This is a genomic window from Neorhizobium sp. 05N33, assembly GCF_056397445.1.
In genome coordinates, this window is sequence record NZ_JBFTNK010000006.1 from 224,933 (window position 1) to 278,938 (window position 54,006).

General features: G+C 61.1%; 61 protein-coding genes and 1 pseudogene (2 of these 62 only partly in view). 28 read left to right on the forward strand and 34 right to left on the reverse strand.

The window, feature by feature from the left end:
• Nucleotides 1–518, forward strand: partial view of a molybdopterin molybdotransferase MoeA gene (locus AC1DLT_RS17700; protein WP_477487578.1) — the end only. It extends 697 nt beyond the left edge of the window; 518 of the gene's 1,215 nt are visible here — the last part of the coding sequence; its start codon lies beyond the left edge, outside the window; the stop codon is at nt 516–518.
• Between the two features lie 60 nt (nt 519–578).
• On the opposite strand, the gene AC1DLT_RS17705 is transcribed toward AC1DLT_RS17700, so the two are convergent.
• The gene (locus AC1DLT_RS17705; protein ID WP_477487579.1) at nt 579–989 is read right to left on the reverse strand and encodes a VOC family protein; all 411 of its coding nucleotides are present in this window, start codon (nt 987–989) and stop codon (nt 579–581) included.
• 113 nt (nt 990–1,102) lie between these two features.
• Nucleotides 1,103–2,245 carry a citrate synthase gene (locus AC1DLT_RS17710; RefSeq protein ID WP_477487706.1) on the reverse strand — a complete coding sequence of 381 codons (1,143 nt, stop codon included), beginning with the start codon at nt 2,243–2,245 and terminating at the stop codon, nt 1,103–1,105.
• A 79-nt stretch (nt 2,246–2,324) separates the two neighbouring features.
• Here AC1DLT_RS17710 and AC1DLT_RS17715 point away from each other — a divergent pair, with 79 nt between their 5' ends.
• Nucleotides 2,325–3,416: a citrate synthase/methylcitrate synthase gene (locus AC1DLT_RS17715; protein WP_477487580.1), complete on the forward strand. Its 1,092-nt coding sequence runs from the start codon at nt 2,325–2,327 to the stop codon at nt 3,414–3,416.
• Between the two features lie 7 nt (nt 3,417–3,423).
• On the opposite strand, the gene AC1DLT_RS17720 is transcribed toward AC1DLT_RS17715, so the two are convergent.
• The 5 genes from AC1DLT_RS17720 to AC1DLT_RS17740 all read right to left on the reverse strand — a co-directional run bounded on the left by AC1DLT_RS17720 (nt 3,424) and on the right by AC1DLT_RS17740 (nt 8,458).
• Nucleotides 3,424–4,194 (reverse strand): SDR family oxidoreductase, encoded by a 771-nt coding sequence (locus AC1DLT_RS17720; protein ID WP_477487581.1) that lies wholly within the window; start codon nt 4,192–4,194, stop codon nt 3,424–3,426.
• 136 nt (nt 4,195–4,330) lie between these two features.
• Nucleotides 4,331–5,959 (reverse strand): CTP synthase, encoded by a 1,629-nt coding sequence (locus tag AC1DLT_RS17725; protein ID WP_038549208.1) that lies wholly within the window; start codon nt 5,957–5,959, stop codon nt 4,331–4,333.
• Nucleotides 5,960–6,095: 136 nt separating this feature from the next.
• Nucleotides 6,096–6,566, reverse strand: a complete 471-nt coding sequence (secG, locus tag AC1DLT_RS17730; RefSeq protein ID WP_038543050.1) for a preprotein translocase subunit SecG — start codon at nt 6,564–6,566, stop codon at nt 6,096–6,098.
• A 95-nt stretch (nt 6,567–6,661) separates the two neighbouring features.
• Entirely contained in the window at nt 6,662–7,432 is a 771-nt protein-coding gene (tpiA, locus tag AC1DLT_RS17735; RefSeq protein ID WP_477483545.1) for a triose-phosphate isomerase, read from the reverse strand.
• 141 nt (nt 7,433–7,573) lie between these two features.
• Nucleotides 7,574–8,458: an alpha/beta hydrolase gene (locus AC1DLT_RS17740; RefSeq protein ID WP_477487582.1), complete on the reverse strand. Its 885-nt coding sequence runs from the start codon at nt 8,456–8,458 to the stop codon at nt 7,574–7,576.
• A 195-nt stretch (nt 8,459–8,653) separates the two neighbouring features.
• Between AC1DLT_RS17740 and parE the strand changes: the two genes are divergently transcribed.
• The gene (gene parE, locus AC1DLT_RS17745; RefSeq protein ID WP_477487583.1) at nt 8,654–10,705 is read left to right on the forward strand and encodes a DNA topoisomerase IV subunit B; all 2,052 of its coding nucleotides are present in this window, start codon (nt 8,654–8,656) and stop codon (nt 10,703–10,705) included.
• A gap of 42 nt (nt 10,706–10,747) precedes the next feature.
• Here the strand turns inward: parE and AC1DLT_RS17750 are convergent, their stop codons facing one another.
• Nucleotides 10,748–13,297, reverse strand: coding sequence for an HWE histidine kinase domain-containing protein (locus AC1DLT_RS17750; protein WP_477487584.1), 2,550 nt, complete (start codon nt 13,295–13,297; stop codon nt 10,748–10,750).
• A gap of 251 nt (nt 13,298–13,548) precedes the next feature.
• Between AC1DLT_RS17750 and AC1DLT_RS17755 the strand changes: the two genes are divergently transcribed.
• Nucleotides 13,549–14,769 (forward strand): AI-2E family transporter, encoded by a 1,221-nt coding sequence (locus AC1DLT_RS17755; protein WP_038543058.1) that lies wholly within the window; start codon nt 13,549–13,551, stop codon nt 14,767–14,769.
• Here the strand turns inward: AC1DLT_RS17755 and AC1DLT_RS17760 are convergent.
• Nucleotides 14,747–15,205: a GNAT family N-acetyltransferase gene (locus tag AC1DLT_RS17760; protein ID WP_477487585.1), complete on the reverse strand. Its 459-nt coding sequence runs from the start codon at nt 15,203–15,205 to the stop codon at nt 14,747–14,749. The genes AC1DLT_RS17755 and AC1DLT_RS17760 overlap by 23 nt on opposite strands.
• Before the next feature lie 117 nt (nt 15,206–15,322).
• Here AC1DLT_RS17760 and AC1DLT_RS17765 point away from each other — a divergent pair, with 117 nt between their 5' ends.
• A complete protein-coding gene (locus tag AC1DLT_RS17765) occupies nt 15,323–15,763 on the forward strand; it encodes a hypothetical protein (protein WP_038543061.1) in 441 nt (146 codons plus the stop codon).
• 8 nt (nt 15,764–15,771) lie between these two features.
• Here AC1DLT_RS17765 and AC1DLT_RS17770 read toward each other — a convergent pair whose 3' ends face one another.
• Complete coding sequence (locus AC1DLT_RS17770) at nt 15,772–16,899, reverse strand: DUF2336 domain-containing protein (RefSeq protein ID WP_477487586.1); 1,128 nt, start codon at nt 16,897–16,899, stop codon at nt 15,772–15,774.
• A 110-nt stretch (nt 16,900–17,009) separates the two neighbouring features.
• On the opposite strand from AC1DLT_RS17770, the gene AC1DLT_RS17775 reads away from it, so the two are divergent.
• Nucleotides 17,010–17,666 carry a hypothetical protein gene (locus tag AC1DLT_RS17775; RefSeq protein ID WP_477487587.1) on the forward strand — a complete coding sequence of 219 codons (657 nt, stop codon included), beginning with the start codon at nt 17,010–17,012 and terminating at the stop codon, nt 17,664–17,666.
• Here the strand turns inward: AC1DLT_RS17775 and AC1DLT_RS17780 are convergent.
• Together AC1DLT_RS17780 and AC1DLT_RS17785 are read right to left on the reverse strand one after the other, a co-directional pair.
• A complete protein-coding gene (locus AC1DLT_RS17780) occupies nt 17,656–18,276 on the reverse strand; it encodes a flavin reductase family protein (RefSeq protein WP_477487588.1) in 621 nt (206 codons plus the stop codon). The two genes, AC1DLT_RS17775 and AC1DLT_RS17780, sit on opposite strands and share 11 nt — an antisense overlap.
• Before the next feature lie 8 nt (nt 18,277–18,284).
• Nucleotides 18,285–18,863 carry a nitroreductase family protein gene (locus AC1DLT_RS17785; protein ID WP_477487589.1) on the reverse strand — a complete coding sequence of 193 codons (579 nt, stop codon included), beginning with the start codon at nt 18,861–18,863 and terminating at the stop codon, nt 18,285–18,287.
• Nucleotides 18,864–18,970: 107 nt separating this feature from the next.
• Between AC1DLT_RS17785 and AC1DLT_RS17790 the strand changes: the two genes are divergently transcribed.
• Complete coding sequence (locus AC1DLT_RS17790; RefSeq protein WP_477487590.1) at nt 18,971–19,957, forward strand: hypothetical protein; 987 nt, start codon at nt 18,971–18,973, stop codon at nt 19,955–19,957.
• A 120-nt stretch (nt 19,958–20,077) separates the two neighbouring features.
• Here the strand turns inward: AC1DLT_RS17790 and thrS are convergent, their stop codons facing one another.
• The 4 genes from thrS to AC1DLT_RS17810 form a co-directional block, all read right to left on the reverse strand.
• Entirely contained in the window at nt 20,078–22,090 is a 2,013-nt protein-coding gene (gene thrS, locus AC1DLT_RS17795; RefSeq protein WP_477487591.1) for a threonine--tRNA ligase, read from the reverse strand.
• A 126-nt stretch (nt 22,091–22,216) separates the two neighbouring features.
• Nucleotides 22,217–22,741, reverse strand: a complete 525-nt coding sequence (locus AC1DLT_RS17800; RefSeq protein ID WP_477487592.1) for a DUF1697 domain-containing protein — start codon at nt 22,739–22,741, stop codon at nt 22,217–22,219.
• Nucleotides 22,742–22,748: 7 nt separating this feature from the next.
• Nucleotides 22,749–23,126, reverse strand: coding sequence for a membrane protein insertion efficiency factor YidD (yidD, locus tag AC1DLT_RS17805; RefSeq protein WP_477487593.1), 378 nt, complete (start codon nt 23,124–23,126; stop codon nt 22,749–22,751).
• 250 nt (nt 23,127–23,376) lie between these two features.
• Nucleotides 23,377–23,820: an iron-sulfur cluster assembly scaffold protein gene (locus tag AC1DLT_RS17810; protein ID WP_477487594.1), complete on the reverse strand. Its 444-nt coding sequence runs from the start codon at nt 23,818–23,820 to the stop codon at nt 23,377–23,379.
• 286 nt (nt 23,821–24,106) lie between these two features.
• On the opposite strand from AC1DLT_RS17810, the gene folE reads away from it, so the two are divergent.
• The 3 genes from folE to AC1DLT_RS17825 all read left to right on the forward strand — a co-directional run bounded on the left by folE (nt 24,107) and on the right by AC1DLT_RS17825 (nt 26,279).
• A complete protein-coding gene (gene folE / locus AC1DLT_RS17815) occupies nt 24,107–24,721 on the forward strand; it encodes a GTP cyclohydrolase I FolE (RefSeq protein WP_477487595.1) in 615 nt (204 codons plus the stop codon).
• Nucleotides 24,722–24,749: 28 nt separating this feature from the next.
• Nucleotides 24,750–25,211, forward strand: a complete 462-nt coding sequence (hisI, locus tag AC1DLT_RS17820; protein ID WP_255761503.1) for a phosphoribosyl-AMP cyclohydrolase — start codon at nt 24,750–24,752, stop codon at nt 25,209–25,211.
• Nucleotides 25,212–25,319: 108 nt separating this feature from the next.
• Nucleotides 25,320–26,279 (forward strand): patatin-like phospholipase family protein, encoded by a 960-nt coding sequence (locus AC1DLT_RS17825; protein ID WP_038543085.1) that lies wholly within the window; start codon nt 25,320–25,322, stop codon nt 26,277–26,279.
• A gap of 64 nt (nt 26,280–26,343) precedes the next feature.
• Here AC1DLT_RS17825 and AC1DLT_RS17830 read toward each other — a convergent pair whose 3' ends face one another.
• Nucleotides 26,344–26,778 carry a CBS domain-containing protein gene (locus AC1DLT_RS17830; RefSeq protein WP_247038238.1) on the reverse strand — a complete coding sequence of 145 codons (435 nt, stop codon included), beginning with the start codon at nt 26,776–26,778 and terminating at the stop codon, nt 26,344–26,346.
• A 128-nt stretch (nt 26,779–26,906) separates the two neighbouring features.
• Nucleotides 26,907–27,665 carry a rhomboid family intramembrane serine protease gene (locus AC1DLT_RS17835; protein ID WP_477487596.1) on the reverse strand — a complete coding sequence of 253 codons (759 nt, stop codon included), beginning with the start codon at nt 27,663–27,665 and terminating at the stop codon, nt 26,907–26,909.
• Nucleotides 27,666–27,887: 222 nt separating this feature from the next.
• On the opposite strand from AC1DLT_RS17835, the gene AC1DLT_RS17840 reads away from it, so the two are divergent.
• From AC1DLT_RS17840 to AC1DLT_RS17865, 6 genes are all read left to right on the forward strand, one after another.
• A complete protein-coding gene (locus AC1DLT_RS17840; protein WP_477487597.1) occupies nt 27,888–28,454 on the forward strand; it encodes a PAS domain-containing protein in 567 nt (188 codons plus the stop codon).
• A gap of 112 nt (nt 28,455–28,566) precedes the next feature.
• On the forward strand, nt 28,567–29,178 hold the full coding sequence (locus AC1DLT_RS17845) for a PilZ domain-containing protein (RefSeq protein WP_477487598.1): 612 nt from the start codon (nt 28,567–28,569) through the stop codon (nt 29,176–29,178).
• A 586-nt stretch (nt 29,179–29,764) separates the two neighbouring features.
• The gene (locus AC1DLT_RS17850; protein ID WP_477487707.1) at nt 29,765–30,331 is read left to right on the forward strand and encodes a transglutaminase-like cysteine peptidase; all 567 of its coding nucleotides are present in this window, start codon (nt 29,765–29,767) and stop codon (nt 30,329–30,331) included.
• Nucleotides 30,332–30,577: 246 nt separating this feature from the next.
• Nucleotides 30,578–31,312 (forward strand): hypothetical protein, encoded by a 735-nt coding sequence (locus AC1DLT_RS17855; protein WP_477487599.1) that lies wholly within the window; start codon nt 30,578–30,580, stop codon nt 31,310–31,312.
• 158 nt (nt 31,313–31,470) lie between these two features.
• Nucleotides 31,471–33,039, forward strand: a complete 1,569-nt coding sequence (locus AC1DLT_RS17860; RefSeq protein ID WP_477487600.1) for a D-alanyl-D-alanine carboxypeptidase — start codon at nt 31,471–31,473, stop codon at nt 33,037–33,039.
• Nucleotides 33,040–33,126: 87 nt separating this feature from the next.
• Nucleotides 33,127–33,396: a hypothetical protein gene (locus AC1DLT_RS17865; RefSeq protein WP_477487601.1), complete on the forward strand. Its 270-nt coding sequence runs from the start codon at nt 33,127–33,129 to the stop codon at nt 33,394–33,396.
• Between the two features lie 14 nt (nt 33,397–33,410).
• Here the strand turns inward: AC1DLT_RS17865 and AC1DLT_RS17870 are convergent, their stop codons facing one another.
• Entirely contained in the window at nt 33,411–33,848 is a 438-nt protein-coding gene (locus AC1DLT_RS17870; RefSeq protein WP_477487602.1) for a DUF1489 family protein, read from the reverse strand.
• Between the two features lie 71 nt (nt 33,849–33,919).
• Nucleotides 33,920–35,320 carry an L-serine ammonia-lyase gene (locus tag AC1DLT_RS17875; protein ID WP_477487603.1) on the reverse strand — a complete coding sequence of 467 codons (1,401 nt, stop codon included), beginning with the start codon at nt 35,318–35,320 and terminating at the stop codon, nt 33,920–33,922.
• A gap of 517 nt (nt 35,321–35,837) precedes the next feature.
• Between AC1DLT_RS17875 and AC1DLT_RS17880 the strand changes: the two genes are divergently transcribed.
• Together AC1DLT_RS17880 and AC1DLT_RS17885 are read left to right on the forward strand one after the other, a co-directional pair.
• A complete protein-coding gene (locus AC1DLT_RS17880; protein WP_046599852.1) occupies nt 35,838–36,536 on the forward strand; it encodes a DUF599 domain-containing protein in 699 nt (232 codons plus the stop codon).
• A gap of 23 nt (nt 36,537–36,559) precedes the next feature.
• Nucleotides 36,560–37,546 (forward strand): acetyltransferase domain-containing protein, encoded by a 987-nt coding sequence (locus tag AC1DLT_RS17885; RefSeq protein ID WP_477487604.1) that lies wholly within the window; start codon nt 36,560–36,562, stop codon nt 37,544–37,546.
• Between the two features lie 15 nt (nt 37,547–37,561).
• On the opposite strand, the gene AC1DLT_RS17890 is transcribed toward AC1DLT_RS17885, so the two are convergent.
• Both AC1DLT_RS17890 and mgtE read right to left on the reverse strand, forming a co-directional pair.
• Entirely contained in the window at nt 37,562–37,954 is a 393-nt protein-coding gene (locus AC1DLT_RS17890) for a MerR family transcriptional regulator (RefSeq protein ID WP_038543106.1), read from the reverse strand.
• Nucleotides 37,955–38,011: 57 nt separating this feature from the next.
• Complete coding sequence (mgtE, locus tag AC1DLT_RS17895; RefSeq protein WP_477487605.1) at nt 38,012–39,430, reverse strand: magnesium transporter; 1,419 nt, start codon at nt 39,428–39,430, stop codon at nt 38,012–38,014.
• Nucleotides 39,431–39,635: 205 nt separating this feature from the next.
• Between mgtE and AC1DLT_RS17900 the strand changes: the two are divergent.
• From AC1DLT_RS17900 to AC1DLT_RS17910, 3 genes and pseudogenes are all read left to right on the forward strand, one after another.
• Nucleotides 39,636–40,118, forward strand: a pseudogene (locus AC1DLT_RS17900) (peptide deformylase); the annotation flags it as partial.
• Between the two features lie 75 nt (nt 40,119–40,193).
• Nucleotides 40,194–40,451, forward strand: a complete 258-nt coding sequence (locus AC1DLT_RS17905; RefSeq protein WP_051899717.1) for a BON domain-containing protein — start codon at nt 40,194–40,196, stop codon at nt 40,449–40,451.
• Nucleotides 40,452–40,524: 73 nt separating this feature from the next.
• On the forward strand, nt 40,525–41,016 hold the full coding sequence (locus AC1DLT_RS17910) for a BON domain-containing protein (RefSeq protein ID WP_477487606.1): 492 nt from the start codon (nt 40,525–40,527) through the stop codon (nt 41,014–41,016).
• A gap of 14 nt (nt 41,017–41,030) precedes the next feature.
• Here AC1DLT_RS17910 and AC1DLT_RS17915 read toward each other — a convergent pair whose 3' ends face one another.
• Nucleotides 41,031–41,453, reverse strand: coding sequence for an OsmC family protein (locus AC1DLT_RS17915; RefSeq protein WP_477487607.1), 423 nt, complete (start codon nt 41,451–41,453; stop codon nt 41,031–41,033).
• 413 nt (nt 41,454–41,866) lie between these two features.
• Here AC1DLT_RS17915 and AC1DLT_RS17920 point away from each other — a divergent pair, with 413 nt between their 5' ends.
• The 6 genes from AC1DLT_RS17920 (at nt 41,867) to AC1DLT_RS17945 (ending at nt 43,380) form a co-directional block, all read left to right on the forward strand.
• A complete protein-coding gene (locus AC1DLT_RS17920; RefSeq protein WP_477487608.1) occupies nt 41,867–42,085 on the forward strand; it encodes a hypothetical protein in 219 nt (72 codons plus the stop codon).
• On the forward strand, nt 42,075–42,488 hold the full coding sequence (locus tag AC1DLT_RS17925; protein WP_477487609.1) for a hypothetical protein: 414 nt from the start codon (nt 42,075–42,077) through the stop codon (nt 42,486–42,488). Before AC1DLT_RS17920 ends, AC1DLT_RS17925 begins: the two co-directional genes overlap by 11 nt.
• The gene (locus AC1DLT_RS17930) at nt 42,481–42,678 is read left to right on the forward strand and encodes a hypothetical protein (protein ID WP_477487610.1); all 198 of its coding nucleotides are present in this window, start codon (nt 42,481–42,483) and stop codon (nt 42,676–42,678) included. Before AC1DLT_RS17925 ends, AC1DLT_RS17930 begins: the two co-directional genes overlap by 8 nt.
• A gap of 68 nt (nt 42,679–42,746) precedes the next feature.
• Nucleotides 42,747–42,941, forward strand: coding sequence for a hypothetical protein (locus AC1DLT_RS17935; RefSeq protein ID WP_477487611.1), 195 nt, complete (start codon nt 42,747–42,749; stop codon nt 42,939–42,941).
• A 34-nt stretch (nt 42,942–42,975) separates the two neighbouring features.
• The gene (locus AC1DLT_RS17940; protein ID WP_477487612.1) at nt 42,976–43,158 is read left to right on the forward strand and encodes a hypothetical protein; all 183 of its coding nucleotides are present in this window, start codon (nt 42,976–42,978) and stop codon (nt 43,156–43,158) included.
• Nucleotides 43,159–43,380 carry a hypothetical protein gene (locus AC1DLT_RS17945; RefSeq protein ID WP_477487613.1) on the forward strand — a complete coding sequence of 74 codons (222 nt, stop codon included), beginning with the start codon at nt 43,159–43,161 and terminating at the stop codon, nt 43,378–43,380.
• Nucleotides 43,381–43,761: 381 nt separating this feature from the next.
• Here the strand turns inward: AC1DLT_RS17945 and AC1DLT_RS17950 are convergent, their stop codons facing one another.
• The 8 genes from AC1DLT_RS17950 to AC1DLT_RS17985 all read right to left on the reverse strand — a co-directional run bounded on the left by AC1DLT_RS17950 (nt 43,762) and on the right by AC1DLT_RS17985 (nt 50,195).
• Complete coding sequence (locus tag AC1DLT_RS17950; protein WP_477487614.1) at nt 43,762–43,992, reverse strand: hypothetical protein; 231 nt, start codon at nt 43,990–43,992, stop codon at nt 43,762–43,764.
• 144 nt (nt 43,993–44,136) lie between these two features.
• Nucleotides 44,137–44,553 carry a hypothetical protein gene (locus AC1DLT_RS17955; protein WP_477487615.1) on the reverse strand — a complete coding sequence of 139 codons (417 nt, stop codon included), beginning with the start codon at nt 44,551–44,553 and terminating at the stop codon, nt 44,137–44,139.
• Nucleotides 44,553–45,506: a glycoside hydrolase family 19 protein gene (locus AC1DLT_RS17960; RefSeq protein ID WP_477487616.1), complete on the reverse strand. Its 954-nt coding sequence runs from the start codon at nt 45,504–45,506 to the stop codon at nt 44,553–44,555. The genes AC1DLT_RS17955 and AC1DLT_RS17960 overlap by 1 nt, the downstream gene beginning before the upstream one ends.
• A gap of 114 nt (nt 45,507–45,620) precedes the next feature.
• A complete protein-coding gene (locus AC1DLT_RS17965) occupies nt 45,621–46,268 on the reverse strand; it encodes an O-methyltransferase (RefSeq protein ID WP_477487617.1) in 648 nt (215 codons plus the stop codon).
• 69 nt (nt 46,269–46,337) lie between these two features.
• Complete coding sequence (locus AC1DLT_RS17970; RefSeq protein WP_477487618.1) at nt 46,338–46,601, reverse strand: hypothetical protein; 264 nt, start codon at nt 46,599–46,601, stop codon at nt 46,338–46,340.
• A gap of 17 nt (nt 46,602–46,618) precedes the next feature.
• Entirely contained in the window at nt 46,619–47,011 is a 393-nt protein-coding gene (locus tag AC1DLT_RS17975; RefSeq protein WP_477487619.1) for a hypothetical protein, read from the reverse strand.
• A 1-nt stretch (nt 47,012) separates the two neighbouring features.
• Nucleotides 47,013–48,599, reverse strand: coding sequence for a hypothetical protein (locus tag AC1DLT_RS17980; protein WP_477487620.1), 1,587 nt, complete (start codon nt 48,597–48,599; stop codon nt 47,013–47,015).
• 15 nt (nt 48,600–48,614) lie between these two features.
• Nucleotides 48,615–50,195, reverse strand: a complete 1,581-nt coding sequence (locus AC1DLT_RS17985) for a cell wall hydrolase (RefSeq protein ID WP_477487621.1) — start codon at nt 50,193–50,195, stop codon at nt 48,615–48,617.
• 21 nt (nt 50,196–50,216) lie between these two features.
• Here AC1DLT_RS17985 and AC1DLT_RS17990 point away from each other — a divergent pair, with 21 nt between their 5' ends.
• Nucleotides 50,217–50,501 (forward strand): hypothetical protein, encoded by a 285-nt coding sequence (locus AC1DLT_RS17990; protein WP_477487622.1) that lies wholly within the window; start codon nt 50,217–50,219, stop codon nt 50,499–50,501.
• 175 nt (nt 50,502–50,676) lie between these two features.
• On the opposite strand, the gene AC1DLT_RS17995 is transcribed toward AC1DLT_RS17990, so the two are convergent.
• The 3 genes in view from AC1DLT_RS17995 to AC1DLT_RS18005 are tightly spaced (at most 8 nt apart) and all read right to left on the reverse strand, a layout consistent with a single transcriptional unit that may run on beyond the window.
• Nucleotides 50,677–52,281 carry a hypothetical protein gene (locus AC1DLT_RS17995; protein ID WP_477487623.1) on the reverse strand — a complete coding sequence of 535 codons (1,605 nt, stop codon included), beginning with the start codon at nt 52,279–52,281 and terminating at the stop codon, nt 50,677–50,679.
• Nucleotides 52,281–53,321 carry a hypothetical protein gene (locus tag AC1DLT_RS18000; RefSeq protein WP_477487624.1) on the reverse strand — a complete coding sequence of 347 codons (1,041 nt, stop codon included), beginning with the start codon at nt 53,319–53,321 and terminating at the stop codon, nt 52,281–52,283. Before AC1DLT_RS18000 ends, AC1DLT_RS17995 begins: the two co-directional genes overlap by 1 nt.
• Before the next feature lie 8 nt (nt 53,322–53,329).
• Nucleotides 53,330–54,006 carry the 3' portion of a hypothetical protein gene (locus AC1DLT_RS18005; protein WP_477487625.1) on the reverse strand. Its footprint extends 82 nt past the window's final position, so only the last 677 of its 759 coding nucleotides appear in the window; its start codon lies beyond the right edge, outside the window — the gene reads right to left on this strand; it ends in the stop codon at nt 53,330–53,332.

Genomic DNA, 54,006 nt, shown 5'->3' on the forward strand with positions numbered 1-54,006 from the left:
CGGCCATCGACAAGGCCCGTGCGGCCAAGGCCGACGTGCTGGTGACCCTCGGCGGAGCCTCGGTCGGCGATCACGACCTGGTGCAATCGACGCTGAAAGCCGCCGGCATGGAACTGGATTTCTGGCGCATCGCCATGCGGCCGGGCAAGCCGCTGATGGTCGGCGCGCTCGGCGAAATGCAGGTTCTCGGCCTGCCGGGAAATCCGGTTGCGAGCCTCGTCACCAGTCTGCTCTTCCTCGAACCGCTGATCCGCAAGCTCGCGCATCTGCCGGAAAAGCGCAGGGAGGTGCAGGGTGTCGCGGCAAGCAAACTTCCCGCCAACGACCAGCGCCAGGATTATCTCCGCGCCAGGCTGACGAGAGACCGCGACGGCAATCTCGTCGCCGAGGCCTTCGCGAAGCAGGACTCATCGATGATGAAGATCTTTGCCCATTCCGACGGCCTCGTCATCCGCCCGGCGCACGCGCCGGAGCTGCCGGCCGGCGCCCCCTGCCCGATCCTGCTGATCCGCCCTTGAGCTGAGCAGTTCCGTCAGCCGGCCCGGTCTCTATCCGCGCCCCGAACGGCCGCGACGATCCTATTCCTCGTCCTGCTCCCGCTCCCGCTCGGTCAGCACCCAGACGTGACCGGCCGGATCGAAGATCGACGCCACCTGGCGACCATTCATGTCCGTCTGTATCCTGTCGCGCATCATGCCGCCGAATTCGAACGCCAAATCGACCACGCTTTCGACATCCGGCACCGTCAACTGGAAGATCGTGCTGACGGCGCCGTCGTTTTTCGGATGGTATGGCCCCTGATAGGAAGGTGCTGACTCCCTTTCCGGATCGGATCCGCAGACAACGATGCCGATCGGTCCGAGCTGCAGCTCGATCATCGTCAGGCGTAGCATTTCATAGGAATTGGTTTCCGTGGCGCCGAAGACGTTCTTGTAGAATTCGGCCGTGTCGCGTTCGCGCCCCTGCGCCACGAAAAGGCTCAAACTCAAGCTGAAATTACTACCCAACATCGTCCCTGCTCACCTGTGATTCCCTTGCAGGATAAAGGAGTTATTGTGGTGGTGTCATGTCAGCCATGGAGGCCGCCGGCCTTTAAAGGCGGCTATGCACCGGATTCGCTGCCGGGGCCTGTATAACGCGCCCGTGGACGGATCAGGTGTCCGCTCTCGACCTGCTCCATGGCATGCGCCAGCCAGCCGGTGGTGCGCGAAAGCGCGAAGATCACGAGCGGTGCGTCTTCCGGGAGGGCGAAAGTTGCGGCAAGCGATGCCAGTGCGAAATCGATGTTGATCGGCTCGCCGAGCAGTTCCTCTCCGGCTTCGGCAAGCGAAGCATAAAGCGGCGGCGCTTCGAAGCTGGCCATCAGCGCCCGTGCCCGTGGATCGCCATGCGGATAGAGCCGGTGGCCGAAGGGCCTGACGACGCCTTCCGAGGACAGCATGCTGCGGATCGCCTCGCGCACGCCGACCGACGCCGCCTTTTCCGCGAGCACGGTGACGCCGGTCCAGGCGCCGCCATGCCGCGGACCCGTGAGCGTCGCAAGGCCGGAAAGCGCCGCAGCGGAGAGTGCCGCCCCCGACGACGCCGTCACGCGCGCCGCAAAGGCAGAAACGTTGAGTTCGTGTTCGGCCGCCAGCACCAGCGCTCTGCGGATCGGCCCAGCGGCATCGGGACGCTGCCAGCCGAGCGCCAGCCGCTCATGCAGGGGCAGCGGTTCCGGCCACGGAGCAAGCGCCATGGCGACGGTCGAGAGCACGTCGGCTGCTTCCGCGCGGAGGATGAAGGATTTCCGCCGCAGCGCCGGTAGGTCGCTCATCACCCGGGCGGCAAGCCCGGCAAAGGCCGCAGCCATGCGGGTGGCGCCGCTCGGCCCCGCCCCGCCTGCGGCGACGCGCGCGCTTTCCGTATCCCAGAGAAGTGCGGCGACCTCCTCTAGCGTCGCATGTTCACACAGCTCGACGGCATCACGACCGCGATAAAAAAGCCGCTCGTTGGAAATCGTCGAGATTGTCGTCGGCAGGACCGGATCGCCCCAGCGGATCGCGTCCGCCGCCACCGCTGCCGATTGTCGCCGCCCGGCATGCCGTTCCGAGAGGCGCTTGACGTCGTCGGCCTGATAGAGGCTGCGGCGCGGATCAGCAGGATCCGGCTTCGCGCGGATGCGGCCGCGGCTGACATTGGCATAAAGCGTCTGCGGTTTGGTCCCGAGGCGGGAGAGCGCTTCTTCGGCGGTGATCCAGAGCATGTTCATATTGATCGATTGCATCAAGATTGACGTCAATAAGACTAGGTCGGATCATCAAGCTCGTAAAGGAGAAACACCCATGAAAAACAACGGACTTGAAGATGTCATCGCCGCCGAGACCCGGCTTTCGGATGTGGACGGAGAAGCGGGACGCCTCGTCATTCGCGGCGTATCTCTCGACCTGCTTGTCGAGCGCGCGACTTATGAAGACGCTGCGGCGCTGCTCCTGGATGGCTTTCTGGAACATCCCGTCACCGCGGCCGATTTGAAGGCTCGCCTCGGCCAGGCCCGCGCCGAAGTTTTTGCGCATGTACGCGCGGCGGATGCCGCGCTTCTGAGCCTACCGCCCGTCGATGCCATGCGCGCGCTGATCGCACGGCTGCCGGACGGCGAGGATTTCGAAACCACGTTTCGACTGTTCGCAGCCCCCGCCGTCTTCCTGCCGGCCGTGCTGAGGCTCCAGAAGGGGGAGACGCCGGTGGCGCCCAACTCATCGCTTTCCCAGTCCGCCGATATCCTCGCCATGCTGGACGCCAGCCCGCCGACGCGTGAACAGGTCGCAGCGCTGGACGCCTATCTGGTGACGATTTCGGATCACGGACTGAATGCCTCGACCTTCGCCTCGCGCGTCGTCGCCTCGACCGGCGCAGGCCTCACGTCAGCCGTGCTGGCTGCCATCAGCGCGCTCAAGGGTCCACTGCATGGCGGGGCGCCGGGACCGGTACTCGACATGCTGGATGCGATCGGCAGCGAGGACAATGCCAAGACGTGGCTCGCCCAGGCGCTCGATCGCCGCGAACGGCTGATGGGCTTCGGCCACCGCATCTACCGCGTCCGCGATCCCCGCGCCGACGCACTGAAAGGTGCATTGCGGCCGTTGGTCATGACCGGACAGGTGGACCCCGACCGCATCCGGCTTGCCGAAGCCGTCGAGCAGGCGGCGCTTGCTATCCTCAAGGAGCGCAAGCCGGACCGGCCGCTCGACGTCAATGTCGAGTTCTACACAGCCCTGCTGCTCGATGCGCTGAAATTCCCGCGGGCTGCCTTCACCGGCGTCTTTGCGATCGGCCGCACGGTCGGCTGGATCGCCCATGCCCGCGAACAGGCGCTGGAAGGCCGGCTGATCCGGCCACGTTCGGTTTATGTCGGCCCCCTGCCCCAGGCGGCATAATTGGCGATCACATCTGGATCGACATGCCGCCGTCGACGGTCAGCACATGGCCGTTGACGAAGGAGCCGGCGTCGCTTGCCAGAAACAATGCGGCGCCGGCGATCTCGTCGGGCCGGCCCCAGCGTTGCAGCGGCACGCGCTGGCGCATGAAAGCGATCATGTCGGGATCCGCGGAAATCTCCGCATTGGTCTCGGTGGCGAACATGCCGGGCGCAATCGCGTTGCTGGTGACGCCGAATGGGCCGTATTCAGCCGCAAGGCTTCGCACCAGACCGGTCAGTCCCTGTTTGGCGACGGGGTAGATGGCGTCGCCCGAACGGGCCATGTTGCCGATGATCGACGTGACCGAGATGAGACGGCCATGGCCCTGGGCCTTCATGATATCAGCAGCATTGCGGGACAGCGCGATTGCCGAGAGCAGGTCAGTCTGAACCAGGTTCAGGATTTCGGCATCGCTGAACGCTGCAAACGGGCGCCGGTCGCGGGCACCGACATTATTGATGAGGATATCCAGCCGGCCATGATCTGCGTGGAGCTTTGCGATCGCCTCGCGTCCGGCATCGAGATCTGCGACGTCGAAAGCAACTGCACTCACCTCGCCGCCCGCACCGGCGATGGAAGCAACGGCCTGTTCGAGCATGTCGCTGGAGCGGCCGCTGAGCACGACATGCGCGCCGGCCTCCGCCAGAGCCTTCGCCATATGCAGGCCGAGCCCTCGGCCGCTGCCTGTGACGAGCGCCACGCGTCCGTTAAGAGAAAATCCGTCGAAAATACCCATATCGCACCGCTGAAATGAAAAGAGCAATTCCGGCGAGCATAGGGGATGTCGCAGCGGTGCCGCCAGTGCGAAAAAGAGAATGTCTGCGCCTGATAGCAAAAAGGCAGGATGCGGGATCCTGCCTTTTCGGATTTCCTCAGACGAGGCGGCTCTGTTCCAGGGCCGCTTCGATGAAGCTCGCAAACAGCGGATGCGGATCGAGCGGCCGGCTCTTCAGTTCCGGGTGATACTGCACGCCGATGAACCACGGATGGTCCGGATATTCGATCGTCTCCGGCAGCACGCCGTCCGGCGACATGCCCGAGAACACCAGGCCGCAGTTTTCCAGCCGGTCCTTGTAGTCGACATTCACCTCGTAACGGTGGCGATGACGCTCGGAAATATCGGTCGAGCCGTAGATTTCCGCGATCTTGGTGTCCTTCTTGAGCGCCGCCTTGTAGGCGCCGAGGCGCATCGTGCCGCCGAGGTCGCCGGCCACTGAACGGATTTCGAGTTCGTTGCCTTTCACCCATTCGGTCATCAGGCCGACCACCGGCTCCTTGGAAGGACCGAATTCCGTCGACGATGCCTTCTCTATGCCGGCGAGATTGCGGGCGGCCTCGATGACGGCCATCTGCATGCCGAAGCAGATGCCGAAATACGGTACCTTGCGCTCGCGCGCGAAACGAGCCGCATGGATCTTGCCCTGCGAGCCCCGCTCGCCGAATCCGCCGGGTACCAGGATGCCGTGGACTTTCTCGAGCCAGGGCGCCGGATCTTCCTTCTCGAAGATCTCCGACTCGATCCACTCGAGGTTGACCTTGACGTGGTTGGCGATGCCGCCGTGATGCAGCGCCTCGATCAGCGACTTGTAGGCGTCCTTGAGGCCCGTATACTTGCCGACGATCGCGATCGTCACTTCGCCTTCCGGGGTGCGGATGCGGTTGCAGACCTCCTCCCAGGCGTCGAGGCGCGGCTTGGGGGCCGGTTCGATGCCGAAGGCGGCGAGAACCTCATTGTCGAGGCCTTCCTTGTGGTAGGCCATCGGCACGTCGTAGATATTGGCGACGTCGAGCGCCTGGATGACGGCGGACGGGCGGACATTACAGAACAGCGACAGCTTTCGGCGTTCGGGTTCCGGGATTTCCCGGTCGGCGCGCACCAGCAGGATGTCGGGGGCAATCCCCATCGCCTGCAGCTCCTTGACGGAATGCTGGGTGGGCTTGGTCTTCAATTCGCCGGCCGCCGGAATGAACGGCATCAGGGTCAGGTGGAGGTAGATCGCGGTGCCGCGCGGCAGGTCGTTACCGAGCTGGCGGATCGCTTCCATGAACGGCATCGCCTCGATGTCGCCGACCGTGCCGCCGATCTCGCAGATGACGAAATCGTAGTCGTCATTGCCTTCGGTGACGAAATCCTTGATCTCGTTGGTAACGTGCGGGATCACCTGGACGGTCGCGCCGAGATAGTCACCGCGGCGTTCCTTGTCGATGATGTTCTTGTAGATGCGGCCCGTGGTGATGTTGTCGGTCTTGGTCGCCGAACGCCCCGTGAAGCGCTCGTAGTGACCGAGATCGAGGTCGGTTTCCGCCCCGTCGTCGGTGACAAAAACCTCGCCGTGCTGCGTCGGGCTCATCGTGCCCGGGTCGACGTTGAGATAAGGATCGAGCTTCCTCAGCCGAACCCGGTAACCTCGTGCTTGTAACAAAGCTCCGAGTGCCGCGGCCGCAATTCCTTTTCCGAGGGAAGAAACCACGCCGCCAGTTATGAATACATATCGCGCCATGGGATTCACCGGATACCTTTTCATTGGTGATTCCGCCAGCCCAAATCGTCTGCTTTATAAAAACGGCTGTGGAATCTTCACAAAATAAAACCGGCAGGCTTTTGGCCTGCCGGAGCTTGAAACGTGGACCGCGCCCTTATTGGCCGGTCGGAACGCCCGTCGGCGCAGCCGGGGCGGCAGGCGCCGAACCGGTCGCGGGGGCAGCAGGAGCCGGCGTTGCCGGCGCAGCACCAGTTGCCGGGGCTGCCGGAGCGGATGCGCCGGAACCGGACGGAACGCCGTTGCCTGCCGGAGCGGGAGCGGGTGCCGGACCGAGCTGGTCGAGAATGCCGCCGCCGGTGCCCTGCTGGCTCTGCGGGATGCGGTTCAGGATGTCGCTCGGGCGGGATTCGTAGCGCGCCAGGATGCCGAGCGCCAGCGAGGTGATGAAGAACAGCGTCGCGAGGATGGCGGTCGTGCGGGTCAGCGCATTGGCGGTGCCGCGTGCCGACATGAAGCCGGAGCCGCCGCCGATGCCAAGCCCGCCGCCTTCGGAGCGCTGGATCAGCACGACGCCGACAAGCGCCAGCACGATCATGAGATGAATGACAATCAGAACGGTCTGCATGAATTAAAGATCCCTGCCCCTCGACGAGGCAATAGAAGAAGATTGGCGGCTCTTTACATGAGGCCTGCGCGCATTCCAAGCCCTTATCAAAAGCTTTAGGCCGTCAGTCCCTCATAGACCCGATAGATGGCGAGAAAATCTTCCGCTTTCAAGCTCGCGCCGCCGATCAGTGCGCCGTCGACATTCTCGACGCCCATCAACTCCCGGGCATTGCCCGGCTTGACCGAACCGCCATAGAGAATGCGCATCAGCCTGCCTTCTTCGCCGAACCGCTGGACGAGTTCTGCCCGCATGAAGGCATGGGCGATTTCGATATCCTTGACGGTCGGCGTCAGTCCGGTGCCGATCGCCCAGATCGGTTCATAGGCGACAACAGTGTTGACGGCGTTTGCCGATTGGGGCAACGAGCCGAAAATCTGACGTTTCAGAATGTCGAGGGTCTGGTATGCGTCGCGTTCGTCGCCGGTTTCGCCGATGCAGACGATTGCGGTCAGATCGGCGGCATAGGCCGCCTCCGCCTTGGCCCGGACCAGATGATCGGTCTCCGCATGGTCGGCTCGGCGCTCGGAATGTCCGACGATCACATAGGTGCCGAAACAGTCGGCGATCATCTCCGCGGAAATATCGCCGGTATGGGCGCCGCACATGTTCTGGTGGCAATCCTGGCCGCCGATCTCCAGCGGACTGTCTGTCGCCAAGGCGGTTGCGACATAGAGCAGCGTCGCCGGTGGGCAGATCAGCGTATCGACCTTTTCCGACAACGGTCCGATCACGCCATCGGCAATCGTCTTGATTTCGGTCAGGAACTCGCGGGTGCCGTTCATTTTCCAGTTTCCGGCAACGAGCGGGCGCACATCAGGCGTCATCGGCAAATATTTCCTCTCCGTTCGGTTCCGACGAGCAAAACCGAAGCCTCCATGTATCAGAAACGTGTTTTTAGCCTATCCTGCATGAATTGGTATGCAAAAGACAGATTTTGGTTCAAGTCTTTGGTTAACGACCGGCGCTCAGTGGCTGGTCAGCAGAAAATTCAGGACCTTTCGCCAATCGACCATCCGGATCGGCGTGCCGTGGCTGCCGGTCGCAAACAGCGTAAACCGGGTCGGGTAACGTGCTGCCTTCAGCTTGCGATAGACCGCTTCCTGATCCTCGGACCTGTAGACGCTGTCGCTGCCGCCATGCGCGAAATAAATGGGCAGCTTGCGCTTGGCCAGAAGCGATTTCGGCAATTCCGGGTCCGGCGGGCCGCCGAGCAGTGCCACGCCCTTCAGATACCGCACCGCCTGTTTGTCGCGGCTGATGCCCTGGCAGATGAACCCGCCCATCGACGCGCAGGCGAGGATCACCGGCCGCCCGGCCGACTGGTCGAACGCGTAGCGGATCAGCGCCGCGATATCGGCGACGCCATTGTCGTCGAACGAGGTGACGCTCGGCGAATAATAGGTGCCGCCATTGCCGGTGGCGAGGTTCTTCAGCCGGTTGAAATTGCCGCCGAACGTATAGTCGTTAACGCCGAGCCGGCGGTCACCGCCGCGGCCGTGGATGAAGATCACCGTGAAGGCGGCCCCGTCCGCCTGTCCCACCCTGGTGACATCGAGCCGGCGCCCGGCGAGGGCCAGCGTCTCGTTCTGCTGATAGCGCCTGACACCCAGCGAAACATACTCGTCCTTGACGCGTCGTTCCGGCTCGCGGTCGCGGCCGTTGATGTCGCGCATTTCCTGGTAGTCTATTACCTCGTATGCGCCGCCGTCGGAGGATCGCAACACCTTCATCTGGGAAAAGAGTTCATCCTTGAAAGGCTTTATCGGCCCTTCCTGTGCTCCTGCCGGCGCTGCGGCAAGAGTTGCCAGCACAGCAAGAAACGTGCCGAAAACGAAATGAACTGTGGACATGCTTTGTTTCATCCGGTTCCTTCAGCCTCGCAAGCTTGCCATGGCCCGATCGGCGCAGCATTGGTGAAAAACGACCGTTTCCATGCGGCATCGCGAAAAAGCCGGGTTTCTGGCAGAATCGCGAGTGATTCGAAACAGCACGAGATTGGTATGGCTTCCTCTTCCGCACCCCGACAGGTAGTACCGACGCAGCCAATGGATGACAATAATGACCTTTTTGCCGATTTGCCGGTGACAGCCAAGGCAGTTGCCGTCGAACCCACGCCCGCCGTCAAGGCCGAGCCCTCGACACCGCGCCCGGCGCCGACCACCCTGTCCGGCGACGACTACGGCGCCTCCTCGATCCGCGTGCTCGAAGGCCTGGAACCGGTGCGCATGCGTCCCGGCATGTATATCGGCGGCACCGACGAAAAGGCGATGCACCACCTCTTCGCCGAAGTCATCGACAATTCGATGGACGAGGCGGTCGCCGGCCATGCGGACTTCATCGACGTGCATCTCGACGCCGAGGGTTTCCTGACGGTCACCGACAACGGCCGCGGCATCCCGGTCGAGAATCACCCCCAGGTTCCGGGCAAGTCTACGCTCGAAGTGATCATGACCAAGCTGCATGCGGGCGGTAAGTTCGACGGCAAGGCCTATGAGACATCAGGCGGTCTGCACGGTGTCGGCGTTTCCGTGGTCAACGCGCTGTCCGACCTTCTCGAAGTAGAGGTCGCCCGCAATCGCAAACTCTATCGCCAGCGCTTTTCGCGCGGCATGCCGCAGGGCGGCCTGGAAGAACTCGGCGACGTCCATAACCGCCGCGGCACCCGGGTGCGCTTCCATCCCGATCCGCAGATCTTCGGCGACCATGCGAAATTCGATGCCGGCCGCATCTTCCGCATGGCGCGCTCAAAAGCCTATCTGTTCGGCGGCGTCGAAATCCGCTGGAGCTGCGATCCGGGCATGGTGGCCGCCGGCGGCGACATCCCCGAAAAGGCGGTCTTCCACTTCCCCGGCGGCCTGAAGGACTATCTTTCCGCCACCCTCGGCAAGGACTTTACCGTCACCCGCGAAATCTTTGCCGGCCGCACCGAAAAGACCGGCGGCCATGGCGCCATGGAATGGGCGATCACCTGGTATGGCGGCGATCCGGAACTGCATTCCTATTGCAATACCATCCCTACGCCCGAAGGCGGCACGCATGAGGCGGGTCTGCGCATCGCGCTGACCAAGGGCCTCAAGAACTATGCGGATCTGACCCAGAACAAGCGCGCAAAGGAAATCACCACCGACGACGTGATGATCTCCGCGGTCGGCATGCTTTCGGTCTTCATCCGCGAGCCGGAATTCGTCGGCCAGACCAAGGACAAGCTCGCGACCGTCGAAGCCCAGCGCATCGTCGAAAACATCCTGCGCGACCCCTTCGACCATTATCTTGCCGGCAACCCTGCCGAGGCCGCAAAACTGCTCGAATGGGTGATCGAGCGCGCCGAAGAGCGCCTGCGCCGCCGCAAGGAAAAGGAAGTCAACCGCAAGACTGCAGTGCGCAAGCTGCGCCTGCCCGGCAAGCTCGCCGACTGCTCGCAGAACACCGCTGAAGGTGCCGAACTCTTCATCGTCGAAGGTGATTCGGCAGGAGGATCGGCCAAGCAGGGCCGCAACCGCGCCAACCAGGCCATCCTGCCTTTGCGTGGAAAGATCCTCAACGTCGGCAGCGCCAGCCGTGAAAAGCTGTCCGCCAACCAGCAGATCGCCGATCTCATCCAGGCGCTCGGCTGCGGCACCCGCACCAAATACCGCGAGGAAGACCTCCGCTACGAACGCATCATCATCATGACCGATGCGGACGTCGATGGTGCCCATATCGCTTCGCTGCTGATCACCTTCTTCTACCAGGAAATGCCGGAACTCATCCGCGGCAACCATCTCTATCTGGCGGTGCCGCCGCTCTACGTGCTGCGCCAGGGCGGCAAGACCGTCTATGCCCGCGACGATGCCCACCGGGCGGAGCTGATGGAAACGGTGTTCAAGGGCAAGAAGGTCGAGATCGGCCGCTTCAAAGGGCTCGGCGAGATGATGGCGGCGCAGCTGAAGGAAACCACGATGGATCCTGCCCATCGCACGCTGCTGCGCATCTCGATCGACGACGTGGATTTCGAAGGCACCCGCGAGGCCGTCGACAACCTGATGGGCACCAAGGCTGATGCCCGCTTCCGCTTCATCCAGGAGCGTGCCGCATTTGCGGAAAACCTCGATATCTAAGCCGGATTTCCGGCTTGGATATCTCCGGCTTCGCCATGACGGTCATCTCCGCTCGCTGAGCACTTTGGTAACGGCGCTGATCAGTGCGGCCGCCTCATAGGGCTTGCGTACGACCGGGGCCGAGAAGCTTGCCGGGATGATCGCCTTGTCGCTATAGCCGGTTGCGAAAATGAACGGAATATTTCGGCGGATCAGTTCCTCGGCAATCGGCAGAGATGTGCCGGAGCCGAGATTGACGTCGAGGATCGCCACATCAAACCGGATGTCCTCGAGCTTGCGGAAGGCGTCGGCAGCCGAGGGCGTCGTCGTCACCTTGTCGATACCGTGGTCGGCGAGCATTGCTTCCACGTCCGCCGCAATCAGCATCTGGTCTTCCACCAGCAGGAATTCGAGGTCCTGAAGCCGCGGAGCAACGGCGTCGTGGCTGACGACGCTGCCGCTCTCCTCGGCTTCCACGTCCGCCAACTCCTCATCGCCGTGGATATGTTTCGACGGCACCACGAAGCGCGCCCTCACCCCTTCGGGCGGATAGTCGATCTTTGCCTCACCCTCGAGCTCGTAGGGCACGCTGCGGGTGATCAGGACGCTGCCAAACCCGGCCCGGGACGGCGGACTCACGGATGGTCCGCCATTTTCGGTCCACACAAGCTCGCAATCGTTGTTGGCAAGCCGCCGCCACTCGATATCCAGCCGCCCGCCGTTAACGGAGAGCGAGCCGTATTTCGCCGCATTAGTCGACATCTCGTGCAATACCAGCGCCAGGACCGAAAACGCACGGCTGTCGAGCCATATGCGTGGACCCTTGAGCGTGACGCTGCGCGTTCCCTCGCTATAAGGCTTCAGCTCCGCTTCGAGAAGATCGGACAGCCCGCCACCGTCGCCGCCGCGCACCACCTGGTCGTGGGCGAAAGCGAGCGCCTGGATGCGCCCCTTGAGCGAGCCAATATAATCCTTGAGGCTGACTTCGGCATCGACCGAATGCCCGACCAGTGCCTTGATCACCGAAAGGATGTTCTTGACCCGGTGGTTGAGCTCCTCGTTCAACATCCGCTGACGTACGTCCGCCTTGCCGCGCTCGTCGGCCAGCAGTTCGTTGTGGTGGAGAACCACCTCGACCAGCACGGCTCGGATCGCATCCGCGATCTCGCGGTCGCTGTCGCTCCAGGGCTGGGCTTGCCGATGCACCATCTCCCGCCAGATCGCGAAACTCTTGCGGGGTGTCAGACGGTCTCCGAGGAGGCCTGTTTCATAGGATTTCTCAGGATTGCCGGCCCAATTGAGCGTCTCCACCATTTCGCGGCGGAAGAAGAACAGGTAGTCGCGAGGTCGCTGCGAAAGTGGGATGGCCAGCACACCGCAGACCATGTCGGGAGAGATGCGAATTTCCGGAAGATCCGTGGAGAGCTGAAAGCTGGACCAGATCTTGCCGCCTGCAACGCCGCCGACAAACTCGGCAAGCTCGGCAATCCGGTCCTGCGGTGGCACGGCGCCTTCCCCGGTCAACACGCCCCCGAGCCACAGGCCTATGCCATCACAGGCCAGCATCTGGCCGAACTCTCCGAGCGAACTGCGCAGCAGCGCGGTAATATCCGCATGATGGGAGGCAGCCTGCAGAAAACGGTCGAGCGACCGCCGTGCCTGACCGGCGGTCTCCATGAGCTGTCGCTGTCTCAATGCACTCAGGTGCAGCGAGAAGAACTCTCCAAAGGTCTCCGCCGCCACACGCTGCGGCATCGAGAGTATTTTCGGAGAATAGTGGTGGCAGGCGATCAGGCCCCACAGCTCGTTATCCACCACGACGGAGATCGACATCGACGCGGCGACCCCCATGTTGCGCAGATACTCGCAATGGATCGGCGAAACGCTGCGCAAATGTGCGAAAGACAGATCGAGCGCCTCGCCTGTCTCGTCGGTCTCCGGCACGATCGGGATGCGCGGATTGCTGGCGTCGGAGATCACCCGGATAGTGTTCTTCACATAAAGCGCCCGGGCCTGTTTCGGAATGTCGCCCGCCGGGAAATATTGGCCCTTGAAGCTTTCGAGGTCGCGTCTCTTGTATTCGCTGACGACCTTTCCGGCACCATCCTCTTCGAAACGATAGATCATCACCCGGTCGTAGCCGAGCATGGCATAGATCAGCCGCACCGAGCTTTCGATCAGCCGGTCGAGGCTGGCGACGTTGCGGATGCGGCTGATCAGCATGCGCGCCACTTCGAGCGGCTGGTCGGAATCGGTCGAGGCCGGTTCGAACTCCAGGATCACCTTGGACTCGAAACGATGGATCGAAACGTCGAAAGCGCCACCCGAGGCAAACTTCAGCCCATGCCGAAGCGCCGGCCGCGCCGGATTGTCGGACGTGGCGAGCGCATTGCGCAATGTGTGGGCCGCCTCCCCGCCGACGATATCCTCCAGCCGCTGCCCGTTGATCTCTCCCGTGATCGCAAGCATGTCCGCCACGTTGGCTGAGTGCTGCATGACGACGGATCCGGCGGCATCGCAGGCGATAAGGCATCCATGAGGTTGAATGCTGCCGGGGATATGGATCGGCTCTCGGTCGCAATTGGTAAGATCGACCGTATCCCTGTAAGGCATATTACAAGTCCCTGAAGGCAGTCCGGCCAATAGATGGGACAGCAGACGCTTGGGCATTCCATCGAGGCTGGGAAAACTTCATCAAGAAGGTTTGTTCCGTACTTCCGGCTTTGTCAGAAGTGATTTCATATTTCTATCGCATCTGCCGTCTAGGGCAAGGAGTAAGCTTCCTTTTAATGGATGACGCATTAGTCTTGTACCAGGCAGCCTCATAAGCCATATGATGGTGAAAATGAAAAAAAGGAAATGCGGTGAGCGGAAATAACGATCGCAAAGGCCCGAAAGAGCCACGTTGGCTTGGGCCAGTTGCACCGAGCAGGGTCGCGCTGATCCCGCCGATCTCGGCTGCTCGCTGGCTTCTCGTGCTCGTCGCCGCCGCAGGCATCTATTTCTTCCACGGCTTCCTGGTCCCCGTTCTGGCCGCCCTGGTAATCGGCTTTGCAAGCTGGCCGCTCTACCGCGAGCTCTTGCGCCGTACAGGTGGCAACACGACGATCGCCGCCTCGCTCGCCATTATCTTCATCCTGGCCTTCCTCATCGTGCCGATCGGCATCGCCATCTCCTACACGATCGGCGAAGTGCGCCAGTGGATCATCTGGGCCGCCGAAGTGAACCGTTTCGGCGCGCCACCCCCTGCCTGGATCACCGGCCTTCCCTGGGTCGGCGAATGGCTCGGCATCCAATGGGTCCAGCATGTCGGCTCGCCCGGTGCGGTCGGCGAACTGATCCAGATCGTCTCGGGCGCCAATATCGGTAATATCTACCGGGCCATCGTAGCCGCCGGCGACGGCGCTTTCCATCTGGTCCTGACACTGCTTTTCATGCTGATCGCGCTGTTCTTCGTCTATCGCGACGGCGGTTCCTTCAGCGAGCAGATCGATCTTCTCGGCGAGCGCATCCTGCCGACCCGCTGGGAGCGTATCTCGCGCGTCGTTCCAAGGACGATCAGCTCCACCGTGACCGGCCAGACGCTGATTGCGATCGGCGAAGGCATCGTGCTCGGCATCGCCTACTGGATCGCGGGCGTCCCCTCGCCCGTCACGCTCGGCGTTTTGACCGGCCTGATGGCGCTTATCCCGGGCGGCGCGCCGCTGTCGTTCTCGCTGATATCGTTCTATCTGGTCGCCAATGGCGCCTACTTCGCCGGCGGCGGTCTTTTCCTCTGGGGCACGGTCGAACTCTTCATCGTCGATAAAACGCTGCGGCCTCGCCTGGTCGGCGGCCCGATCAAGCTTCCCTTCCTGCCGACATTCTTCGGTCTCGTCGGCGGCGTCAGCACCATGGGCTTCCTCGGCCTGTTCATCGGCCCGGTCCTGATGGCGCTGCTCGTGTCGATCTGGCGCGAATGGATCCGCGAAGTGAAGATGGCCGAAGTGACCGAGGCTGAAACCGTCGAGATGCCCAAGGGGCCGGCGACATCTCCGGAGCTTCCCCCAGATCTTCCCGTCGTTAGGAAAGTCTCTTCTCCATGAAGATGCTGAGCGGATCGGTCCGGTAATCTCCGAACGGCCCGACCTCCGAGAAGCCGCAGGCGCGATAAAGCCCGATCGCCTGCGGTTGGTGGACGCCCGTTTCAAGCCGAACCGCCGAAAGGCCGAGTTCGCCGCCGCGTTGCAGGATCGCATCCATCAGCTGCTTGCCGAGTTTCAGGCCCCGCGCCGCCTCGTCTACGAACATCCGCTTGATCTCCCCGGTGCCGTCACCCGCCTCGACCAGCGCCCCGCAGCCCAAAATCGTGTCTCCATCGCGCGCCACGAAGAAGGAAACGCCGGGACCCTCGAGCGCCGCGACGTCCACCATGTGATTGCTCTCACTGGGATAGAGCGAAGTCGCATAGGCGTCGGAGAGTTCGAGAAGCCTCAGCACGCCCGCCTGGCGCGGCGGTTCGATCGCAATCGCGACGGTCATTTGTGTACTCCGATGGTTCCTGCACATTGCTTAGCGCATGTGGCGGATCCATTGAAGCTGCCTTGGTCGGGCCAAGATTGCTCGCTTTAAGTCGCTCACCATATTTCGGGGAACGCCATGAATTCCGCACTGATTGTCATGACCATTCTCGGCTGCAACGACGCCGGGACGGACTGCCATTATATCGCGACCGCAGAAAACCGCTGGCCGAGCATCGAGATGTGCAATTCGGTATCGGAACAACAGCTCTCCGGTTATGCCAACCAGGCCTACCCGATGCTCATCGCCGTCTGCCAGAAACCGGAAGCGACGGAGATCGCCAAGGCGCCGGTGCCGCAGTCGCGACCGGAGACGGCGATGCCCGCACCATCGGCAGAGCCAGCCGCGACGCCAGCTCCGGAGCCGGTGACGCAACAGGAGAAGGAAACGCTTGCGGGTCGCGCTATCCAGCGGGTCAAGACCGTATTGCCGACCACTGAAGGCGTGAAAACGCTGATGACCAGTCCGGTACGGCTAGTCGAGAATGGCTATTCCTGGGTTGCCAAGAAATTCCGGTAAGCAGGCGGTTACGCCGCCAGCGACACGCCGTTGGCATAAGACCGCGCACTGAGCCGGACCTCCAGCCTATGCAGCTTCTCGATCATGTCGAGAAGTTCGCTGACCGGCGAAAGCTGCATGTTCGGCCGCTGGAATTTCTCGAGCAACATGCCGGCGATATTGTCGAGCGCGCCGGTTGCCGCCGCCTTGCGCCAGAGGAAGACCGCTTCGACGAAGACGGCTGCGATATCCCGCCCGAGGCCCGAAGCTTCGAAAAGCGCCCGCACCGCATGCATGCGGCCGGTCGCGAGTATCGCTCTCACGCGGCGGTCGTCGAGCCCGGAGAGGGAGACCATTGCGCCAGCGAAGAAATCGACCTTGCCGCTGCAGAGCGCGTGGATCAGGAAGGCCGGCGTCAGCCGTCCGGCCGTGCGCAAATGTTCGACCAGGCCGGGGATTTCTTCCTGCAGCACGGTGCCGGCAATGGCGACGGCCGCAGCCTCGCCCGCTTCTCGGGTCATGTGCTCGATCCGGGCCGGCGCCATGCTGGTTCGCACCAGTCCGGAGCCGGCAAGTGCCGCGGTAATGTGATTGACGAGCATGTGGCGGGCATCCGCCGGCAGCGCATCGCGTTCCAGCAGCAGGTTGCGGATCTGGCAGCACTGCCCGAACCGTTCCGCGATCCGCCTGAGCGAAATCCGGGTGATCGAGGCGGTCTCGTTTTCCAGCAGAAGGGTAATTTCGCATTCGTCGCCGATCTCGGCGATCGCGGCAGCGATCCCGCGCGAAAGGTTCGGCCTTGCGGCGATCATCGCACGGGTCAGGCTGTCGCTGCGCCCGGCAAGATCGACGAGATCGTTTTCGGTAAGGACGGGCGAACAGGCGATGACCGTGCAGGCGATCTCCGGCTGGTCTTCCGCAAGGCAGACGATGACGGCGCGCGGCGCATCGGGGGAACCCGCCAGAGCCTCCGCAAGCGCCAGGCGCACGTGGGGCGATGGGTCGTCGAGCAGATAGGTCATCGCAAGCGCTGCGGCGCGACGCTGATCGCTGCCCATCGGCGAGTGGAGATAGGCCCGGCCGAGAGCATTGGCCGCCTTTGCCCTCTCGCCCGTTCTTGCTGTTTCAGCCCAACGAAGAAATGCCTGTACGATCACACTCGGCCTCGACTACACATGCCAGTTCGGATCTGGCTGGCTTGATAAGTCACGCTAGTAGCAAAAAGTTTAAGATTGGTTCACCACGTTCCTTAACCATGGCGAAGTCCTTGAAAATACGCTCCTGGCTTGTCGTCGACCCCTCCGCGGAGGCCGCAACCGTCCGTTCGGCAGGTGCGGACGCGATCGTTGTCGACCTGACCGCCCCGCCCGAGTCGTGGGATGCAGCGACGAGTCTAGAGCGCCAGTGGGCTGACCTGGCACCGGCCGGACAGCTTGCGTTCCTTCTGCCGGCTTTCTCTTCTGGAAGAACGGAGGCCGCCGTCGCGCTCGCCAGCCAGTGTCGCGCCGCCTCGGTCATTCTGTCCGGCGCCCGCAGCGGGGCCGAAGTCCAGAGGCTAGATATGGCTCTGCGGGTGGCGGAAATCCGCGCAGGATTGGCACCGGGCAGGACGCAGATCGTTGCGCTTGCCGATGCCGCCAGCATCCTTGCCGCCCCGAGCTTCGAGCACTGCAGTCGCCGCTTGGTGGCCCTTGGCTGGGAAGGTGGTTATAAGCCCTTCTCCGATACCGCGCGTATCGCGGCCGCGACAATCGCGCTTGCCGCCGCCGCCGCCGGCATAACGGCCGTCGATGCCGTCTCGCCGGCTGGGGACGCGGCGGCTTTTCTGTCTGAATGCGAAAGAGCAAGAGCGAACGGCTTCTCCGCCAAGCTCTGCCGCAGCCCTGATCAAGTTGCGATCGTCAATCGGGTTTTCAGCGTTTAGGCTCGGCGCCGGCCGGCCGGGTCATTTCGAACACGTCCGCGCCGCCGTCGGCGTAATCGCGATAGCCCATCCGCGCGATCGGCCGGGCAAGCCTCATGTCGATCCGCCCGCCCCGCAGGATCTCTTCGCTGATATGGATGCCGACCACCTGGCCGAAAACCATGTAGGCCTCGGCGCCCTGGCCGTCCAACCCCACCGGCTGGATCACCTGCGTGACGCGGCATTCCAGCACCGTATAGGCTTCCGCGACGTAAGGCGCATCGACGAGTTCCGCCATCTTGGCGGTCAGCCCCGCCACCTCGAATTCGCTGACGCCGTAAGGCACCGCTTCCGACGAGGCGTTCATCTTCTCCGCCAGATGTCGGCTTGCGAGGCTCGCGGTGAAGACACCGGTTTCCTCGGCGTTCTTCAGGCTGTGCTTTCGGCCGCTGGAGGAAAACATCACCAGTTTTGGGCTGTCGGAAATGGCGTTGAAGAAGGAGTAGGGTGACAGGTTCATCGATCCGTCCCTGCCCTTCGTACCGATCCAGCCGATCGGGCGGGGCGCGACGATCGCCTTGAAAGGGTCGTGCTTCAGTCCATGCTGGTTGGTATCGGTCGTGTAGAACATCGAAAACCCTATTCGCCGGCGTAGGTGACGATCTGCGACAGTTCCGGCCGCGGGCGGTCCGGCGTCGCAAAATCGCTCGAGCCGATATGGATGAAGCCGGCAATTTTTTCGCCCGGCTTCAAACCGAGGAGCGCCAGCGCCTCGTCGTCATAGGCGACCCATTCCGTACGCCAGTTGGCGACGTAGCCCTGCGCGTTTGCGGCCATCAGCATGTTGAAGCAGACGGCGCCGGCGGAAAGCACCTGTTCCCATTCGGGGATCTTTGGATGCGGTGCCGCGGTGCTGACGACGGCGACGACCAGCGGCGCGCGGGTGAAGCGCGCCAGTTCCGCCTCCCTGGCGGCATCGGTCATCTCGGGCATCTTCTTGAGCGACAGGGCGAGGAACTGTTCGCCGAGCCTGCTGCGCACGTCGCCGCGATAGACGATGACGCGCCAGGGCGCGAGCTTGCCATGATCCGGAACGCGGGTCGCCAAGGTCAGAATCGCCTCCAATTCCTCCCGCGACGGGCCCGGCTCCTTGAACTGTGCTACTGGCGTGGAATGCCTTTCGCGCAGAAAATCGATGAGTTTAACGTCATTTTGCATGGTCAAAGCTTTCATTTGGAGCTGGCGCGGTGGGAAGGTCTTGAAATTGCCTTGTCATTGGTCTCAAGTGCCGTCTCGGAAAACAAGAGTCAACCGGTAGACAACAGATGGCAGGCACTTCCCTTGCGGCACGCTGGTTCCTCGCCGGAGCGATGGCTCTCGGCCCGGCTTTCGGCGCATTCGCTCAGGAAGATGCCTTCAAGAATTTCCGCACGCCGGACAGCACCGGCAAGATGCCGAAGCTTAACGCTTTCTCGGCTCTGCCGGGCGGCCCGTCCGGTATTCTCTCAAAAGACGTGCAGTTCGATGCCAAGCTGACGTCCGATGGCCAGCCGATGCAGGAAGGCCTCACCTGGCGCGTTTTCAGCCCGATCGCCGGTGACGACGGCAAATTGCCGCTGGTGGCCAGTTCCGAAGGCGGTTCCGCGTCATTCCAGCTCGTCCCCGGTGACTACTTTGTCAATTGCGCCTTCGGCCGCGCCGGCGTCACCAAGAAACTGAAAGTCCCCGAAAACGGCAATGTGCCGAAACAGACCCTGGTGCTCGATGCCGGCGGTTTCGTCCTCAATGCGGTTGCCGGTACCGACCAGCGCATCCCGCCCAAGGAACTGAGCTTTTCGGTCTACTCTGCCGAAGTGCGCGACAATGGCGACCGGGCGCTGGTGATGTCGGACGTCAAGCCGAATACGGTCGTGCGTCTGAATGCCGGCACCTATCACGTCGTCTCGGAATATGGGGACGTCAATGCAGTGGTTCGGGCCGACATCCAGGTGGAAGCCGGCAAGCTCACTCAGGCGGTACTGCAGCACCGCGCCGCGCAGATCACCCTGAAGCTCGTTTCTCAAAAAGGCGGTGAAGCGATCGCCGATACGGCCTGGTCGGTACTGACCGCGGCCGGCGACGTCGTCAACGAAAGCGTCAGCGCTTTTTCCACGATGGTCTTGTCGGAAGGCGAATATCTCGCCGTCGCCCGCAACAAGACCAAGATCTATCAACGCTCGTTCACCGTCAAAGCCGGACGAAACACCGAGGTCGAAGTGCTGATGCGCGATACGCCTCAGGTGGCCGGCGGGGTCACCGGCGACCGGAATTGACAGGTCCAGGCAGGTTTTGCCGGACCTTCGCCAGCCGGACAGATAGTCTTCCAGAAGTCCCGTCTCGATATAGTCGAGTTCTGACAGCACCCGCCGTTCGGCAGGCGCTGTCATTATCGGTTAGGCCGCGGCCTTCTTCCTGTTCTTCGCTTCAAGGCGGCGCAACACATCCGGCGGCGTTGCTTCGAGGGTCAGCGAAGAGATCGCTTCGTCGAGCGTCATCGAGGTCTGCGCCTGCGAGCCGAGGCGGCGGATGTTCACCGAACGCTCCTCGGCTTCTTGTCTGCCGCAGACGATGATGACCGGCACCTTGGTGACCGAGTGCTCGCGGATCTTGTAGTTGATCTTCTCGTTGCGGAAATCGGTCTCGACGACCATGCCCGCCTCGCGCAGAGCTTCTGCGACCTCACGGCCGTAATCGTCCGCGGCCGAAGTGATCGTCGCCACCACCACCTGCATCGGCGCGAACCAGAGCGGCATGTGGCCCGCAAAGTTCTCGATCAGGATGCCGAGGAACCGTTCCATCGAACCGCAGATGGCGCGATGAATCATCACCGGCTGGGTCTTTTCCGAGTTCTGGTCAATATAGAAGGCGCCGAACCGTTCCGGCAGGTTGAAGTCCACCTGCGTCGTGCCGCACTGCCATTCGCGGCCGATCGCGTCTTTTAGCGTATATTCGAACTTCGGACCATAGAACGCGCCCTCGCCCGGCAGGATACCGGTCTTGATGCGGCCTTCCGACTGCGCCTCGATCGTCTTCAGGACATCGAGCATGACGGATTCGGCACGATCCCAAAGCGCATCGGTGCCGACGCGCTTGTCCGGCCGGGTCGATAGCTTGACCACGACTTCCTTGAAGCCGAAATCCTCGTAGACCGACAGGATCAGGTCGTTGATCCGCAGGCACTCGGCGGCCATCTGCTCGTCAGTGCAGAAGACATGCGCATCGTCCTGGGTGAAGCCGCGTACACGCATCAGCCCGTGCAAGGCGCCGGATGCTTCATAACGATGCACGAGGCCGAATTCTGCAAGCCGAATTGGCAGTTCGCGGTAAGACTTCAGACCATGCTTGAAGATCTGCACGTGTCCCGGGCAGTTCATCGGTTTCAGCGCGAAAATGCGGTTGTCCGCTTCCTTGTCTTCCGGATGGGTGAAGGCATAGGCAGACTTCACCGCGAACATGTTCTCCTGGTACCAGCCCCAATGGCCCGACGTCTCCCAGAGCGAGGCATCGAGAACCTGCGGCGCGTTGACTTCCTCATAGGTGCCGGCGAGCCGGCGACGCATATAGGCGGTCAGCGTCTGGAACATGCGCCAGCCCTTGCCGTGCCAGAACACCACGCCCGGACCTTCTTCCTGGAAATGGAAGAGGTCCATTTCCCGGCCGAGCTTGCGGTGGTCGCGCTTTTCGGCTTCGGCCAGCACGTGCAGGTACTGGTCGAGTTCTTCCTGCGTCGCCCAGGCGGTGCCGTAGATGCGGGTCAGCATGGCGTTGTTCGAATCGCCGCGCCAATAGGCGCCAGCAACCTTCATCAGCTTGAAGGCCGTACCGATCTGGCCGGTCGAGGCCATATGCGGACCGCGGCAGAGGTCGAACCAGTCGCCTTGATAATAGATCTTGAGATCCTGGTCCTCCGGGATCGCATCGATCAGTTCGACCTTGTAGCCTTCCCCCTTGGCAGCGAAGACTTCGCGGGCCTTCTCGCGAGACCAGACCTGCTTGGTGAACGGTTTGTTGCGGCCGATGATTTCCTTCATCTTCGCCTCGATCTTCGGCAGATCGTCGGGCGTGAAAGGCGCGTTGCGGGCGAAATCGTAATAGAATCCGTTTTCGATCACCGGACCGATGGTGACTTGCGTGCCGGGCCAAAGCTCCTGCACGGCCTCCGCCATCACGTGGGCGGCGTCGTGGCGGATGAGTTCCAGCGCTCGGGCGTCGGTGCGGGTGACGATCTCGATCTTTCCGTCGGTCACCGGCTCGGCAAGGTCCTGCACGGTGCCATTGATTGTGACGGCGACAGCCTTCTTGACGAGCGACTTGGAAATGCTCTCGGCAACGTCACGGCCGGTCGTGCCGGCGTCGAAAACGCGGACGGAGCCATCGGGAAATGTAAGGGAAACGGATTGGGACATGTCTTTCTCCTGTCCAGTCCCGCCAACGAATGCGGGTGGTGTTGGAATAAATGGCGGTTCGCCCTTGGGGCGCAGCCGGCGTGGCTGATAAATGCTTTTGGCGTTTTAGTAAAGGCGAGCGGCTGCTCAGCCGATCATTTCGGCAATCCCGGCGACCGTGTTGGCATTGCGGATCGTGCCGATGCCGAGCTTCTTGGCGGTCATCGCCGAAAGCAGCCGCGTCTCGCTGGCCTTGCCGCCGAAATCGACCCAGAGATTGCCGTCGACGATGGAAATCTTCTCCTCGCCGCGGTGGCGCTCGAGCAGGTCCAGGACACTTTCGTCGAGCGGCTTTCGCATCACCCGCACGCCGACCTCGGAACCTTCTCCCGACGGAAAGGGATTGCCGGCCGCGAGCTTCAGCCAATCGGCACCGGTCCTTGCGATGATATCGACATGTTTGCCGAACCGCTTCTCGAAGGCGGCCTCCAGTCTCTGCTCGACATTGCCGGTCGATGACCTGCCGGTCTCGAAGACGAGATTGCCGGTCGAAACCAGGGTCCGGCAATTCCGGTAGCCGAGATCCTCCGCCATGGCGCGGAGGTCGGCCATGATGACCCGCTTGCCGCCGCCGAGAACGATGCTGTGGAGCAGCGCGATATAGGTGATCATCGGTTCCTCACGGAGGCGATACCGGTTCGGAATGACGGCGCCAATATCTCCACGGCGTCCACCAATGCTGCCGCCCTTCGAGCGCTTCCGGCACCGAGTCGAGGCCGCTTGTGCCGCCCGGCCCGCAGCGCGCCACCCGAAACAGCGTCATCCATCCGCCCGGCCACAGCCCATGCCGCGCCACCGCCTCATATCCATATTCCGAACAGGTCGGAATATGCCGGCAGGAATTGCCGATGAAGCCGGACAGTGTCAGCTGGTAGAAGCGGATCAGACCCATGCCGAACAGCCGGCCGGGTGTTTTCCGGAACGATCCGGACCAGTTGCGGGAGCGGCCTGCCTTCGCCTGGGGTTCGGAGTGCTGACAGTTTGGGGCGCCGCACATCAGGGGTGAACCGCAGTTGATGGCAGGACGTCACTTAGGGCGTGCCGATCCAGCCCCCCTCTGGCCTGCCGGCCCTCTCCCCCTCGAGGGGGGAGATCGACTCGTGGCGCTGTTTGCACCTCATTGGAAACGGCACACGTCGCCGAGCGCGAAACATCCGAGAATAAGCGAAGACGGTCCCCCATCCGATCTCCCCCCTTGAGGGGGAGATGCCCGGTAGGGCAGAGGGGGGTATCCCGGGACGCCATCGTCATCCGACCGTTGCCAGCTGCCTTGCCTCGATCTGGTCGATCGCATCGACGACTGCTTCGAAGGTCAGCATGGTTGAGGGGTGGCGGGCCCTGTAGTCCCTGACCGGCTTCAGGTAGCGCATCTCCTCGAACCGGCCGTCCGGCCCCTCGCCGTCTTCTTTCAGCATAGCGAGCATGTCCTGGCGCGCCTTGCGGATCTCGGCGGTCGTTGCGCCGATCACATGCCGCGCCATGATCGAGGAGGAGGCCTGGCCGAGTGCGCAGGCGCGGACCTCGTGGGCGAAATCGGTCACCCGGTCGCCGTCCATCTTCAGGTGCACCCGCACCTTCGAGCCGCACAGCTTCGAATGTTTTTCGGAACTCGCATCCGCATCCGGAAGCGTGCCGGCATGGGTGATATTGCCGGCAAATTCGAGAATCTTGCTGTTATAGATGTCGTCCATCAAGGCTCGCTTTGAGTCCGGCCGTCGCTTGTTGAACACTGTGTCACGTCAGGCGGACTACCATAAAAGGGTTCCTGCCATTATATGTGATGTCCGGGCAAGATCATCAAGAAAGGATGTTTTCACGAAATCCTACCGAAAACGGAATAGGATATCTTGTAAAAATGTTCGCCGAAGGTCAGATAACCCCGGATTGCCCAAAAATCAGCCGCCGATGCCTAGCAGCTGATCAGTCCGTGAGTAACGCCAGTCGGATGCGGCCTTGAACCGCATCAGGAGACGATAAATGGATGCCATTGTGAAGAATTTCCCGGCTTCGAAAGAGAAGCAGGTCCGCCCCTCACAGCAGGAGGCCGAGGAAGCCGTGCGCGTTCTCTTGCGCTGGGCAGGTGACGATCCGGCCCGCGAAGGCCTGCTCGACACCCCGAAGCGCGTCGCCGCCTCCTATAGCGAGCTGTTTTCCGGTTATGAACAGTCACCGGAAGACGTGCTCGGCCGTACTTTCGAGGAAGTCTCGGGTTATGACGATATCGTGCTGGTGCGCGACATCCCGTTCTTCTCCCATTGCGAACATCATATGCTACCGATCATCGGCAAGGCGCATGTCGCCTATCTGCCGAACGGCCGGGTCCTCGGTCTTTCGAAGATCGCTCGCGTCGTCGAGATCTTCGGTCGCCGTCTGCAGACGCAGGAAAACATGACGGCGCAGATCGCCAACGCGATCGAGGAGACCCTGAAGCCGCGCGGCGTCGCCGTGATGATCGAGGCCGAACACCTGTGCATGGAAATGCGCGGCGTGCAGAAGCAGGGCTCGCATACAATGACGACGACGTTTACTGGCGAGTTCAAGACGAACGCCGCCGAACAGGCCCGTTTCTTCACGCTGGCCCGCAACCGCTGATCGGCGGTTTTCCGGGCGGAGTTTCCCGATGTCGTTTTCTTTTGACCAGCCTTCCGCTGACAAGACGGAACTCGAAGGCGCCGGCGCCTTCACGCCCCGCTTCGATCAGAACGGTCTCGTCACCGCCGTCGTCACCGATGTCCGTGACGGCGAACTGCTGATGGTCGCGCATATGGACGCCGAAGCGTTGGCGCTGACGGTCGAGACCGGCATTGCCCATTACTACAGCCGTTCGCGTGCCAAAATCTGGAAGAAGGGCGAATCCTCCGGCAACCTGCAGACCGTCCACGAGCTTCGCACCGACTGTGATCAGGACGCCGTCTGGCTCAAGGTTTCGGTCGCCGGACACGACGCTACATGCCATACCGGCCGTCGCTCCTGTTTCTATCGGGTTGTTACCCAAAGTGATGGTAGGGCGGTTCTTGAAATCACCGACAATCAGCGTCATTTTGATCCAAATGTCGTCTATTCCGATCAAGGAACCATTTAGGCATTTGCCTCGTTTTTTGGCGTGTCTCGACTGAATAAACGATTTCGAAACCTGTCGATGCGTTAATCGTCAGACCGGGGTTTGTTCAGCTGTGGAGGATTTTTGTCGATGCTGAACTGGAGTTGGAACCGTCACGATCCGCTTGCGGCATCTGCCGAAGGCGACGAAACGAAAATCCTCGAACCCACCCCTCCTCCCATCGTTGAAGCCCCCAAAAAAGCAAAGCTTGCCCTCGCTCTCGGCGGCGGTGCCGCGCGCGGCTGGGCTCATATCGGCGTACTCAGGGCTCTCGACGAAGCCGGCATCGAAGTCGGCATGATCGCCGGCACCTCGATCGGCGCTCTGGTCGGCGGATGTTACCTCGCCGGCAAGCTCGACGAACTCGAAACCTTCGCCCGCTCGCTGACCATGCGCCGCATTGCCGGCCTGCTGGATCTGACGATCGGCGGCGGCGGTCTTCTCGGCGGGATGCGGCTGACAAAGCGGATGCAGGAACACCTCGAAGGCCTGTCGATCGAGGATCTCGACCGCCCGTTCGTATCGGTTGCGACCGAGCTCCATACCGGGCACGAAGTGTGGATCTCCAGTGGCTCGCTGATCACCGGGCTTCGCGCCTCCTACGCACTGCCTGGCATTTTCGAACCGGTGAAATGCAACAACCGGACGCTCGTCGACGGCGCTTTGGTCAATCCGGTGCCGACCTCCGTCTGCCGCGCCTACGAACAGCCGCTCGTGGTCGCCGTCAACCTGAACTACGAGATTTTCGGCCGCTCGGCGGTCGTCAAGCACAATGCCAGCGTCCAGCCGATCGATGACGGGCGCAAGAAGCCCGAGGACATCCGTGTCGGTCTGACCGGCACCATGGTGCAGGCCTTCAACATCATCCAGGAACGCATTTCCCGCGCGCGCCTGGCGGGCGATCCTCCGGATCTGGCGCTGCATCCGCGTCTTGCCGATATCGGCCTGTCCGAATTCCACCGCGCCGGCGAAGCGATCGACCGCGGTTATACGGAGACCATGGCGCAGATCTCTGCGCTGAAGCGCATGCAGGAAGTTTTCGCCCGCTAAGCGGGGGATGCCTCGTCACGAGGTGATCCAGCCCCGCCCATGGGCGAGGCTCAGCCGAAAGCGATCAGCCGGCAATATAGGCCTTGATCTGTTCGGCCTCGAGTTCGATCTCGCGAATGCGCGACTTGACCACGTCGCCGATCGAAATGATGCCGGCGAGCTTTCCGTCCTGCTCGACGGGCACGTGGCGGAAACGGCCGCTGCTCATCATCCCCATCAGTTCATCGACGGTCGTGTCATCCTTGCAGCGTTGCACCGCAGTGGTCATTGCCGACTTTACCGGTTGGTCGAGCACACTGGCGCCTTTACCGGCGATGGCGCGCACCAGGTCGCGTTCCGTAAAGATGCCGGCGATGCGGCCTTCCATGCCGGTTACCACGACGGCGCCGATCTTCTTGTCGTTGAGAATCCCGGCGACTTCGAGCAGCGTCTTGTCGGGGTCAACGGTGACCACGTCACGACCCTTTGCATCCAACATGTTCTTGACGATTATTGCCATGGCTCTCTCCTCCCAACCGGCTCGGCCTGGACGTCGCCCATTCCCGAGAAGCAAAGCGCCCGGGTGGAGGAACCGTCCCTGCACGTGCACAGAAGTGTAGAGCGATGCCGGAGAGAGATCAAGAAAGATCAAGGTTGCGTGATGGGCATGACGCTGGGCGGCAGGGGATCGAAAAGGTCAAACAGCAGGAAACCGAACAGGAAGCCGCCGATATGCGCATCCCAGGCGATCGGTCCCATATCCGCACCGAACAACGTCACCCCGAAGGCGATCAGAAGGTTGCCAATGAACCACATGGCGGTGAAGATGACGACGGTGCGGTTGCGGAACGAGCCGAGGATAGACTGGCGCGGATAGAGATGGCCATGGGTCCGATCATAACCTCGGCGTTCGGGAAAGGCGAAACGGCAGGCCGCTCCCATCAAAGCCGAGACGACGCCTGACGCACCGATCAACAGCGTCTCGTCCCCCCAGTTGAGCGTTGCATGGAAGAAGGCGGCAGCCACCGCCGAGAGAATCCAGAAGATCACGTAGCGCAGAGTGCCGATCCGCCGCACCACCGGTGCCCCGAAGGCCATCAGCCACAATCCGTTGAAAAGAATATGCTCGATGCTGCCGTGCAGCAGCGAATACGTGACCGGCGTCCACGCCCAGGCAAGTCCCTGCTCGCTGAGCGGATAGACGTAGCGCAGCGGCGTAAACGCCAGGTTCACCACCATGGTGGCGCGCGTGTCCTCGTCCAGCAGATATTCCTGCACAATGTAGATGACTGCAAGCAAAGCCAGCGTCACGACGAGGCTCCGCGGAAGATTGAAGATCGGCTGCGAGCGCTCGCCGCCGTCATCCGTCTCGCGCTGCTCGTCAGCCATATCCGGCCCGTCGTTCATGCCAGTTCCTTCTGTCTTCTCGTCCCCTATCGGATGGGTCCGACAGCCATATAGGAGCGGCTGTTCAAAGGAAAGCGCGGGCAGGATCACGGTCGCGCGGGTGCCGTGATCGGTGGCAAATCCTTAACCATGATGCCCTCGCCGTGGCATGGTTTTCGCTGCGTGAGGAGGATCGGCCGTCCATGAAGCGCGGCCTGTATCGAAATATGACAGGTAAGATGGATGCGCAATCAGGCAACCAGGGCAATCTTCGACTACTGGATCAATCTCAAACGCGACGGGATGGCTCCCCTCAAGACCGAGATCGACCCGACCGCTCTGCGTCATCTTCTCCCGCATCTTTTCATGGCCGCCATGGACCCGGCCGGCACGCTGGCGTTCCGCCTGGCGGGCACCCGCATCTGCGAACTGTTCGACCGTGAGTTTCGCGGCAAGCCGTTCGCGGACGTCTGGCAGGAGACCGATCACCGGCAGCCGGTGGAGATCGCCCACGGCGTCATTCACTCCCAGCAGCCGGCACTCCTGGATGTCCGTGCCTCGAATGGCCACATCCGCCACGCTTATGAAATGCTGCTTCTGCCAATCCGATCGGTGGAGGCGGCGCCAAGCGATCGGATTTTTGGCGCTCTTCTGCCGGTGATTTCTCCCTACCCCGTAACGGCAACGCCGGCCATTTTTCTGACGCTCGAGAACTGGACGTTCCTGACCGGCGGCGGTTCACATTTCGGTGTGCCGGTCACGGGCGATCGCCGCAGTTTCTCCCACACACCCGGCCGCAGCCCGTCTTGAGGGAAGCATCTCATCGCAGCCCGCGCTGCTGACGGTCCCTGCCAAAACCTTCTGTTAACCGCGGCGCGCTAATACTCTTAACGATAGACTTAGAAGAGAAAAGCTCTCTCAAATGTATTCTTTTCAGCCATCTCATACTCCATCGGCATCCAGCGTTCCCGCACAGCGTTCCTTTCAGCGCGTGTCCGTCAGTATTCCAGGACGGTTGATGCTGGCGACGCATGAGGAATTTCCTTGCGACGTCGTCGACATGTCGCCGGGCGACGTCAGCTTCGCCTGCGTCGGCCGGCCGCTCGTCGGCGAACGCGTCATCGCCTATCTCGATCATATCGGCCGTCTCGAAGGCATGGTCATCAGCCTGTCGAGCACTGGTTTCGTGATGTCGATCAACGCGACGGACCGCAAGCGCGAGAAACTGGCCGCCCAGCTTACATGGATCGCCAACAAGCACGAACTCGGCCTGCCCGAAGATCGTCGCCATGATCGCCTGGCGCCGCGCAACACCCGCTCCGAGATCACGCTCGACGACGGCCGGCGTTATGCCTGTCGCATCGTGGACCTTTCGCTGTCCGGCGCGGCGATCGATATCGACATCCGCCCCGCGCTCGGCACGCCTGTCCGGCTCGGCAACATGCGCGGCCGCGTCGTACGCCACTTCATGGAAGGCGTGGCAATCGAGTTCAATTCGGTCCAATCACGCGATACGCTGACCGAATTCCTTTAAAAGGGCTCTTACGACGGCAATTCAGAAGCGCCCCATCCGGGCGCTTTTTTGTTGCGTGCCCTATCCTTTGCGTCCTGTTTCATTGCGGGACGGGCCAGGAAAAAGCCGCCTGTCTGTGCCGAAATGAACTTTCTTCAAAAAAATGTGCCCTTTCGGCACTTTTTTCGAGCCCGAAAACCGGCCTCGATCAGCCTGATTTGGTCATGACGCAACGCAATGCGCTACCTTACCTTCCCTGTTTGCAACGGCCAATCGTCGTCATTGCGGGATTTCCGACGCTCAGTGGGCTGCTCCGCGGATTTCAAAAACTCCTTTATTCACGGATAGATAGCGGGAAAGCTCCGAGGAGCCAGGCGCTCGATAATCGGCATTTTATAAAAATTATCGGCAAATTCGGCTCGAATTTTGTGAAAGTTCGAGATGTATTTGATGTATGTTTTAGGCGAATTGAATTCAAATAAGATATTGATTTTACTGCGAGATTTTGCGGTCGATCAAACCCTGTCTGGCAGTGTTCTCCTCACAACGGGGAGACATAAAAATGAAATACAGCAAGGGACTGGGCCTCGCCGCCATCACCGCCGTCATGGCGATCTTTAGCGCCGGAAGTTCTTTCGGCATGCCGGCCAACACGGTGCGCGTTCTCGGCCAGGCCAATCCGCCGCTCGGCCACTATGAATTCTGCAAGACCTATGTGAGCGAATGCGCCGCGACCTACAAGGACGCCGGCCCGCTCGCACTGACCGAAGACAAGTGGCGCACGCTTCTCGATGTCAACTACACGGTCAATTCCTCGATCACGCCGATGACGGATCAGGAAATTTATGGCGTCGAAGAGCGCTGGGCCTATCCCCGCACCGTCGGCGACTGCGAAGATTTCGTGCTTCTGAAGCGCAAGATGCTGATGGCGAAAGGTTTCTCGCCGTCCGACCTACTGATCACCGTCGTGCTACAGCCGAACGGCGAAGGTCACGCGGTGCTGACCGTCCGGACCGATCGCGGCGATTTCGTGCTCGACAACATGCGCAACAAGGTCATGATCTGGTCGGATACCGAATACACCTTCCTGAAGCGCCAGGCGAACGACGATCCCGCCCGCTGGGTCAAGCTGCAGGATGGCCGCGCCACCGCCGTCGGCTCCGTCGGCCAGTAATCTCTCGCCTACCCATCGACGAAAAAGACCACGGCGATCCGAGCCGCGGTCAATGTGCAGGACTGAAGGTGGGCGCCGAAGGGATTACTGGGAGGCTGTCACCATCCCGGATCAAGCTTTATTTACGAAGCGTTAATCATAACGATCCAGACTGCTGCCAAATCGCTTGGCCGCGTTCGTATCCGCGTTCTGTCCCATTCCGGCGCTGGCGAATTCCCTCTCGAATGAGAACATGGAGCGCGCGTCATGGCAGGTCCAGCCCGGAACCTCTCGGCTGCAGAAGAAGCGCCGCTCCTATCCAACCGTTTCGTCTATCGGCTGGCGGCCGTCATCGCGATCCTTGCTCTGTTGACGGCTGCGATCAGTGTCGGTGGCCATTGGTTCGGGCAGCGCATCGCGCTTGCCGGCCATACCGACAGCCGGGAAGAATTCCCGATCCAGATCGGCCAGGACAAGCTCAAGCTTCCGGCCAACACGATTCGCTTCCGCGACCAGCGTCAGGCCGGCGTTACCGAGCGCGTCGACCTCTATCTCACCTGGCCGGAACTCGAAGGTTATAGCGCAGGCCTGCGGTCGCGCTTCGATGATGTTGCCCAGTCTTCCTCGTTGATTTTCCTGCAATTATCCCAGAGCACCATGTCGCGCGACATGTCCGGCCGGCTGGAGCCGATCTATTCCAAACTGTTCGATGGCGCACCGCAGCAGGCTGCCTTCGGACTGACCGTTCACCGGCTGCGCGCCGATTCAGGTTATGGCAGCGAAGTGGTTCTAACTGGCCAGGTCGGCGGCGCCCCGGATTACGCCGTGCGCTGCGTGCTGCCTGCCCCCGGCGACAAAGCCACCAGCGGCGACTGCCAGCGGGATATCCACATCGGACAGGACCTGACGGTGCTCTATCGCTTCTCCAGTGTGCTTTTGCGGGACTGGCAACATATTGATGCCGCAGTTCGCCTCTTTGTCGAAAACCGGCTGGCGAAATAAGCCGCCGCGGACGGGTCGGGTCGAAGCCTGGGATGATGTCTAAAATGCAGCATATCGAGGTAAGCTGCTGTTCATCATAAACCTCTTGGTAACGCTAATCCCCTAGATTGAACGGTAACGGCCGTGGCGGGGGCGCGTCCGGATATTTGACTAATGTGATGCAAGCGATGAGTGCGGCAGTGTCGAAAAAAATGATATCTGCATCCCTTTCCAAGGGTGATGCGACGGTCCCGGGACGGTTCCTCGGTTTTCTCTTCACGTTGGCTGTGGCGATTTCGATGTTTTCGACGCCTGCTGCTGCCGGTCCGAAATACGCCGGCATCGTCGTTGACGCCAAGACCGGTAAGGTTCTCTATTCCGAGGATCCGGACGGTCTGCGCTATCCCGCGTCGCTCACCAAGATGATGACGCTCTACCTCACCTTCGAAGCGCTTGAAACCGGCCGCATTAGCCTCGACACACAGGTTCCGGTCTCTGCTCACGCTGCAGCCGAGCCACCCTCGAAACTCGGTGTTCGCGCCGGCGGTTCGGTCTCGGTCGATCAGGCTATTCGCGCACTCGTCACCCGCTCCGCCAACGACATGGCCACGGCCCTCGGCGAATTCGTCGGCGGCTCCGAAGAACGCTTCGCCTCATTGATGACCAGTAAGGCGCGCGCACTCGGCATGACCCGCACCACCTACCGCAATGCCAACGGCCTGCCGAACACCGCGCAGATGACGACGGCACGCGATCAGGCCCGGCTCGGCATGGCGTTGCGCCAGCACTTTCCACAGTATTACGGCTACTTCTCGATCCGCAGCTTCAATTTCGGCAAACAGACGATCGGTAACCACAATCGCCTCGTCGGCACGGTCAAGGGTGTCGACGGCATCAAGACCGGTTACACCCGCGCCGCCGGCAGCAATCTTGCGACCTCGGCCCAACTCGATGGCCGCTCGATCGTCGCCGTCGTGCTCGGCAGCCGCTCCAGCGCCGTCCGTGACGCGACGATGCGCAAGCTGGTCGCCGACTATCTTCCGGAAGCTTCTCGCGGCGGCAACAGCAACCTGATCGCCCAGGCAGCGGCCCCTGCCCCGGTTGCGCCCGCTCCTTCAGCCCCGGTACGCGCCGCTCCGGCCGTTACCGCGACCCAGTCCGACGTGCGCCAGATGGCGGCTCTCGACCTGCCGCCGAGCGGCCCGCGGCCGGGCGCCCGTTATGCCGAACAGCAGGCTGCAGCCATGGCGCCTGCCGCCGCATCGGCCTATGCCGCAGAACCGGAGCAAAAGAAGGTCATCACCCAGGCGATGAACACGGCCATGGGCGGTGTGGCTGCCGTCCCGACCCCGGCTCCCGAATATATGCCCGCCCGCACCGAGGAAGCCGTCGCGCACCGTGCCGGCCGCTCGACGGTGGACGACGTCACGACGGCATCCACCAAGGTGTCTGCCGTGTCCGCGAAGGCCGCTCAGTCCGCAGCCGCGGCTTCGATGGCCTCCAACGGCTGGGTCATCCAGATCGGCGCATCGCCGAACCAGAAACAAGCTCAGGATCTCCTGCAGAATGCGCAGGATAAAGGCGGCAAGGTATTGCGTTCCGCCAAACCCTTCACTGTCGCCTTCAGCAACAACGGCGAACAGATCTACCGCGCCCGCTTCGGCGGCTTCGACGACCAGAAGACGGCTGTCGACGCCTGCAACGTGCTGAAGAAGAAGGGCATCAGCTGCTGGGCGTCGCTCCAGTGAGCAGTCGCCACCGGCGATCAAGGAAATACCCGCGCCGGTTCTTCGGCGCGGAGGGATCTCGAAAGTAACGCGTAGACGGGGTTTCCGATGATGATGAATGAAAACAGCGCCGAACTCGACTTCAAACCGGCTCAGAAGTCCAGAGCCAAGGGCGTCGCCCTCAACCCGCTTCACGAGGCGGCCATGCGGCTTGCCGGTCTCGGCTTGAACCGCTCCAAGGAAAAGACCCGCGATCTGGTCTCTCTGTTGCTCAGCCACGGCGCGCGCGCCTGGCGCCATTCCCAGCCGGAAGCCAATATCCACCTGCATGTCGGCATCCGCGCCGGCCGTGCACCGGTCCGCATCAAGCTTCGCTGATAGGAAGTTTCCGGCTACAGTAGTCCAAGCTCGGCGAGTTCCCGCCGCAGATCTTCCGGAAGCGCCGCAACGTCCTCGCCCAGTTTGCCGAGGTCCCTCGGCGCTTCTTCGCTTTTGAGATAGCGCCACCCTTGGAAGGGCCGTTTCGGTTGCGGTGCGGTCTCGATGACCTCCGGCCCCAGCACCAACTGGCAGCGCTGAATGCCGTCGCCGCCCGTAACCGTGCGGATGTCGAGCAGCTTCTGCCGCGCCATCACCTGCCCCTTGATCACCCAGTAGAGCGATCCGTCGTCGAGCAGTTCCTCCATGCGCTTCGGCGCCATGCGGGTCGTATGGATGCTGTGCGGTTCGAGGCCGGCGGCAATAGCATTGAGCGCGCGCTCGGCGACCCAATCCTGGAGATCCTGGATAGAATCGGCGCCGACGCAGAGTTTGATCAGATGGAGAGCCATGGTTTGGTTGAAGACCCATCCGGACGTGAGGTCAAGCGTTTGCTCGGATCACTCCACAGTGGCGAAACCTGTCAGCACTCGACAACGTTAACGGCGAGACCGCCGGTGGAGGTTTCCTTGTATTTCTCGCTCATGTCGTTGCCGGTCTGGCGCATTGTCTCGATACAGGCGTCGAGCGGCACGAAATGTGTCCCGTCGCCCTTGAGGGCGAGCGAAGCGGCCGTGACCGCCTTGACCGCGCCGAGCGCGTTACGCTCGATGCAGGGCACCTGCACGAGACCGGCGATCGGGTCGCAGGTCATGCCGAGATGGTGTTCCAGCGCGATCTCGGCGGCGTTCTCGATCTGCTCCGGCGAGCCGCCCATGACGGCCGCAAGCCCCGCCGCAGCCATCGCGGCGGCCGAGCCCACTTCGCCCTGACAGCCGACTTCGGCGCCTGAGATCGAGGCGTTGTGCTTGATGATGCCGCCGATGGYGGCGGCCGTCAGCAGGAAACTATGGACGTCTGCCTGGGTCGCGTCGTCGTGAAAATGCAGGTAATAGCGTACCGTCGCGGGAATGACGCCCGCCGCCCCGTTGGTCGGCGCCGTGACCACGCGCCCGCCGCCGGCATTCTCCTCGTTGACCGCCATCGCGTAGACGCTCAGCCAGTCGTTGGCGAGCAGCGGGTTCAACCGGTTGCTGCGCCATTCTTCGTTCAGCTTGTCGTGGATCGCTCTCGCTCGGCGCTTCACCTTCAGACCGCCCGGCATGATCCCGTCGACCTTAAGGCCGCGGTCGATACAGCTCGACATCGCCTCCCAGATCCGGTCTAGACCGGCATCGAGCTCGGCAGCGCTCATCTTGGTTTCTTCGTTGGCGCGCTTCATCTGGGCGATCGTCAGGCCTGAGCCGCGCGCCATGTCGAGCATCTGTTTTGCCGAGGCGAATGGATAGGGAATGCGTGAGTCGCCGGCCGATTTCTTGGCACCGCGCATCGCCTCGAGCTCGGTGTCCGTCACCACGAAACCACCACCGATCGAATAGTAGATCCGCTTCAAGAGAAGCCGATCGTCCCGGTCGAAGGCGGAAAAGCTCATGCCGTTGGCATGGCCGGGCAGTGGCTGCTTCTTGTCGAAGATCAGATCGGTCTTCGGCTGGAATTCATAAGCCGGATGGCCGGGCGGCGTGACGCGGCCAGTCCTCTCCACCTCCTCGATGATCGCGTCCATCCTGTCCGGATCGACCGCGTGGGGTTCCTCGCCGACCAGGCCCAATATCACCGCCCTGCCCGTCCCGTGGCCGATCCCGGTGAACGCGAGCGAACCGTGCAGGCTCACCTTCAGCGCCGCGACATGCGCGCCGGTCGGGCGCGGCCAGTCGTTGGACAGGATGAGCTCCAGGAACCGGTTGGCGGCCGACATCGGTCCCATCGTGTGCGAGCTCGAAGGGCCGATACCAATCTTGAAGACGTCGAAAACGGACAGGAACATGAGAATCCGCAAGGTAGTGGAACGATCGCCGAGCCTATGTCAGACCAGCGCTATGTCTTGGCGATTGCCCGACATCCGGTGAACCGGCCGCGACATGCTCTTAAAATAGAAACGGCGCGGTATGAATACCACGCCGGGAATAGAAATTCCGGAATTTCACTGCGGCAATCAGATAGCGCCAAACAGATACGCGAGAGCCAACGCCCCTGCAAATCCGAGGAGCGCCTTGAAGGTCACGCCCCAGCAGGACTTCTGGTCGGTATCTTCCATGTCGTCTCCAGGTTCATGCCGCATCGATTAACGTCCGCTCCCGGTCGTCATGGCTAATGGTCTATTAAAATCCCGCCGCCTTCGCAATCCGCAAAATGGCGGAAACATGGCGGAAGCCTTTGGCGGATCACATTCGTAACGCCTGCACGCCGTTTGCGGTTCCTATCCGGATCGAGGAGGCTTGCCGCCGAAACCGAAACAAAGCATGACGAGACGGATTAAAGACCGATTCCAACCGGTGAAGCCCATGACGAACGCTGATTATATTGCGCTTGCCCTCTTTGCCGTCCTTTGGTCCCTCTATTCCTGGGTGACCGCCGGCGCCGGCTCCCGCCTGTTTCCCCGCGCCAGCCTCAACCGGGCGATGGCCGAACGGCGGAAGGAATGGATCTACAATTCGCTTCGCCGCGACCTCAAGATGATCGACACTCAGATTTTGGCGGGCCTGCAGAACGGCACGGCTTTCTTCGCCTCGACATCAATCTTCGCGATCGGCGGCTGTTTTGCGCTGCTCGGCGCCACCGAACAGGTCGAGGCGGTCTTCCGCGACCTGCCCTTTGTCGCTTACGGGGGCCGCACCGCGTTCGAACTCAAGGTCGCCGGCCTCACCTTCCTGTTCGGTTATTCCTTTTTCAAGTTCGGCTGGTCCTACCGGCTGTTCAACTATTGCACCATTCTCTTCGGTGCCCTGCCGATGATGCACGACACCAATGGTGACCGCGCTGCTGCCGAACGGGCGGCCGATCAGGTGGTTCGGATGAATACGATCGCGGCAGGCCATTTCAATTCGGGTCTGCGGGCACTGTTTTTGTCGGTCGGCTATCTCGGTTGGTTCATCGGGCCCTATATGTTCATTGCCATGACCCTTGTGGTGGTCGTCGTGCTCACCCGCCGCCAGTATTTCTCCGAGGCCCGGCTGGCGATCATGGACCGCGGGACGCCCTGAGATCTGATCCGGAAAGACAAGCAGTGACTGTTGCCGAAACCCAGAACCCCACCCCGCGCAGACCCCGCATCACGCTGATCGATACGCTGCGCGGCGTCGCCCTCATCGCCATGGCGACCTATCACTTCACCTGGGATCTCGAGTTTTTCGGTTATGTCGATCCTGGCACGGCGACCCAGGGCGTCTTCAAAGTCTATGCCCGCGCCATCGCCAGTTCCTTCCTGTTCCTGGCGGGCGTCAGCCTCGTCCTCGCGCATTTCCCGAAGATCCGCTGGCAGCCCTTCTGGAAGCGTTTTGCGATGGTTGCAGGCGCTGCAGTCGCAATCAGCATCGCGACGCTGGTCGCCTTTCCGGGCGAGTGGATCTATTTCGGCATCCTGCACAATATCGCGCTGTCGAGCCTGATCGGTCTCGCCTTCCTGCGCCTGCCACCGTTGTTGACCGGTGCGATCATCGCCCTGGTGGTCGTGGCGATGATCATCGACTACAGCCTGGTGCCTGGCGCGCTGGATTCGGCCCTGTTCGACGCCCGTTACCTGAGCTGGCTCGGTTTTGCAGAAGTCCCGCCGCGTTCGAACGACTATGTGCCGCTGTTTCCCTGGATCGCGGCACTTCTGGCCGGGGTGGCCGTTGCGCGAATTGCACTGTCGAGGAACTGGCCGTTGCGTCTCGCTGCGGTCCAGACGCAGGAGAACTTTCTCTCGAAAGCCGGCCGCCACAGCCTGATCGTCTATCTCGTCCATCAGCCGGTGCTGATCGCGCTCGTCTATCTCTTCTCGCTGGTTCATCCAGCCCCGCCGCCGGATCCGCGGATCGGCTATGTCAGAAGCTGCGAAGCAGGCTGCACGGCCCAGGGCAACGATGCCGGCCTCTGCCAGAAATTCTGCGGCTGCACCGCCGACAAGCTGATCACCCAGTCGCTGATGACGCCGCTGCAGTCCGGCGCCATCGCTCCGCAGGACGGCCGCGTGCAATCGCTCGCCGAACAGTGCTCGATCGAGGCGCAATAGCAGTCGTTTTGGAGGTCAGGTGCCGACGCCGATTTCGGCCAGCCGGGTCAGGCAAGCTTCCTCGACATTGTCGAGCTCCGTCAGCGTATCGTCGATATCCTTGCGCTTCTGGCGCAGGTCGTTGCGCTTTTCATCGAGGCGCGTCATCAAGAGCTTGAGCTGCCCGAGTTCGCCCGGCGGTTCCTTGTAGACCTGGATGATTTCGCGGATCTCGGCGATCGTGAAGCCGATCCGGCGGCCGCGCAGAATTTCCTGGATCAGCCGGCGATCCGTTGCCCTGAAAAGCCGCGTGCGACCCCGGCGCTCGGGGTGGATCAGACCCTCGTCCTCATAGAAGCGCAGCGTGCGGGTCGATACCCCGAATTCACGCGTCAGCTCCGTAATGCTATAATATTTGTTCACGTTCATGTCCTGCTACTCGTCAGCCAAACTAATTGACTTTTACGTAACAGTCAATTTTTGGGCTCAGCGGAGCATGAACCACCAGGTCGCCAAGCCGAGAAACGAGAAGAACCCGGTCGTGTCGGTAATCGCGGTCACGAACACCGCCGACGATACCGCCGGGTCGGCCCCGGCCCGGTCGAGAAGCAGCGGGATCATGATGCCGGCCATGGCCGCCGCAAACATGTTGATCAGCATGGCAGTGGCGATCAGCCCGCCGATATGGACATCGTGGAACCATAGGCCGGCCACCACGCCGACGAGACAACCGATCACCACGCCGTTGATCAGGCCAACGCCCGCCTCGCGTCGTGCGACGCGCCAGGCATTGTGAATGTCGAGATTGCGGGTCGCAAGCGCGCGCACCGTCACCGTCATCGTCTGCGAGCCGGCATTGCCGCCCATGCCGGCGACGATCGGCATCAGGATGGCGAGCGCCACCACCTGTTCGATCGTCGCTTCGAACAGCGAGATCACCGAGGCCGAAATGAAGGCGGTGAACAGATTGACCAGCAGCCACGGCACTCTTGACCGCGAGGTCTCGCGCACCGAGTCGGACAGTTCTTCGTCGCCGACGCCCGAGAGGCGCATGATGTCCTCTTCCGCCTCCTCCTGGATAACGTCGACCACGTCGTCGATGGTGAGCACGCCGACGAGGCGGCCATTCTCGTCGACGACTGCAGCCGAGATGAGGTCGTATTGTTCGAAGAGCTGAGCCGCCTCTTCCTGGTCCATGTCGGCGGGGATCGGATAGTTCGTCTCCCGCATGATCGTCTCGATCTTCACCTGCCGCTTAGCGCGCAGGATACGGTCGAGGTCGAGCACGCCGAGCAGCTTGAAGGTCGGGTCGATGACGAAGATCTGGGTGAAGCTCTCCGGCAGGTCTTCCTCGTCGCGCATGTAGTCGATCGTCTGGCCGACGGTCCAGAACGGCGGCACGGCGACGAATTCCGTCTGCATGCGGCGGCCGGCCGACTGTTCCGGATAATCGAGCGCGCGGCGCAGCCTCACCCGCTCGGTGAACGGCAGTTGCGCCAGGATCTCTTCCCGGTCCTCGTGGTCGAGGTCCTCGAGAATGTAGACCGCATCGTCCGAATCGAGTTCGCCGATCGCCGCCGCGATCTGCGCGTTCGGCATCTGGTCAACGATCTCCATACGGATATTTTCGTCGACTTCGGTCAGTGCGGTGAGGTCGAAATCGTCGCCGAGCAGCCGCACAAGCGCATGGCGCTGGTCGGGCAGGATCGCTTCGAGCAGGTCGCCGAGTTCCGATTCGTGCAGCCGCGCCACATGGCTGCGCAGGAAAAGCGTGTCGCGATCAGCGATTGCGGCGCCGACCATCGCCAGGAAGTCGGCGCGGATCGCACCGTCCTCGGAATAGATGTCGTCACCGGCATCGTCGGTTTTTGTGCGCAGGCGGTGGTCTTCGCCGATATCGCTCATCTGCCGCCCTCACTGCTGGTCTTTGACAAAACGAGAATGGCGGCAAAAAACATATTGTCAACAACCGGATAGCTGCACCCGGCGCTATTGCTCCTGCCGCCGGTTTTCCTGCTAGAACAATTGCCGTTCCGGGTCCAGAGCGCATGGCGAAACGATGCGGAAAAACCCGAGAGGCAGCCCGATAGGCAGAAAGAGGAGTTCGAAAATGGCCATCCGAACCATCCTGAAATATCCCGATCCGGGCCTGTCCAAGCCATGCGAGCCGATCACGGTTTTCGACGCGGCTCTGACGGCGCTGGCCCATGACCTTCTCGAAACGATGCGGGCGGCACCCGGCGTCGGCATCACCGCCGCGCATGTCGGTGTCTTCACCCGGCTCGTGGTGCTGGAACTGTCGAGGGAAACCGGCCCGCGCTTCTACGCCAATCCGGAGATCCTGGTCTCCTCGGACGAGCTGATGCGGCATATGGAAGGCAGCGTCTCCATGCCCGGCGCAAACGACGAGGTAGAACGCCCGAAAAGGATCCGGTTCCGCTACCGGGATCTCACCGGTGTCGTCCATGAAGAGGACGCCGAAGGCTTTCATTCCATCTGCATGCAGCACGAGATCGACCAGCTCGACGGGATCTTCTGGCTGAAACGGCTGTCCCGCCTGAAGCGCGAGCGGCTGCTGCGCAAATGGGGCAAGGGAAATAAAAATACGGCCGAACCAAATTCGCGTTCGCCCGTTGTCAGGTCGCAAGCCCAGCGAGGAGCTACGACCATGAATGCGACAGCAGACAAGACCGCAGCCGAGCTCGAGCGACAGGTGTCCGAGCGCCTGGCTGCACTGCCGGACGTCGATTCGTCGATGATCGAACCACATGCCGAGGGAACCAAGGTTATTCTCGAGGGTTCTGTCGATACCGTGTTCTCCGCCCGCAAGGCGGTGTTGAGCGCGGAAACCGTGGATGGCGTACATGATGTCGAAAGCCACCTGACCCTGACGGGTCAAAGGAATGGCGCATCCACGAGCCACTGAGCCGAAATACCCGGCGCACCGGCCTTTCAGGAGGGGGTGCGCCGGGTCCATGTGGGAACGATAGGAGACTGCGGTGCCGGGCAAGAAAAAAGCTGACGACATTTCCCGCGAGGAAGATTTTCGCGATTACGACGACCGCAATATCGACGAAGGTTGGCCCTACGACGATGCATCCGGCGCCCGCCCCGTCGATAACGCCGCCTATGGCGACCCCAAGGCCAATTTCGACACCAACCGCAATCGCGGTTATCAGGTGGACAGCGCCGAGCGCGACGGATCGGAAGAGCGGTTGGTCGACACCATTCGCCCTGGAACGAAGGGGATCGAGGAGGCCGACGATCTCGAAGAGCGGATCACCGATGCGATCGAGGAGCTGGACATGATCGACATGGCGTCGATCGACGTGCATGTCGAGGATGGCACCGTCACGCTCGAAGGCGCCGTCGACGATGCGGCGACCTCGCGCAAGATCGTCCGCCGGATTCAGCGTGTCGCCGGCGTCCGCGAACTGGTCAACAACCTTCGCCTCGAAGGCGTCGACAGCCACATTCCCGACGAGGATTGACGGCCCGACGACGCCTAGGCGCTCGTCAGCACGATCTCCGGAGGACTTTTCAGCGTATTGCTGACGGTGCAGATTTCCTCGGCCATGTGAGCGATCTGCTTTTTCTGCTCCTCGTTAAAATCCCCTTCGATCCGGAAATCCACGATGAACCTGGTGATCCGGGAGGGGCCTTCGTGGGCTTTTTCGCCGGTCACATGCACCCTTACCTCGCTCAGCCTGTCGAGGATGCCGAGCTTGCTTGCGGCGATACGGCCGCTGAGCACGAGGCAGGCGGCGAGCGATGAAAACATCAGGTCGAGCGGATTGAACCCCGGCTCGGAAGCGCCGGTGACGACCTCCACCTGACCACCCGTCTCACTCGTCACCTGCGGGTGACCGAGGCGTCCGAGCACCGCCGTCGCGCCGATCGGCCGCGTCTTGATTTTCAGTTCGACCATTGTTTGTCCTTACCTTGCACATACGAGCTTGGATCAGGCCAAGATAAGCGAGGAATTTCAGGATCGCATCCGGAATGGGCGATATGACTCGATGTTTTGCCATCGAAGCGGCAGATGGGCCTGATTTCCCGGATGCAATTTCATCCGGGCAACAAAAAACCCGCCGAAGCGGGTTTTTATTTTGGTGCGGTCGAGAAGACTCGCGATCCTGCCTGAATGCACTGGAAATGCTAGGATTTTGTGTCCCACGACAAGGCATCTAACGGCACTATGAATCAAGCGGTTAGAGGGTGGGTGTCCCACGATATCCGGCAAATTTATCCACCGAAATCGGTCCCTGTGGATAACCTATGCCGTTTACATGTTTATCAATATGTGCAATTGTATAGATGTTATAAACTTTAGGAACCCAAATGGACCCGGAACCAGAACTGAAGGACCAGCGCGTAACGGTCATGATGACCAAGAGCGAACTCGGCCTGATCGACGACTGGATGTTCGCCAACCGCATACGATCACGAGGTGATGCTATCCGGCAGATGTGCCGGAAGGTTCTCCTCAAGGACTTGAAGAAGATCAGCGAGGCGCAGTTGCAGCGCCATATATCCAAGGATGAATCAGATGAGCATTAAATATCGAAATACATACGCGCAAATGCGCCAGGGTAATTGGACGGACCTCAAGGTCAACGTCTTCAATGAAGAAGATGATGCATATCTGGCATGTGTCCACCTAGGCGAAGCGATCGTCACAGGTTTGGGTGAATACGAAGTACTACAAGGTGGGGCTTCAATGCCTGAGGAAGCCAAGAAAGCATGGCTTTATAATGCGGCCGTCCTTGAGAGGCATGCACGCATGATACGAGACTATGTCGCGATGGCCGAAGGCTCGGATGAGGATGAAATAATATGGCAGCGCTATTACGACTATCTTGTAAAGCGGGGGGCGTCTGCTGCTGAATTGGCTGAATGGGAGCAACGCAAGCCGGGACAGGAAGCCTCTGTTCTGATGAAGGAAGGGGCGAAGGATGAGTAATGTTCAATTCACTCCCGAGATAATCGAACGCTTCGCCCGAGCTTGGGCGTCAATAGACGGGAAACTTGCAGAATTCAAGATCGCCAAGGTGAACGAGGCATTTGAAGAAATGCACGGGACCTACGGCGGCTATATGACCGAGGCCGAAGAGCTTTTGAAGCGGGCTGATTGTGCAGTGACCGTCCCTTGAGAGCCGTAACCCGGCCCTCTTCGGAGGGCCACCACTACCACTTACTACCACTTAATAGGAGAAGACAGTTGATTGAGGAATACGACCTGGACCACGCTAAGCGCTATCTCGAAACCGGCGGCCTTGGGGAGGTGATCGGATTTACCGATCTGGCGGTAAAGAGCGGCGAATTCAAGGTGCAGATGGACGCCGATATGGCGATGGCACTTTGCCTGCTCGCCTCGGAAGCCTTGGAGAACCGGAATAAGCAGCGGCTTCAGTAGCTCCCCTCTTCGGAGGGCCTTATAGGAGAATAGAATGAGCGAGACTTCCGGAATGCTAATCGCCAGAAAGGCGCCTCACAATGATGTGGTGAAGCTTTTGACCGAACTTGTGACGGAGCTTAGGATTGAGAACGAGGATCTAAAGCAGATGCTGATGAATCAGCGCAGCTTAATGTGTGGGGCAATTCCGGCGAAGCTACAGGAAGGGAATACCTAAATGAGGGACTTGAGCTTTAAGGCTGTAGCCAAGGGCCAATATGAGGAAGGGCTGAGTGACGCTATTAAAATTATCGAAGGTCGCTTGCCACTCTACACGGATATCGGCCAGATCAACGCGCTTCGCGAAAGCATTTCAAGCATCAAAGGGGCTCTGGAAAGGATAGGTCGAGGAAATCGCGCTGCAGAGGCCAAGCTAGAGGAAGGGAATACGGATGGGTGAGATGGAGAAAGTTCTGGAAGCCATGATCGACGAAGCACTGAAGGAGTAGGACATGGACGTACGATTCGGAAACGGCCCTACCAAATACGGACCGGGCGTAAGCGTGTCTCTCTCTGGCGATGAGCTCGCTGTGGCGATAGACGCTTACCTTGTCTCGCATGGAATTATCGTGCGAGGGCCGCGCACGATAACAGTCAATGGCGAACTGTGTGAAGCCGGGGAGGTCTATGTTGACCCGAGCGGCTTTGTCGTAGCGGACGGGAAGCGATATACCGGACGCGGGGATGTGGAAGACTAAAGGATGAGCAAGGTCGGCCTCCAGCTCTCCATAGCCCTGTTTATGATTGCAGGGGTGGGTATTGCGTACCTGTTCGGATGGCTCTAATGCCGGACGCGCCCAAGCAATATCTTCACGTCGTTGCGCAATTCGGTTAATAGCAAATTCGTCGCTTCACGTGCTTCCTTGTGCGCAGCAAGATCCTCCGCCCGCTGGTTCCATATCCTTCGGATTTCCTTTGAGTTCTCATTGGCTTTCGCCTCTAAACGAATAGACCATACCACGAGCGTAACTCCTGCGACGATGAACCCCCAATATTCCTTCAGCAATTCCATCAGCAATTGATCCCCGTTGGCGTATGCAATTCATCTTTCGGGAACCATTCCGGCATAACGTATAGAGAGCCATAGCGATCCCTGTTAGATCGTTTCGTGGTCAGAGCCAGCGCTTCGGGTCACAACGAAGCGTTGGCTCGCATGCTATTTCCGGCCGCGAATAGCCGCTGCTATAGCCGTGAGGCCTTGGCCGGCAACCTGGACGCCGAAGAACGACAACAGGATCGCGCCCTGCCATTCGTCGAACGGGGCGGGATATTTCGGGATGCCCCAGCCGAGCCGCAGGCACGTATCAATCGTCACCAACAGCAGGTGGACCGAGAAGCATCCGGCAATCACCGCGGTGATGAGGCGCATCTCCCAGAATCCGGCAGAGGCAAGGCGGATCTCTTTCGCGCTCTGCATCGCCGTCATCTGGCGCTGAACATCGGCTATAGCCGCTTCCGCGACCAGCTTCTGTTCCTGCGTCTGCGCCTGGAGCTTCATCTGGTAAGCGTTGGTCAGCGCCTTTGCGAGATCGCCGGACGCCCAGCCAAATATCCATTTGATGAACGTGAGCATCAGGCTTCGACCTCCTTGCGGATAGACTTGACGCGGCGGATGATCCACTCCCCGCCGATCAGGACCACGACGATGACGACCACGCCGATACCGCCGACGAGGATCAGCGAATCCCGGTCCATGCCGGCAAGCCATGACGCCCCACTGCCGCCCGTGAACAGGCCTCCGAAGATCCACGAGATCCAGCTCGTTTTCTGCCGGACTTCGGTTTCAACCTTCTTGGGAACGGTCGGCTTTTCGACCTCGACGGTGGTTTCTTCGGTGACGGGGGCGTTCTTCACTTCCGGCCGGGAGGATTCGCCCTTGGTCATGGCGACCAGACGCTTGTGCATCTCGGCGCGCGTCTGAGGCCCGCTTACGCCATCCGGCTTCAGTTTTGCCGATGTCTGGAAGGCCTTGATATCGGTCGGAGGAAGTCCGAGCAGGACGAGCGCAGATCTGTCATAATAGGACAGCCGATCCTCATATCCATTCAGGCCGCCATTAATGCGACGGGTAATCATCTCGATATCGTTGGTGTCGGCGTATCGGTTGAGGTTGCGCGTCGTCCAGTACCACACGACAGACCAGCCGGCCCAAGGCGAGGCTGCCATCAGTTCCGGCTTGTCGACAAAATCGGGAGGATTCAGCCCGCGCTTCTGGCACCATTCGTAGAATGCCGTCGTATTGCCGCGCCCGGTGATCTGGATAGGCCCGTAGCCGCGATACTTCGACCCGTCGCCCTTTCGGTTATTGCCGAGATCCTTACGGCCCTCGTAACGCTGCTGGGCAGCCGTAGGACCCCAGACCTCGCGATCGTAGATCAGGCCACCGCTCTCGTGCATGACCTGCGCCAAGACGTGGGCAAGCTGGTGAGGCTTGTATTCGTCGGAGATGGCAATGATAGCGGCAAGCAGGTTCTTTTTTGGAGCTTTGTTTTTGCTGATCTTGCGGATCTGCGCTTCAGTGAGCATGGCAAAGCCTCCGCGGTTGATGGCGGTCCATACGGTTTCCTTTTGGGGTTAGGTCAGAACGACGAAAACCCCGCCGAAGCGGGGCTCATATGGTCAGTGATGCGATTGGGTGGCTTACTTCAGCCGTCTTGCGATGGAGCGCTTCAGACGCTTGGGCAGACCGCGAAGGCCATGCAGGGAGTCCGTGGAGGTGCCGTTCCTGCGATACTGCCGTCCGTCCCGTCTCCATGCGACCGTTGACAGCCAGCGATGCCCAGACTGCCAGCCGGTGCGATCCCGGCCCTTCTGCTCGAAATGCACGACCTTGAACGCCGGCCCCAGAAGATCGAGCATCGGTTCATATTCCCTGTCCGTGTCGAACATGCGCTCGGTATTGTCGATGACGAAAACGCCGTCCTTCGCCAAGGCTCCGATGCGCAGAAGTTCCGTCAAGCACGAAACACGATCCCGGCCGTCGATCAGGATAAGATCGAATTTCCTCGTCCCGACGATCTCGGCAATCTTCCGAGAATAAGGACGCTCCAGAAGATGAGCCTCTGGAGCCCATCCTTGAATATCCATCATCGCCGTGGTCTTGGAATACCATTCCGGGTCATGCTCGAAGCTGACGAGGCTGGAGGATCGATCCCCGAAGAACAGGGAGCTTGACCCCATGCCGAACTCAAGAACGGCTGGGAACCGTCCGTTTTCCTTTTCGAAGCCTTCGATGAAGTTCAGCAGGAAGGTGACCGTCTGATCGGTAACCCATGGGACGACACGCATTTCCACTCCGAGACCGGTTCAACTTAAGGCGGTGTTCTTGCATATTCGGACTCCGCCGCCAAGGCACTTTCACGGGGCGTACGTGAGAACGTCCGCAGGCGTGGCCGTAATAGCCGCGATGTTCGTATTGTTGATGGCGGGGTCTGTGTCGACAATAGGAGCACCTGAGAAATCAGCAGCGATGACAGTCCCCGGGGGGATGCTCGGCCAGATCCAGTAGGGGTTTCCAACCTTGGCGATGGATTTTACCCATTGCCCCTGGTTGCCGCTGGCCGTTGTGATGACGGCCAGAAATGTAACGCCATTGAGTGTCTTGTTGCAGACGAGGATCATCGGTTCTGTTCCCATGGTTAGATTGCTCGCATGATGATGATTGAAATACAGGCAGGATCGGCGGGAGTGCCGGATAGGTCGGTTGTCGTGATGACGAATGAATCTGTCGAGTAGTCGTCAGGCTGCACATAGCAACGGTAGAGGCCGCCATCGAAGACGTTGACGATGTAGTCTATGTCTGGCTGTTCATTTCCGAAGAACATCCAGAATTTTCCGGTATCAACCGCAAACCCGCCTGCAATAGCGCTCTCTGCGGTAAACCCGCTGATCGCCCCGTCGCTGATGGAGAGCTTCGCAGATGCGATGATTTGAGGCGTCTTCGGGATTACCGGCTGCTCGTAGACTTCCGGTTCGTATTCCTCGTAGGAGGTCTCCCCGGTGGACAGGTCGTAGATAGTTCTCAGTGCCATATCAGGTATCCATTTCTCGGAGGAATTCGACATTGCCGCCAAGAGTAGCCGTCCCGGGCGCCGTGCCGAAACGGATACGATCCAGCGTTCCAGGAAGCGTTACTCCTGTGGCGGCATAGTTCAGGATGCCGGAAGCGCCTTGCGCCATCAGCGTTATTTGCCAACGGCCGGTTCCACCGAGGCGAGTTAGCCAAATATGCCCGCGGTGGGGGCCGACCATCGCAGTCAGGGCGTAGGAGATAGGAACGAACGTGGTCGCCGTGCTGCCCTGCGCACCGCCGGAAGATGTGGCGCCCGCCGTCGCGAGATACCCGCTCGTCACCACGCCGGCCGATGTGCCAAGTTGGATGAACAGTTGAGCGGCCGCGCTGACCGTCACCTCGTCGAGGATGATCGTCAGTCGCCGGACCCCGGCCGGAATGCCGGTGATGTCCTGGCTTGTTCCTGAGAGAGTAACCACCGCATCCGGCTTCACGCCGCCCGTGCTCATATCGAGATAGGGAGGGCCATTCGCAGCCGCAGCCCTAACCACCACGCCGATGCGCCGCTTTCGGTCATAGTTCGCTGGCATGGTCGGGGCGCTCGAAGACAATGAGCCAAGGTAGTCAGTCCCGCCGGTATCCGATCGGCCAATGCCGAACAGATAGTAGGTGCCGTTCCCGACTGCGCCTGTATCCAGCATGCCGCCATTGTTGCCAGCCGTGAACGTGGCATCGAGACGCTTGGTCAGGGCGGAAAACTGCATTAGATTGTACGGCGACGTGTCGGACGCCGCTACGCCGGCAGCAAAATCAATATCGTTGGTGGCGTCCCCTGCGTTGGTGGTGAGCGCGAGACCGGAGGCATAGCCCTGGATCTGAGGGCCTGCGAAGGTGTCGCCCCGAATGTCGGCAAAGAAGGCCGTGCCGCTGCAGACGATCAACGCCGTCTGGCCCGGTCCGATGATGACAGAGGCCGCACCGTTCACCGTCTCCGCAGCGTTCGGATCGACGATGACAAGGCCGGTGGATGAGTTGATGACTGTCGTGCGCCAGGCAGATCCGAGCGTTGCCGCTGCGGTCAAGGCCAGCGTTGCCCCAGCGGTGAACCGAAGAGTGCCGCCGTTGTCTGCTGCGACAGCCGTATAGTTGGCCGCTTTCTCCGCATAGGTGACAGTGGTGATCGAGTTGATGCGGGCGAAGAACGCCGAGCCATTCGAGATGATCAGCGCGCTCTCGCCGTTCCTGATCGTGATCGTAGACGCGCCGTTGATCGTTTCCGAGGCGTTCGGGTCAACGATGACATCGCCGCCGTCAGCCTGCACAAACACATGCCAGTCCGCCCCGAGGGTAGCGACCGCAGTCAGGGATAGGGTAGCTGCAGCCGTGAACCGGAGATACCCGTTATTGTCGTTGGCAACAGCCGTATAGTTCGTGGCCTTGGCCGTGTAGACCATACCTCCGTCGATATCAGCCCGCAGCTGGGCCATGATCTCGCGGATGGCGTTGTTGATGCCGGACGGCGCACATCCCTCCTTGATATTGACGCCGCCAACGTCTTCGTTGTTGTTCGCCGTGGTATCCCAGGAGAGGAAGTTAGGTTTTACCATTTGAGGTTCCTTAAGTTACCAGAGACCAACGGAGCCGCTATCCACGGCCCCCGCGAACTGAGGCGAATCCGAGTAGGCTTGTTGGCCATAATCTGACAATGACTCGTAACCGCCGCCTGAGTTCTGCGGCTGGCCGGCGATCGGGGCCGGTGCGGACGGGTAATAGTTTTCTGGATTTCCGAAGGTGGACTTTCCAAGCAGACCGCCGACGATGCCGCCGACAGGCCCTAGCAGCGCGCCCCCGAGGATTGCCCCGCCGATACCGCCAAGCAGCCCGCGACCGGTTGGGCCAAGATCATGCAGGGCCGGGTTGTTGCGCCCCATGAAGCCCGCGTTCGTCGGCGATGCGGAACGGCTGGCGCTTCGGGCTGCGCTGGCGCCGATCGGCTGAGCTGGTTTCGCTGGCTGTGCCGTCACCATCGGATCTCGATAGCCTTTCGGGGCGGCTGGCTGGGTGATCTGCGGAGAAATTGCCGCGGTCGTGATCGGCGCCGGGATATTCGGGAGAATGCCGACGTTGAGCTGCTGGTCGAGAAGGCCGCGCTGAAGACCGGCATAGCCTTGGGCTACCGGAGCCGGTGAACCGAAGCGTTCCGTATCGAACGGAGAGGCAGGAGCCGTAGGGGCAGCCGCAAGAGCCGGAGTAGCAATCTCAGGGCCAAACCTGCCGAAATCGAAAGCCGTCGCGGGTGTCGTCGGTTCTGGTCCAAAGCGTCCATAGTCGAATGCTGCTGTCTGCGCAGGCTGTTCCGGGCCAAACCTTCCTGCGTCGAACGATGGCTCATCCCAACCGAACATGCTCGTGTCATAGGTTGGAGAAGGCGTGGAAGCAGGAGAGGAACGGGAAGCGCTGGCCTGCGCCGGGGCCGTGGTCTCCGGTCCAAACCGGCCCATGTCGAAAGACGGCTCCTCATAGCCAAACAGCGACATGTCATAAGGTGCCGATGGCGCATCCAGCAGCCCGCCGCGCTCGACAGCCATCGGGGTTGGGGGGTCGATCGCCGCCATGATGCCGGTTGCCGAGGCAGACTGGCCGGGGATATCGTCCCTGAACGTCGGCGTTGGAATATTGCCGCTCGGCATGTTTTCGGCGCGGAGCGAATACTCATCGACGGAGCGCATGCCCGGAGCATTGCCGTGGTAGTGGGTGGAATTCCCCACCCCGAACGCCTGGGCGCCGGCCGCAATCATCGGGTCGATCCAGCTCGTCAGGTTTCGCGCGCTGGAATAGTTGGGGTTGGCATAGTTGACCGCGCCGCCGGCCGTACGCGGTGCGCCTTGGGCACGAGACGCCACGTAATCATAGACGGCATCCTGCGCGCGCTGCGATGCCTTGGGAGCGTTCTGGACGGAACCATAGGGGTTCAGCGACGACGGCCCGGAGATTTTCGAGAACTGCCGATCCTGATTGAGGACATCTACCGTCCGGTTCGGAAACTGTTCCGAGGCCACGCGGTTGGTGACCGTATCGACAACGGCTTGCACCATCCGCTCATATTCCGCAGGGTTGCTGCGGGCGAGCGACTGAGGCACTTCCGTATCGACGACCCTTGAGATATAATCGATATCTCGCTGGGTCAGTTGGACTTCAGCCATGGGCTTTTCACCGAGGATTGAATGTTGAGATCGTTATTCGCGCTGGCACTGTTGGCCGCGCCCGCATTCGCAGATGACAGACCGTTAGGGCCTTCGGGGGTGCCGAGCGTTGGACCGTTCCCGCTCATCACCGAAGAGTATGAGAACGACTACAAGGCAGCGGTGAAGTGCAAGGGTGTTCCGAAGGCAGGAGGCATTGTCGCAGAAGGCAAAAAGGCCATCTACTACAAGCCGGTAAAGGGCGACGTTCAGGTCATGGTTGACGAATACGCCCGTCGCTACGCACTCGATTACTGCTGGATTTGAACCGACCATATGAACCGAAAAACACGGCCATTTGATAAAACTGTCGATCTTCACGAAAGCGAATGGGCGAAAGCCGACAAGAAAGAGCCGATATTTGGTCCCGGCTCCTCATGGTTTTTCCAGGTAGTCTTGCCTACGATGGCCTTTGCGATTGCGTTCGGCTACCTGATGAATTTCATCGTTTACGGACTATTTGGCTAGAAGCCTCCGCAGCCGATCCGCCGATGAATGGCACCGTTTTATTGGTGATTGCCTGAAGGACGGGCGCATTCCCCGAAGCTGCCGCATTGCGAAGAGCGGTGACGCCGCCAGCGGCCGCCCGATCTGCCAACGCTGCCGAACCGTATCCGACCATGCCAGGGAGGAGCGCGCCGACAGGACCACCAACTGCCGAGCCCAGGCCAACACCCGTTCCGAAGGAAATAACCCCGCGTGGCGCGAACTTCGAAAGCCACTGCACAGCCTTCGGCGTCATCTCGCCCTTCGCAAGGTGGCGGACAAGGGCGGCCTCTTCCGCAGTGAAGCCCTTTTCCTTGCCATTGACGATACGGGTATAAAGCTGCGAGGCCTTGTCGCGAACGGCGTTTGCCATGCCGGATTGTGAGTAGCGGGCGGATTTCACGTCTGCCAGGTCGAACAGGTCTTCGACGAGTTCCGTCTTGGACTTCTTTGACCAGAGGTCGCGCGCCTGCTTCAGAACTTCGAAGCCCTGCACGTTGCCGGTGACATCGGAGGCCCCGGCATTGTCGGCGAACGAATCCACGATGGTCTTCATGCGCTGGAGGGTGCGAACGTCCTGCGCATCGGCGTTCTTCATCGCGAGGCCAATGGACTGGCGCAGCTCGTCGAATTCCTTGAGGGTGATCGGCTTTCCCTGAAGGTCGGCAAGATCCTGAACGACGCCGGCCGTGCGAGGGCGCAGGTTTTCATTCAGGTTGCCGGCGGCAATCTTCATGTTGGTTACAAGCCGGTCGGTGGTCTGAGGCTTGAGGACAACGCCAGCTTGATCGGCTTGGGTATAGAGTGAGTTCGAAGCGGCCGCGAGATCGTCAGTCGTCGGCGCAGCTGCACGGGATGCGCCCTTCGCCAGCCGCGTTGCCAGCATGTCGCCGACCTTGGAAGCAGCCGCACCGGTGGCGGCCCCAACCGTTGCGCCCATACCAGCCCCGGCCAGCCGCTCTCCCGGTTTGGCCTCCCCCGCCCCCATCAAGCCACCATAGCCGGCACCTTCAAGAGCAGCAGCTCCGGTGCGCCCGATCAGCGGGAGCGAACGACCAGCGAGTGTCGCGCCGCCGGCTGCTAGTGTTCCACCCGTCGCCACGCCGCCAGTGATTTCGCCGACTGCCGAGGCGACAGGGTTCTGAGAGCGCATAGCCTGCTTTCGGGCATCGAAGCCACCGCGGGACTTCTCGTAGTCGCCCGCCATGCCTGCACCCGTTGCCAGAGCCGCGTTGGCTTCATCGTCCCAGCCAAACAGCGGCGCGCGCTGGACGCCGGTTGCCGCAGCATCGATGGTCTTAGCGATCGGGCCAAGGGGGTTGTAGGCGCCTGAATAGATGCCCGAGGAATAATACTTGTCGCGGTCAGCTTTGGCCGTATCAACCTGATTTGGTGCTTCTGCTACGACACGATCGCCTTTCGGCGCGGCTTGGGACGCTTGAGCGGTGACGCCTAGATGACTGGCAATCTCATCAACGGTGCGGCTCTGCTCTTCCGGCGACATGGAGAGAAAGGCGTCATCCACCTTCACCTTGCGGCCTTCGATGTTGAGTGTCGGCATTATGGTTCAATGCTCCACTTGACGCCGGAAGAGGTGGCGCCGGTCTTGGGTGCCGCACCGGGTGCTTGACCGCCCATCTTCGACTGAGCGCGGGCCATGCCCTGACGGACAATCTTCTCGTAGTCGTTGAGGGCGGCGTCGAATTCACCTTCGGAGGTAGCCGTGTTCATGCGGGTAACTGCCGCCGTCGCTGCGCCGCCTTCCGAGTTCGAGAGGGCGCCAAGCCCGCGCATCTGCTGGATAGCCGTGAGGAATGCGCCGCTCTTGGCCTGATCGACCTTGTTCTGGAAGTCGTAGCCGCCGGTTCCGGGGATCTTGTTCCCGATGGACGAGAAGCCGGTACCGCGACCCTTATACGGGTCGTTGCGGATCGTCTGCACGAGATCAAGGGCGTTTTGGCCTGCCTGATAGTCCTGTGGTGCGGCTACTTCAGCCTTGCCTTGTGCGGTGCCAACCTCTTCCTGACGCTGCTTTTCGGCGATGTTCTTAGGCGTCTCGCGAACGGTCTCGCCTGTCCTGCTATTGACTGAAACGGTTCCGGTTCCGGTGTCAATGGTCTGGAGAACTGGCGTCGGCGAGAAATCGCCGGTATCGAGAGGCTTGAACTTGCCCCCCTTTGAAAGCTGGCCGAGGACAGTCTTGCCCTCGGCATTCTTGCCCCAGACAGGGTTCAGGCCCCACTCTTCATCGTCAGCGGAGGCCATACCGGCCGGCGGCGCAACCCACGTGCGGTTCTGAGTGTCATAGAGGTTTTTACCAACGGCCATGAGGTTGTTTTTCGGCTTCGCGGCCTCAAGCTTTTGCTGATAATACAGCTTATAGGCATCCCCGCCGGAAATAGCGCCCGACTTCACGGCCTGCGCCAATTCGGGGTTGGTTGCCTCAAGGAACTTGATGGTCTTGTTAGCCTGCAGCCCGGAGCCGAAGCCTTTGAAGCCGCCGGCAGCCTGTTCGCTTGCCGTAGCGCCGCCAAGTAGCCCGACGCCGCCCTGCAGGAGAGCCGATGAGTTATTGCGAAGGAAGTCCTGAATACCGGCCATCATTTACCTCAGAGGAAAGAGCCGAGAAGACCGGCGGTGGACGTGCCGTAGCCGAGGGCAGTTAGGAACGGGTTCTGTCCAGGCTTTGTTTGCGTCTGGGTTCCGCCCATCTGGCCGGCGCCGCTCGCAATCGCGTTCAGACGGCCGATCTGCTCCCAGGGCTTGTTCTGCTGCTCGTTGAAAATGCGGAGCTTGTCGTTCATCTGCCGGGTAGCAAGGTCCTCGTTCATGGCGCCGACGTTCATCAGGTCCGTATTAGGCGCCTGCATGCCCGTGTAGGCCGTGCCGAGGTTGCCGAGGCCCTGCTGACCCATGCCGAACAGGTTTGCGTTGGCAGCGTCCTTGCGGGCCTGGAAATTCTGATACTGCCGCGCGCCGAGATCGCCGATCGTATTTGCCATGGTCTGCTGATGGATGCCGGAACCATAGCGGCCGGCGCTCGAAGCGGACCCATTGACCGAGTTGCGGGCCTGATCGAGAACCTGCTGGAACCCCGGATCGGCGTTGATGTCGAAATTGCCGTTCGCCACCGATCGGGTATTGTTCAGCGCTTCGATCTGCGACCCGTTGAACCCGCCGTTATCGATGACGCCCTGATATTGCCCGGATAGCCCCGCCCCGCCGGAATTGGCCGTCGCCGTGTTCTGGATATTGTTCATGGCCTGGTTTGACTGAGACGACCACG

What these genes read in the sequence shown, in the direction of transcription:
- AC1DLT_RS17710 (WP_477487706.1), bottom strand. Translation starts at nt 2,245, where the DNA reads ATGCTCTGGATCACCGCCGAAGAAGCGCTCTCCCGCCTCGGGACCAAA.
- AC1DLT_RS17715 (WP_477487580.1), top strand. Translation starts at nt 2,325, where the DNA reads ATGAAAAACAACGGACTTGAAGATGTCATCGCCGCCGAGACCCGGCTT.
- AC1DLT_RS17720 (WP_477487581.1), bottom strand. Translation starts at nt 4,194, where the DNA reads ATGGGTATTTTCGACGGATTTTCTCTTAACGGACGCGTGGCGCTCGTC.
- AC1DLT_RS17725 (WP_038549208.1), bottom strand. Translation starts at nt 5,959, where the DNA reads ATGGCGCGATATGTATTCATAACTGGCGGCGTGGTTTCTTCCCTCGGA.
- secG (WP_038543050.1), bottom strand. Translation starts at nt 6,566, where the DNA reads ATGCAGACCGTTCTGATTGTCATTCATCTCATGATCGTGCTGGCGCTT.
- tpiA (WP_477483545.1), bottom strand. Translation starts at nt 7,432, where the DNA reads ATGACGCCTGATGTGCGCCCGCTCGTTGCCGGAAACTGGAAAATGAAC.
- AC1DLT_RS17740 (WP_477487582.1), bottom strand. Translation starts at nt 8,458, where the DNA reads ATGTCCACAGTTCATTTCGTTTTCGGCACGTTTCTTGCTGTGCTGGCA.
- parE (WP_477487583.1), top strand. Translation starts at nt 8,654, where the DNA reads ATGGATGACAATAATGACCTTTTTGCCGATTTGCCGGTGACAGCCAAG.
- AC1DLT_RS17750 (WP_477487584.1), bottom strand. Translation starts at nt 13,297, where the DNA reads ATGCCTTACAGGGATACGGTCGATCTTACCAATTGCGACCGAGAGCCG.
- AC1DLT_RS17760 (WP_477487585.1), bottom strand. Translation starts at nt 15,205, where the DNA reads ATGACCGTCGCGATTGCGATCGAACCGCCGCGCCAGGCGGGCGTGCTG.
- AC1DLT_RS17765 (WP_038543061.1), top strand. Translation starts at nt 15,323, where the DNA reads ATGAATTCCGCACTGATTGTCATGACCATTCTCGGCTGCAACGACGCC.
- AC1DLT_RS17780 (WP_477487588.1), bottom strand. Translation starts at nt 18,276, where the DNA reads ATGTTCTACACGACCGATACCAACCAGCATGGACTGAAGCACGACCCT.
- AC1DLT_RS17785 (WP_477487589.1), bottom strand. Translation starts at nt 18,863, where the DNA reads ATGCAAAATGACGTTAAACTCATCGATTTTCTGCGCGAAAGGCATTCC.
- AC1DLT_RS17790 (WP_477487590.1), top strand. Translation starts at nt 18,971, where the DNA reads ATGGCAGGCACTTCCCTTGCGGCACGCTGGTTCCTCGCCGGAGCGATG.
- thrS (WP_477487591.1), bottom strand. Translation starts at nt 22,090, where the DNA reads ATGTCCCAATCCGTTTCCCTTACATTTCCCGATGGCTCCGTCCGCGTT.
- AC1DLT_RS17800 (WP_477487592.1), bottom strand. Translation starts at nt 22,741, where the DNA reads ATGATCACCTATATCGCGCTGCTCCACAGCATCGTTCTCGGCGGCGGC.
- yidD (WP_477487593.1), bottom strand. Translation starts at nt 23,126, where the DNA reads ATGTGCGGCGCCCCAAACTGTCAGCACTCCGAACCCCAGGCGAAGGCA.
- AC1DLT_RS17810 (WP_477487594.1), bottom strand. Translation starts at nt 23,820, where the DNA reads ATGGACGACATCTATAACAGCAAGATTCTCGAATTTGCCGGCAATATC.
- folE (WP_477487595.1), top strand. Translation starts at nt 24,107, where the DNA reads ATGGATGCCATTGTGAAGAATTTCCCGGCTTCGAAAGAGAAGCAGGTC.
- hisI (WP_255761503.1), top strand. Translation starts at nt 24,750, where the DNA reads ATGTCGTTTTCTTTTGACCAGCCTTCCGCTGACAAGACGGAACTCGAA.
- AC1DLT_RS17825 (WP_038543085.1), top strand. Translation starts at nt 25,320, where the DNA reads ATGCTGAACTGGAGTTGGAACCGTCACGATCCGCTTGCGGCATCTGCC.
- AC1DLT_RS17830 (WP_247038238.1), bottom strand. Translation starts at nt 26,778, where the DNA reads ATGGCAATAATCGTCAAGAACATGTTGGATGCAAAGGGTCGTGACGTG.
- AC1DLT_RS17835 (WP_477487596.1), bottom strand. Translation starts at nt 27,665, where the DNA reads ATGAACGACGGGCCGGATATGGCTGACGAGCAGCGCGAGACGGATGAC.
- AC1DLT_RS17840 (WP_477487597.1), top strand. Translation starts at nt 27,888, where the DNA reads ATGCGCAATCAGGCAACCAGGGCAATCTTCGACTACTGGATCAATCTC.
- AC1DLT_RS17845 (WP_477487598.1), top strand. Translation starts at nt 28,567, where the DNA reads ATGTATTCTTTTCAGCCATCTCATACTCCATCGGCATCCAGCGTTCCC.
- AC1DLT_RS17850 (WP_477487707.1), top strand. Translation starts at nt 29,765, where the DNA reads ATGGCGATCTTTAGCGCCGGAAGTTCTTTCGGCATGCCGGCCAACACG.
- AC1DLT_RS17855 (WP_477487599.1), top strand. Translation starts at nt 30,578, where the DNA reads ATGGCAGGTCCAGCCCGGAACCTCTCGGCTGCAGAAGAAGCGCCGCTC.
- AC1DLT_RS17860 (WP_477487600.1), top strand. Translation starts at nt 31,471, where the DNA reads ATGCAAGCGATGAGTGCGGCAGTGTCGAAAAAAATGATATCTGCATCC.
- AC1DLT_RS17865 (WP_477487601.1), top strand. Translation starts at nt 33,127, where the DNA reads ATGATGATGAATGAAAACAGCGCCGAACTCGACTTCAAACCGGCTCAG.
- AC1DLT_RS17870 (WP_477487602.1), bottom strand. Translation starts at nt 33,848, where the DNA reads ATGGCTCTCCATCTGATCAAACTCTGCGTCGGCGCCGATTCTATCCAG.
- AC1DLT_RS17880 (WP_046599852.1), top strand. Translation starts at nt 35,838, where the DNA reads ATGACGAACGCTGATTATATTGCGCTTGCCCTCTTTGCCGTCCTTTGG.
- AC1DLT_RS17890 (WP_038543106.1), bottom strand. Translation starts at nt 37,954, where the DNA reads ATGAACGTGAACAAATATTATAGCATTACGGAGCTGACGCGTGAATTC.
- mgtE (WP_477487605.1), bottom strand. Translation starts at nt 39,430, where the DNA reads ATGAGCGATATCGGCGAAGACCACCGCCTGCGCACAAAAACCGACGAT.
- AC1DLT_RS17905 (WP_051899717.1), top strand. Translation starts at nt 40,194, where the DNA reads ATGAATGCGACAGCAGACAAGACCGCAGCCGAGCTCGAGCGACAGGTG.
- AC1DLT_RS17915 (WP_477487607.1), bottom strand. Translation starts at nt 41,453, where the DNA reads ATGGTCGAACTGAAAATCAAGACGCGGCCGATCGGCGCGACGGCGGTG.
- AC1DLT_RS17920 (WP_477487608.1), top strand. Translation starts at nt 41,867, where the DNA reads ATGGACCCGGAACCAGAACTGAAGGACCAGCGCGTAACGGTCATGATG.
- AC1DLT_RS17925 (WP_477487609.1), top strand. Translation starts at nt 42,075, where the DNA reads ATGAGCATTAAATATCGAAATACATACGCGCAAATGCGCCAGGGTAAT.
- AC1DLT_RS17930 (WP_477487610.1), top strand. Translation starts at nt 42,481, where the DNA reads ATGAGTAATGTTCAATTCACTCCCGAGATAATCGAACGCTTCGCCCGA.
- AC1DLT_RS17940 (WP_477487612.1), top strand. Translation starts at nt 42,976, where the DNA reads ATGAGCGAGACTTCCGGAATGCTAATCGCCAGAAAGGCGCCTCACAAT.
- AC1DLT_RS17945 (WP_477487613.1), top strand. Translation starts at nt 43,159, where the DNA reads ATGAGGGACTTGAGCTTTAAGGCTGTAGCCAAGGGCCAATATGAGGAA.
- AC1DLT_RS17950 (WP_477487614.1), bottom strand. Translation starts at nt 43,992, where the DNA reads ATGGAATTGCTGAAGGAATATTGGGGGTTCATCGTCGCAGGAGTTACG.
- AC1DLT_RS17955 (WP_477487615.1), bottom strand. Translation starts at nt 44,553, where the DNA reads ATGCTCACGTTCATCAAATGGATATTTGGCTGGGCGTCCGGCGATCTC.
- AC1DLT_RS17960 (WP_477487616.1), bottom strand. Translation starts at nt 45,506, where the DNA reads ATGCTCACTGAAGCGCAGATCCGCAAGATCAGCAAAAACAAAGCTCCA.
- AC1DLT_RS17965 (WP_477487617.1), bottom strand. Translation starts at nt 46,268, where the DNA reads ATGCGTGTCGTCCCATGGGTTACCGATCAGACGGTCACCTTCCTGCTG.
- AC1DLT_RS17970 (WP_477487618.1), bottom strand. Translation starts at nt 46,601, where the DNA reads ATGATCCTCGTCTGCAACAAGACACTCAATGGCGTTACATTTCTGGCC.
- AC1DLT_RS17975 (WP_477487619.1), bottom strand. Translation starts at nt 47,011, where the DNA reads ATGGCACTGAGAACTATCTACGACCTGTCCACCGGGGAGACCTCCTAC.
- AC1DLT_RS17980 (WP_477487620.1), bottom strand. Translation starts at nt 48,599, where the DNA reads ATGGTAAAACCTAACTTCCTCTCCTGGGATACCACGGCGAACAACAAC.
- AC1DLT_RS17985 (WP_477487621.1), bottom strand. Translation starts at nt 50,195, where the DNA reads ATGGCTGAAGTCCAACTGACCCAGCGAGATATCGATTATATCTCAAGG.
- AC1DLT_RS17990 (WP_477487622.1), top strand. Translation starts at nt 50,217, where the DNA reads ATGTTGAGATCGTTATTCGCGCTGGCACTGTTGGCCGCGCCCGCATTC.
- AC1DLT_RS17995 (WP_477487623.1), bottom strand. Translation starts at nt 52,281, where the DNA reads ATGCCGACACTCAACATCGAAGGCCGCAAGGTGAAGGTGGATGACGCC.
- AC1DLT_RS18000 (WP_477487624.1), bottom strand. Translation starts at nt 53,321, where the DNA reads ATGGCCGGTATTCAGGACTTCCTTCGCAATAACTCATCGGCTCTCCTG.